This window comes from Streptomyces sp. DT190, from assembly GCF_049846985.1.
GTDB lineage: Bacteria > Actinomycetota > Actinomycetes > Streptomycetales > Streptomycetaceae > Streptomyces.
In genome coordinates, this window is the sequence record NZ_JBNCNM010000001.1 from 399,432 (window position 1) to 457,102 (window position 57,671).

The window sequence follows — 57,671 nt, forward strand, 5'->3', positions numbered from 1 at the left end:
TCGCGGGGGTGTGGGGGGCCCGCCCCCGGGGGGGGGGGGGGGGGCGCGCGCCCCGGGGCCGGGCCGCGCGCCGCACCGCCGTGCGCACCGACCCCCCTCTCGCACCGGCGGAAGGACGCTCATGGACACCTCAGGTCTGCCCCTCCTGGTCGACGACTCCCCGGAGTGGGGCAGCAAGCTGCTCGACCTAGACGCCTACCTCGCCCGCATCGGCTACCGGGGGCCGCGCGACTCCTCCCTCGCGGCGCTCCGCGCGCTCCACCGCGCCCACCGGGACTCCGTCTGCTTCGAGAACGTCGACATCGCCCTGGGACGCACGGTCTCCCTCGACATCGACGCCCTCCAGCGCAAGATCGTCCAGGCGGGCCGCGGCGGCTACTGCTACGAGACGAACCTGCTGTTCGCCGCCGCGCTCGACCGCTTCGGCTTCGCCGTCACCCGGCTCCTGGTGCGCATCCGCGAAGGCAGCGACAAGCGCCGGTTCCGTTCCCACACGGCCCTGCTGGTGCGGGCGGACGACACCGTGTGGCTGGCCGACCCCGGCTACGGCTACGCCGCGCTCATCGAACCCATCGCCCTGCAGCCCGGAGCGGAGAGCACCGTCGACGGCTGGTCGTGGCGCCTGACGACCGAGGACGACCACTGGCTCCTGCAGTACTGGCGGCCCGAGGGCTGGTTCGACATCTACGCCTTCCGCACCGAGCCCCAGTACGCCGTCGACTTCCAGGCCGCCCACTACGTCAGCTCCACCCGTCCCGGTTCGCCCTTCGTCGGGCAGCTCGTGGTCCAGAGGGCCGGCGACGAGGAGCGGTACCGGCTCAAGAACAACGAGTTCATCACCGAGTACCGCAGCGGCGAGCAGCGCCTGCGTGTCCTGCGCCCGCACGAGACGGTGGACGCGGTGCGCACCACGTTCGGGCTGCCGCTCACCGCCGAGGAGGAACGGCTGCTGCACGACTTCCTCGCCGCCCGGCGGTGACGGCCCGGCGGCACCGCCCGCACGAGAACTCCCCGCCCCGCACGGTGACGCGTGCGGGACGGGGAGTTCTCGTGCCGGGCCGTCAGGCTCTCGTCGCCCGCGGGGCCAGCGCCGCCAGCACGGCCTCCGCGACACCCTCCGGGGTGCGCCCGCCGGTGTCGACCACCGCCCGGGCCACCTCGGCGTAGAGAGGGCGGCGGGCCGCGGCCAGGGCACGCCACCGCCGGTGCGGATCGCCCGCGAGCAGCGGCCGGCCGGGGTCCTGCCCGATGCGCCGGACCGCCTCGCCCGCGTCGGCGTCGAGGAAGACCACCGGCAGCCCGGCCAGCAGCTCGCGGGTCCGCGCGTCGAGGACCGCGCCGCCGCCCAGCGCGAGCACGCCGTCGTGCCCGGCGAGGGCCCGGGCCACCGCCCGGGCCTCGATCGCGCGGAAGGCGGGCTCGCCCTCGTCGACGAAGATCTCGGCGATGGTCCGGCCCTGTTCGGCGACGATGTCGTCGTCGGTGTCCCGGTAGGCGACCCCGAGCCGCTCGGCCAGCAGCCGCCCGACGGTGGACTTGCCCACCCCCATCGGGCCGACCAGCACGACCAGCGGCCCGCTCATCGGATCGCGAGGTGGTCGAGGTACGAGGTGACGTTGCGGCGCGTCTCGGCCACGCTGTCCCCGCCGAACTTCTCCGCCACCGCGTCCGCCAGCACCAGCGCCACCATCGCCTCCGCCACGATCCCGGCCGCCGGGACCGCGCACACGTCGGAACGCTGGTGGTGGGCCTGCGCGGCATCGCCGGTGGTGACGTCCACCGTCCGCAGCGCCCGCGGCACGGTCGCGATCGGCTTCATCGCGGCGCGTACCCGCAGCAGTTCACCGGTGGTGAGGCCACCCTCGGTGCCGCCCGAGCGGCCCGAGGCCCGCCTGACGCCCTCCTCGGTCGCGAGGATCTCGTCGTGCGCCTTGGACCCCGGTACCCGCGCCAGTTCGAAACCGTCGCCGATCTCCACGCCCTTGATGGCCTGGATGCCCATCAGCGCGCCGGCGAGCCGGGCGTCGAGCTTGCGGTCCCAGTGCACGTGCGAACCCAGCCCCACCGGCACACCGTAGGCCAGGATCTCCACCACACCCCCGAGGGTGTCACCGTCCTTGTGCGCCTGGTCGATCTCGGCGACCATCGCCTTCGACGCGTCCGCGTCCAGGCAGCGCACCGGATCCGCGTCCAGCCGCTCCACGTCCGCCGGCGTCGGGTACACCCCCTTCGGCGCCTTCGCCGCCGCCAGCTCCACCACATGGCTGACGATCTCGACGCCGGTGGTCTCCTTCAGGTAGGAGCGGGCCACCGCACCCAGCGCCACCCGGGCCGCCGTCTCCCGCGCGGAAGCCCGCTCCAGGATCGGCCGGGCCTCCTCGAAGCCGTACTTCTGCATGCCCGCCAGATCCGCGTGACCGGGACGCGGACGGGTCAGCGGCGCGTTACGGGCCAGCCCGGCCAGCACCTCCGGATCGACCGGATCGGCCGCCATCACCTGCTCCCACTTGGGCCACTCGGTGTTGCCCACCATGATCGCGACCGGGGAACCCAGCGTGCGACCGTGCCGCACCCCGCCGAGGAAGGTGACCTCGTCCCGCTCGAACTTCATCCGGGCACCGCGGCCATAGCCCAGCCGACGCCTCGCGAGATGGTCCGCCACCATGTCCGTGGTGATCGGCACGCCGGCGGGAAGACCCTCCAGCGTCGCCACGAGTGCGGGACCGTGGGACTCACCCGCGGTCAGCCAGCGCAACCTGCTCAACGGTGCCGCGCTCCTTTCCCGTCGCCTGGGGGAGGACCTCCTTGATGAGGTCGCCGACGATGCGTACGCCGTCCTGGGTGAGCACCGACTCGGGGTGGAACTGCATCGACGCGAAGTACGGGCCGCGCAGCGCGTGCACCTCGCCGGTCTCGGGATCGCGGCTGACCTCCACCACGCCCACCCCCTCGCACTCGGCCTTGTCCTCCTCGGCGCGGGCGGCGAACGTGTTGTAGAAACCGACCCGCTCCCGGGCCCCGAACAGGTCGATCTCCCGCTGCACGCCCTGGTTGGGGACCGCCCGGCGCACCAGCGGGAAACCGAGCAGCGTGGACAGCGTCTGGTGGCTCAGGCAGACGGCGAGGAACGGGCGCCGTTCGTCGAGCAGGGTGCGCACCGCGGCCCGCAGGTGGGCGATCTTGGGGTGCCCGACGTCGCGCGGGTCGCCCGGACCGGGCCCCATCACCACGAGGTCGTAGCCGTCCGTGGAGTACGGCTCGTCGAAGCGGCGGACCGTCACCCGCAGCCCCAGAGAGCGCAGTTGATGGTCCAGCATGGACGTGAAGGTGTCCTCGGCGTCGACGACCAGCACACGGCGTCCGCTCAGCTCCGGATCCGGCCGCGTCCCGGAGCCGTGACCGGCCAGCCAGAAGCCGGCGAGGGTGGCGTTGCGCTCCTCCAGCGCCGACCGCACCCGCGGATGGTCCGCGAAGCGGGTGGGACCGTGGCTCTCGATGGCCGCGAGCAGCCCCGCCGCCTTCGCCGCCGTCTCGGCGACCTCGCTCTCCGGGTCGGAGTGCCGTACGAGCGTGGCGCCGACGCCGATCCGCAGCCGGCCGGAGGCGTCGATGTCGGCGGTGCGGATCAGGATGGAGGAGTCCAGCGTCCGCTCGCCGTGCTCGTCACGGCCGATCAGCGCGACGACGCCGCTGTAGTAGCCGCGCCCCTCGGGTTCGTACCGGTTGATGACCCGGCAGGCGTTCTCCAGCGGGCTGCCGGTGACGGTCGGGGCGAAGAGCGTCTCGCGCAGGATGTCGCGCGGGTCGCGCGTGCTGTGGCCCTCGATGAAGTACTCGGTGTGGGCGAGGCGGGCCATCTCCTTGAGGTACGGCCCGACCACCCGGCCGCCCTCCTCGCAGATCCGGGCCATCATCTTCAGTTCCTCGTCGACGACCATGTACAGCTCGTCGGCCTCCTTGCGGTCGGCGAGGAAGTCCAGCACCTCCGGCAGGGCCGGGCCGGCGGCCGGGTAGCAGTAGGTGCCGCTGATCGGGTTCATCACCGCCAGGCCCTCGCGCACGCTGATGTGCCGCTCGGGGGTGGCGCCGACGAGCGTGCGCGAGCCGGTGTGCACCAGGAACGTCCAGTGAGCGCCGCTCTCGCGTTGCAGCAGGCGCCGGAAGACCGCCAGCGCGTGCCGCGGGGTGTAGCCGGTGATGTCGGCGGTGTAGGTCCGCTTGATGACGAAGTTGGCGCCCTCCCCGGTGCCGATCTCGTCCTTGACGACCCGGCGGACGGTGGCGGCGTACTCCTCGTCCGGGACGTCGAAGCCGCCCCCGGACAGCTCCACGGGCAGGTCGGGGATCCGGGTCAGCACCTCGGTGACGGGCACGGTGGCCTGACCGGTGACGGTCATGGCGAGCAGCGGGGTGCCGTCGTCGGGGCAGTCGAATCCGCGCTCGGCGATCTGCCGGTACGGCACCAGGGCCAGCACCTCGTGGCGGGGACCGCCGGACGCCTCCGCGGCGTCGGGCAGGGGCAGTTCGGCGAGGGTCCGCGACTCGGCCGCCTCGCCGACGACGACGTCCAGCACGCCCGGGCCGGTCGTCTCGGGGCGGTGCAGCAGGGCGTACGCGGCCGGTGGCCGCTCGCCCAGGATCCGGCCGAGCAGGTCGCCGCTCGCGGTGCCGGTCATGCCAGGACCTCCTTGGTGGTCACGACGACGGCGCAGCGCTGCGCCGCGTACTCCAGGGCCAGCCGGTGGTGGTACTCGGAGAAGTCGGCCGTCGCGTCGGCCACCAGGAACGGCTGGATGTCATGGGTGAACGCCTCCACGGCGGTCATCAGCACCCCCACGTGGGCGTACACGCCGCACAGCACCAGCTGGTCCCGGCCGGCGGCGCGCATCCGCTCCAGCAGGTCGGAGCGGAAGAAGGCGCTGTAACGCCACTTGGTGAGCTCCCAGTCCCCGGGGGCCGGGGCCAGTTCGTCGACGACCTGCCGGTCGGCGGGCGCGGTGCGCATGCCCGGGCCCCAGAAGTCCTTGAGCAGGCCCCGCTGTTCGTCGGTCATGCCGCCGGGCTGCGCCGTGTACGCCACCGGCATGCCGAGCCCGGCGCAGTGCTCGCGCACCTGCCGGGCGTTGCCCACGAGTTCCTCGCGCAGGCCGTCGGGCAGGGGCCGCAGGAAGTAGCGCTGCATGTCGTGCACCAGCAGGACGGCGCGGTCCGGGTCGACGGACCACTGGGCCACGTTGCCGGGCAGGTCGCCGGCCGCCGGCATCGGGTAGGGGGTGATCTCGGGTATGCCTGCCATGAGTTGCTCTCCTGGTCGCCTCAGGTCGGTGGGGGGTCGGGGGTCAGGCGCCGAGCGCGGCGCCGCCGTCGACGGTGAGTTCGTGCAGGGTGATGTGGGAGGCCTCGTCGGACAGCAGGAAGGCGACGGCGCCGGCGACGTCCGAGGGGCGCGCCACCTTGCCCAGCGGGATGCCGACCCGGAACGCGTCCAGCCGCCCCTCGATCGTGTGCCTGGGGCCGGACTCGTCGTGCCACATGGACGTGAGCATCGGGGTGCTGGTGGAGCCCGGTGCCACCACGTTGCAGCGGATGCCCTCCCGGGCGACCTCCAGGCCCAGGCTCTTGGTGAACATGGTCGCCGCCGCCTTGGACGCGGCGTAGGCGGCCATCTGCACCCGCGGGGTGGCGGCGGCGTTGGACGCCACGGTGACGATCGCGCCGCGCCGGCGCGGCAGCATGCGGTTGACGACGGCCCGCGACATCAGGAAGACGCCGGTGGCGTTGACGGCGAACGTCGTCGCCCAGTCCTCGTCGGTGAGGTTGCGCACGGTGCCCAGACGCAGCACGCCGGCCCCGTTGACCAGGTACTCCAGCGGACCGAGGCGCTCCTCGGCCTCGCGCACCACGGCGTCGACGTCGGCGGCGGCGGTGACGTCGGCGGGCAGCGCCTGCGCCTCCAGGCCGTCCGCGCGCAGCTTGTCCACCACCTGCCGCAGCCGGTCGGCGTCGCGGTCCACGGCTCCCACCACCGCGCCGCGTTCGCCGAGGGCGCGGGCCACCGCCTCGCCGATGCCGCCCGCCGCCCCGGTGACGAGTGCGACCTTTCCGTCCATCTTCAGGACCTCCTCATCTGCGTGTCTGCCCGACGGCCGTGCCCCGTGCCGGCCGGGGTGGGTGGCGGAGCTGTTCAGCCGAGCCAGGCCGAGGCCACGGCGACGGCCTGGCTCGGGTTGAGGCGCGGATCGCAGTAGGACGTGTACTTGTCCGCGACGTGCTCGACGCAGGCGTCGTTGGGGACGCACTCGGTGACGTCGTCCGGCGTGGTCTCCAGGTGCAGCCCGCCGATGACGCCGCCCTCGGAGCGGACGGCCTCCTGGAACTCCTGGATCTCCCGCTCGATCGTCTCCAGGAAGCGCGTCTTGAGACCGCCCGGCAGGGTGACGGTGTTGCCGTGCATGGCGTCGGTCAGCCAGATCACCGGATGGCCGGCCTCGCGGGCCGCGGCGACGAGCTTCGGCAGGCGATCGCCGACGGTGCCGGCCCCCATGCGGGCGATGAGGGTCAGGCGGCCCTTCTCCCGGTCCGGGTCGAGCCGTTCGCACAGCCCGAGGAGCTCGTCGGCCGTCACCTTGGGCCCGATCTTGCAGGCGACCGGGTTGGCGACCCGGGACAGCAGGGCGACGTGCGCGCCGTCGAGCTGGCGGGTGCGCTCGCCGATCCAGGGCCAGTGCGTGGAGGTGAGGACGAGCCGGCCCCGGTCGTCGCGGCGGACCAGGGGGAGTTCGTAGTCCAGGATCAGCGCCTCGTGGCTGGTCCACACCCGCGGCTCGACGGCGTGCCGCCGTCCGGCGTCCTGCCAGCCGAGGTGCGTCATGATCTCGCCGGCCGCCTGGTAGCAGGCCAGCATGCGCCCGGGATCGGGGCGCCGGCTCTCCGGGTCGGGCTCCGGGCCGTTGACCATGTGGCCCCGGTAGGACGGCAGTTCCCTACCCCCGACCAGCTCGGTCGGGCTGGAGCGGGGCTTGCCGAACTGACCCGCGATCCGGCCGACGCGGATCACCGGCTTGTGCGTGATCATCTTCAGCGCGCCGGCCAGCAGGTCCAGCACCGCCGTCTTCCGGGCGACATAGCCGGGCGTGCACTCGGCGGGGTCCTCGGCGCAGTCGCCGGACTGGACCACCAGGGCCTCGCCCGAGGCGACCCGGGCCAGCAGCGAGCGCAGCGTGTCGACGTCGGCAGCGTCGACGAGGGCCGGGCGGCCGGCCAGGGTGTCCGCGACCTGCCGCACCCGTGACGCATCACCCCACTCGGGCTGCTGCCTGGCCGGTTTGTCCTTGATGTCGAGCAGAGCGTCGTCCACTGGTGTCTCCTTTGGCGAAGGGCGTGACTGCGGCGCGCCATCGCCGGGGCGAAGCGAACCCCGTGCGTGCGCGGCCGTGCGGGTCTCGGACGTGGGCCGGCGGGGCCGGGCGCACCGGGGTGCGCCGGGGCCGCCGGTCATCGGACAAGCCGCACGAGCGGCGCCGCCGCGGGCCGTGCGGGTGGTGCCCGTCCGCGTGCCGGGGCGCGACGACCGCCCCTTTGTCCGGCACGCGTAATAGCTCTGGGGATAGCTCCGGAGGTGCAGCTCCGGTCGTGCGATAGGTGGCGGGAACGCGGGCGGGAATTGCTCACTTTGCGGCGCACCCGGACGCAGGGGCACGCAATGACGCAGCCCCGCAATTGCGTTACCGGCCGGGATGTGGCGCTTTCCGGTTCACCCCGTTCAGGTGTCCGGCCGGGAAACCGGAACGGCCGTCACGGGGCCGCGCGCGGCGCGGCCCCGCCGGGATCCGAAGGGCCGTTCGAGTGTCGGCCCCGGAGGGGCCGCGCCGGGGCCCGGCCGGAAAAAACAGGTCGTTCGCCCAGGTGGCGAGCCCTCCGGCGCCGGTCGGCGTGCGGAGTGCGGACAAGTCCCGTGCAGGGCCGTCGAGGACGGCGATGTGGGTCGTGCACGCGGTGCTCCCTCGGCAGACGGAGTGGCCGTGCCGGACCTCGGGCCGGCTGTTCGCTCCGATCCTGTATCGAAAGCGAAGGCGGGCCCAATGGCGATCGACGCACTTCGTCAAATAGCCGCTACTTCATCAAGTCGATGTCGGAACCACTTTGCGCCAATGTGGCACGACACCCGTAGTTCATCTCGGGTGCATGCGAATAACCTGACGGTGACGCTTGAACTCGGGACCGAGCAGCAAGGAGTGACGACCCGCCATGTCGGACCGGCTGAGGCAACCGGGCGTGCTGGAGCTGGACGAACTGGTCGCGGAGGGCGTCTCGCCCTGGCTGGACGGACTCACCCGCGGTCACCTCGTCTCCGGATGCCTGACCCGGCTCATCGCGCGCACCGGCGTCCGGGGTGCGACGTCCGACCCGGCCGCGCTGGCCGCGGCGGTCGAGACCGACGACGCCTACCGTGCACAACTCGCGGGCCTGGCCTCCGACGACATCTGCGCCGCCGACGCGGTGCGCGCGGTGGCGGCGTACGACGTCCGCTGGGCCTGCGACGAACTCCGCCCGGTCTACCGGGCCACACGGGGCCTGGACGGCCTGGTGTCGATGGACCTGGACCCGCGTCTCGCGCACGACGTCGAGTCGGCCGTCGCGGAGGCGGAGCAGGCGCTGCGCGCGGTCAACCGGCCCAACGCGATGGTCAAGCTGCCGGCCACCGCGGAAGGGATCGCCGCCATCCGGGAGTGCGTCGGCGAGGGCTTCCCGGTCCACATCACGTCGGTGTTCTCGGTGGCGCGCTACCGCGAGGCCCTGGACGCCTACGTGGACGGACTGCGGCGCGCCCTCGCCGAGGGCCGGCGGCTCCCGGCGCTCTCCTCGGTGGTCTCGCTGCCGGTGGGCCTGCTGGACGCCGAGGTCGACGCGCGCCTGGAGGAACTGGGCACCCCGGACGCCCTGGCCCTGCGCGGCGAGGCCGCCGTGGCGCGTGCCCGCCACTTCTACCAGATGTACGACGACTGGTTCGGCGGCGCCGACTGGCGGTCCCTGGCCGCCGCGGGAGGCCACCCGCAACGGCTGATGTGGACGGCCACCACCGTGAGCGACCCGTCCTCGACCCCCACCCGCTACGTGGAGCGGCTCGTCACCTGGGGCACGATCAGCGCGATGACCCTGCCCACCCTGGAGGCGGCCGCCCGCCGTCTCGCCCTGTGCGGCGACACGCTGATGGGCCGTCACCGCTCGGCCGTCGAGGTGTGGGGGCGACTGGAGCGCCTCGGCATCGACGGCGACGAGGTCGCCCGGAAGCTGGAGGCCGAGAGCGCCAGACGACTGGCGGCCGCGTGGCGCGACCTGTACGCCGCGGTGGACGCGGGCCGGCGCACGGCCCACCGGGGGTAGCGGCCCGGGCGGCGAGGCCGAGAGGCACGCTGCGGCCGAGTGGGCGGGGCGTGGCCGAGGGCAGGGCCCGGCGGCGTCGAGGGTGTGGCGTGGTCGAGGGTGTGGCGCGGGTGTGGCGTGGTCGAGGACGTCGCCCACCCCCATGGGCGACGTCCTCGACCGCTCCCCCGGTGCCGGACTGTGGCTCAGGTGTCCGTGCGGCGGACGTGTGCCGTCACCAGCACATCACCGCCGTCTCGCCGGCACCCCACGCGGAGTACAGACGTATCCGGACGATGTAGCGGCGGCCCTTCACGAGCCGGACGCCGATCGTGGCGTTCTGCGCGGTCCCCCCGTCGTCCCGCCCGGCGAGGTACCGCGGTTCCCCGTCCCGCTCCTCGAAGACCACCACGACGGCGTCGCCGTCACCGAAGGTGCCGAGCGTGTACGTGCGGGTCTCCGGCGGGTCGATCACGAAGTCGGCCTGCTCGCCCGGGCCCAGGCCCAGCGGCACCGAGCGGAACGGCACCAGCGCGGGCGGCTCCTGGTCCGCCGGCGGATACCAGCGGAGCGCGAACTCCTTGTCGGCGGCCGACAGCGTGCCGGGCGGGTCGATGCCCGCGCGGTACCGCTCCGGCTCCAGGACCAGCCCCGACGGGAACGGGAACTCCATGATCGACTGCGGGTCCCAGACGGAGCCGTTGACCTCGTCCGGGCCGAGCTTGCGCAGGATGTTGCGGTCCGTCCGCTCCCGGCTCCAGTGGTTCGGCGGGCCCGCCAGCTCGGCGTAGACGGCCTCGTCGTCCCAGTGGATGCCGGCGAACGGGCTCTGGTGCTCGTGCAGCATGCCGAGCGCGTGCCCGATCTCGTGCAGGGCCGTCCCGCGCTCCCCGGGCGCGGTCAGGTCCCAGCCGAAGTTCATGGTGCGCTCGTGCCGGCCGGCCAGCAGCGCGTCCCGGCCCACCGCCGACCACGAGCCGTCGCCGCGCTGGAAGCCGATGCGCAGTTCGGCCTCCGAGCGGTCCTCGACCTCGGCGAAGGAGATCCCGATGCCGAGGTCCTGCCACTGGCGGAAGCCCGCGCGCACCACGTCCCGCTGCTGCTCGGCGCCGGCCCACGGCACCCGCCGCGTCATCCCCGCCCCCGGCACGGGGATGACGGACGCGTCGGTGTCGCCGTCGAAGAACCAGTAGTGCAGCACGGTGCCGTTGACCCACATCCGCCGCCCGCTCCTGAGCGCGCTCAGCCGCTCGGCGGCCAGCCCCGGTGCGAAGGCGGGCGCCGGCGCCTGGGCCAGCGAGCAGTAGCGTGCGGTCATGGGCCACAGCCTGCCGTGCGGCCCGGCCCCGGCACCTGAGTCGAGGGCTACTCAAGTCGCCCTGTATCAAACGTGAGTAGCCGCGCTCATGTCTGTGTGACGACTTTCCCGAGGGACGCGACGACGATGGAGCTGCCCTGGCCGTTCGCCGGGCGGGAGGACGAACTGGAGCTGGTGCGCCGCTCCCTGACCGGCGGCCGCCGCGGCACCGTGGTGACCGGCCGGGCCGGCTGCGGCAAGACCCGACTGGTCACCGAGGCGGTCCGCGGCACCGACTGCGCCCGGGCGGCCGGCACGCCGGAGGGCCGGACCATCCCCTTCGCCGCCTTCGCGCACCTGCTGCCCGAGCCGGTCACCCTGCACCGCGCCGTGCAGCTCCTGTCCGGCGTGCGCACGCTGCTGGTGGACGACGCGCAACTGCTCGACGACGCCTCCGCCGCCCTGGTCCACCAGCTCGCCGTGGACGGCCGCGTCCGCCTCCTGGTCGTGGCCACGGACGGCACGCCGGTGCCCGGCGCGATCTCCCGGCTGTGGACCGGCGAGCTGCTGCCGCGCCTGACCCTGGAGCCGCTTCCCGGGGAGGAGACCGCCCGGCTGCTCACGGCCGGCGCCGGCCCCCTCGACCCGCTCACCGGCCGGCGGCTGCTGCGGCTGGCCGGGGGAGATCTGCGGCTGCTGCGCGACCTGCTGGGCGCGGTCCGCCCCGGGCTGACCCCCGTGCCGGGCACCGGTGAACGGGCCTGGCGGGGGCCGGTGCCGCTGACCCAGGCCGTCCGGGAACACACCGCCCCCGTCCTCGGCCGCACCTGCCCGCGCGAACGCGAGACCCTGGACCGCCTCGCCTTCGCCGAACCCCTGCCGCCGGACGCGGACGCCCTGGACCTCACGGCCCTCGAAGTCCTGGAGTCCGACGGCCTGGTCCACGTCGACGACACCGGTGCCGTGCGCCTCGCCCACCCGCTGTTCGGTCCGGTGCTGCGCGCCGCGGCGGGCCGGCTGCGGGCCCGCCGGCTGGCCGGGACCCCGCAGGAGCGCGCCACCGCCCTCGACGCGGAGCGCGCCGCGCTGGCCCGCCGGATCGACCGGGACGACGTACGGGCGATGCCGACGCCGGTGGGGGAGTGGCTGGTCGCCGAGGGCGGTCCCCTGCCGGGCGGGTACGCCGCCGTACGGGCCCGGTTCGCCCGGCTGCGCGGCGAGGTGCGGGACGCCGCGGCCTGGGCGAGGGAAGGGCTGCGCGGCGACCCCCGGGACGCGGCCTGCCGGGCCGAACTGGCCCGGGCCGACGGGCCGTCGGACACCTGGCGCGACCTCGACACGGCGCAGGCGGGACCCGCCGAGCCCTACGACGCCGTCCGGCTCGGTGTCCCCGAGAAGGTCATCGACCGGCTCGCCGGCGTGTTCGCCCGGCACGCCGACGCCCTCACCCGGGCCGACGGCCCGGCCCTGGACGAGGTGGCCGGGGAACTGGAGCGGCGGGGCTTCACCCTGTTCGCCGCCGAGGCGCTCGCCCAGGCCGTGGCGGCGCACCGGGACCCGCGCGCCGCCCGGCACGCCCGCGCCCGGGCCGTCGCCCTGGCCCGGCGCTGCCAGGGCGCCCGGACGCCCGCGCTGTCCGGACTGGCCCTCGGCGAACTCACCGCCAGGCAGCGGCAGATCGTCACCCTCGCCGCGGCGGGCCTGAGCAACCGGCAGATCGCCGAACGTCTCACCCTGTCGATCCGCACCGTCGGCAACCACCTGTACAGCGCCTACGCGCGACTCGGCGCCAGCGACCGCGCTGCCCTGCCGTGGCTGACGGACGCCCCGCAGGCCCAGCCGGCCTGACCCCCTCGAACCGGCGGCCTGACCCGAACAGGGGACGGGTCAGGCCGCCCCACACCTCCGGCGTGGCGGGGTCGCCCTCCGGGGCGGCCACGCCCGGAACGCTGCCGCCCCGCACCTCTCCGGCGGGGCGAGGCGCCCCTGCGCAGCCTCCTCCAGCCCCTGCAAGCCTCCTCAGGCCGCCCCGAACGCCGAGAACGCCCACCCCGTCGCCTGGTGCAGGGCGTCGCTCGGGAGGGCGGCCCGGGCGTCGCGCAGGGCCTCCGCCAAGGACACGCCGGCGCCCAGGCCCTTGTGCAGGGCGAGCATCAGCGGCACCACCGCGGCGTCGTTGACGGGCGCGCTGCACGCCACCACGCCGGCCGTGCCCAGCGGCAGCAGCGCGGTCACCAGGCCGAGCAGCTCGTCGGCGCCCACGGAGGCGAAGCGGGCCGTGTCGCAGCAGGACAGGATGATCCGGTACGGGCTGCGGTCCAGCCGCTCGAAGTCGTGCACGACGATCGGCCCGTCCGCCATCCGCAGGGCGGAGAACAGCGGACTGTCCGCGCGGAACGTGCCGTGCGCCGCGATGTGCGCCAGTGCCGCCCCGTCCAGCTCCTGCAGGACCCGCGGCACGCGCGCCTGCCCCTCCTCCAGAACGGTCGCCCCGGGATACCGGCCGGCCAGTTCCGGCACCTCCGCACCGCCCGTCGCGAGCCCCGGGCCGCGCACCAGCACATGACGGCCCTCGGGCGGCGGCACCGTCTCCCGGGCGCGCAGCCAACTGCCCGCCGACGGCGACACGCTGAGCACCCGCTCCCGCAGCGACGGCAGCAGGGCCCACGGCACCCGGTGCAGCCGCCCCGGCGGCACGATCACCACCGGCCCGCCTCCCAGCCGCGCCGCCGCCGGTCCCAGCAGCAGCTCCTCCAGGCGCCGTCCGGCGGCCTCCACCACCGGCAGCCGCGCGTCCGCCCCGGGATGCGCCAGCCGCCGCAGCCCGGCCTGCACGTGCTCGGCCTCCCGCTCCGCCTCGGCGAGCAGCCCCGCCTCGAACCGGCGCACCCGCCCCCGCCCGCACAGCAGCACCTGCACCCGCCCGTCCAGCACGGCGAGTTCCACCAGCAGCGTCTCCTCGCCGAGATGCGCCAGCAGCCGCCCGACGTCGAAACGGTCACCGTCGCCGGGCGCCCCGCCCCGCATGTGCAGGGTCCGGGAGCGGATCACCCGTTCCAGCCGCCGCTGCTCCCGCTCCAGCGCCACGACCGGCCGGCCCTCCATCCGCGCGGCCTCGGCCCGTGCGGCGATCTCCCGGAAGGCGGTCATGCCGCTCAGCAGCTCCGGGTCGGCCGGCGGCCGGGTCGGCGGCGTGGCCAGCACGGTGGCCCGCCAGCGCTCGCTCCACACCAGCAACCGCCGCGGCCCGCCCGCGACCAGACTGGCCTGCTGCGCCAACGCCGCCAGCTCCGCGCCCTGTTCGGTGGCCCGGGCCCGCAACTCCGAGGCGCCCAGCGTCATCCGGTGGTCGTCGAGCACGTCCAGGCCCCGCCGGCAGGCCTCCAGCACGCCCCGCGCCGACCCGGCGGCCCGGGCCCGCAGCGCCTGCGCCGACCAGCCCGTCAGCCGGGCCAGCGGGGGACCGCTGCGCCGGCTGCGCGCCGCGACGGCCAGATGCCGCTCGGCGTCCGCCGTCCAGCCCAGATCCAGCGCGATCCGGCCCGCCAGCAGCGACGCCTCCGGCGCGGCCGGAGCGCCGAAGGAGGCCAGCTTCCCGGCCACCGCGGCGGCGTCCGCGACCAGCCGCCCCGAACCGCGCCCGGCCGCGTGCCGCGCCTCGATCAGCACCAGCCGGGCGTGCGTCTCCCACCACGTGCGCCGCTGCCCCGCGAACAGCCGTACGGCGAGGGCGGCGCGGGCGATCGCGGTGTGCGGGTCCCCGGCCAGCCGTGCCGCCCGCGCGGCGGCCAGCAGCAGCTCCGCCTTGCGGGTGGACTGCCCGCCGATCCCGTCGAGCCTGCCGATCGCGGAGTCCGCCTCCGCCAGCGCCTCGGGCGCCAGCCCGGCCGCCATCAGCACCTCGCAGCGCCGGATGTTCAGCATGAACGTCGGTGTGCCCAGCCGGGCGTAGCGCTCCTCCGCCTCGTCCAGCAGCCGCAGCGCCGCCGGCACGTCCCCGGAGCGGAACGCGGCCAGCCCCCGGCTCTCCACCGCGTCGGCCTTGTCGTGCTCCTGGCCGGTGGTCTCCCACAGTGCCTCGGCCGCGGTGAAGTCCGCCTCGGCCCGCTCCACCGCGCCGAGCGCGAGATGCACGGTCGCCCGCAGCGTCAGCGCCCGCGCCGTCCAGATCACGTCCTGCGCCTGCCGCAGCACGGGCACGGCACGGCGTACGTCCTCCAGCGCCTCGCGATGCCGGCCGAGCACCCACCACACGTACGCCCGCCGGTACAGCACCCGCGCCCTGGTGAGCCCGCCGCCGCGCGCCACACCGCGCTCGAACGCCGCCAGGCCCTCCCGGGTGCGGCCCGCATGCACCAGGGCAACTCCCGTGGTGGCCAGCACGTCCGCCTCCCGGTCGGCCGAGTCGGCGCGCGCCGCCGAGTCCCGGGCCCGCCGCAGATGGTGCAGGGCCAGCCGCAGATCGCCGAAGTCCCGCTGCCAGATGCCGATCACCTGGTGCGCGACGGAGGCGTGCAGCGGTGCGGGGTCGGCGTCCAGCAGCGCCCGGGCCCTCGTGAGAGCCTCGCCCGGGTCGGCGAACACCATCGGCAGCAGTTCCAGCACCGAGTCGCTTCCCGCTGTCACTCCTCGGATGGTAGTGGCACCGAACGGCACCCCACAGGTGCGGAGCTGTATCAAAAACCCGCCCGGCGACTCATGCCGACAGGATCGACGACCGCTCCGCGCACGACGACGCCGTCGCACCAACGGGAGGACACGCCATGGCACCTCAGCGATTCCACGAGCAGTTCGAGCAGATCCAGCGCTCGATGCCCGGCGTCCCCCTGGCGATGGGGCCCGACGACTCGGCCGAGTTCCTGTACGAGAAGGGCGTCGTCCTCGTCCGCGACGGCGAGGAGGCGCAGGTCGTCGAGGACACCGTGCGGGCGCACTTCACGGCGGCCCCCGACCTCGACCAGGAGCAGGTCCGCCGCGCGGGCCCGGCCTCCGGCCGCAGCGGCGTCACCCGGATCCGGGTCGGCGACCCCGGTGAGGGACACCGCGGAGCCGACCGGGCCGTCGCGCAGGCGCTGCGCTCGGTGCGCGAGCGCGAGGCGCGGGCCGGGCACCGGATGGTCGCCCGCAACCACGTGGTGCACATCGCGGTCAACGCCTGCCCCGGCGACGAACCGGTCCCCGCCCCGCTCAGCGAGCCACCCAACCCGGCGCCGGCCGACGTGCCCCACGACCCGGCCACGGCCGTCGGCGTCCTCGTCGTCGACACCGGCCTCACGCACGACTACCGCTCCTGCGCACTGCTCGCCCACACCGACGGCGACGCCCAGGCGCAGGAGTGCGACGAGCAGGGCGTCCTGCGGCAGTACGTCGGCCACGGCACGTTCATCGCCGGGCTGGTCGCCGCCGTCGCCCCCAACACCGACATCACCGTCCGCGGCACCCTCAACGACGCCGGCGCCGTCCTGGAGTCGGAGTTCGGCGAGAAGCTCTTCGAGGCCGTCGACGCCGGCGGCTGGCCCGACGTGCTCAGCCTGTCCGCCGGCACCTCCAACGGCCGCACGGACGGCCTGCTGGGCGTGGAGAACTTCATGCGGGAACTGCGCGCGCAGCGCACCCTGCTGGTCGCCGCCGCCGGCAACAACGCCGGCGCCAGCCCTTTCTGGCCCGCCGCCTACGCCGACCTGCCCGGCTGGGAGGACTCCGTGCTGTCGGTCGGCGCGCTGCGCAGCGACGGCGAGCACGGCGCCTGCTTCACCAACCACGGCCCCTGGGTGAAGGTCTACGCCCCCGGCGAGCGCCTCACCAGCGCCCTCACGGGTTTCGACACGCCCGTCCCGTACGTCTACCAGCACTCCACGTACGACGCCTGCCGCTACGGCTTCACCTACGACTGCACCTGCCGGCACCCGCGCCACAGCGGGGTCCTGAGCGACGAGGGCGGCGCGGGCAAGCCGGACCAGGTGATGTTCGAGGGCTACGCCCAGTGGAGCGGCACCTCCTTCGCCACCCCCGTGACCGCGGGCATGATCGCCGCGCACATGACGGCGCACAAGGAGACCGACCCGCGCGCGGCCCGGCGTCAACTCCTGCTCAGTCAGGCGGACTGGGCGGAAGTGCGCGGGGCGTACGTCCCGGCGCTGCGTCCGCCCACCTGGCGCCCGGTGCCGGTCGTGCGCCAGGCGCCCGGCCTGTGAGGGCCGAAGCCGCCCCCTCCGCGGCGTACGATGACGTGCCGTACACGAGGGGTGGGGCTGCCGTGGAACGTACTGATGCCGGCGCGCTCGTCCAGGCCGCGGCCGACGGCGACGCGGCTGCCTGGAAGGCGCTCGTGGAAGGGCTGAGCCCCTTGGTGTGGTCCGTGGTGCGGGCGCACCGGCTCTCCGACGCGGACGCCCACGAGGTGTACCAGACCGCGTGGTTCCGCTTCGCCCAGCACCTCGGGCGGATCCGCGAGCCCGACAAGGCGGGCGCGTGGCTGGCGAGCACCGCGCGTCACGAGTGCCTGAAGGTGATCAGGAGCGCGCAGCGGCTGACCCTGACCGACGATCCCCGGCTGCTGGACCGCGTCAGCGAGGACGGCACGCCGGAACAGTCGCTGCTCGACTCCGAGGAGGCCGCCGCCCAGAGCGAACGCGTCCGGCGGCTGTGGCAGGAGTTCGAAGAACTGGGCGAGCGCTGCAGGCAGTTGCTGCGGGTGCTGATGGCCACACCGCCGCCCAGCTACCAGGACGTGTCCGCCGCGCTCGGCATCGCGGTGGGCAGCATCGGGCCGCTGCGCCAGCGCTGCCTGCGCCGGCTGCGGGCCCGGCTAGAGGCGCGGGGGGCGATGTGAGCGGCATCGACGGCATCGACGGCACGGACGGCGGCGAGGACCTCTTCGACGAAGAGGACTTCGACGACGGGGACTTCGACGACGGGCTGCTGGAGGAGGAGCTGCGGCGGGCCGCCGCCGTCCTCGACCCGGTCCCGGCGGAGCTGCAGCAACTGGCCGTCGACGCCTACGCGCTGCACGGCCTCGACGCCCGCGTCGCCGAGCTGACCTTCGACTCCCTGGTCGACGCCCTCCCGGTCCGGGGCGCCCCCGCCGCTCCCCGGATGCTGACCTTCCGGGCGGGCGGGGTCACCGTCGACGTCGAGGTGACGCGGGACGGGCTGCTGGGGCAGGTGCTGCCGCCGCAGCCCGCCCGCATCGAGGTCCTGGGCGGCCCCCGCCCCGGCTCCCCGCTGACGGCGGACGACCTGGGCCGCTTCACCGCCGACGTCCCCCTGTCCGGCCCGTTCGCGCTACGGCTGCGCACGGCCGAGGACGTGGTCGTCACGGAGTGGCTGCGGGCCTAGTCCGGGCCCGCGAAGGACTTGACCGGGCCGGGCCGGCGAAGGGCCGGACCCGGGCCGTACCGGCGAGGGACGCGGTCTGGACGGCCGCCGGCTCGGCGACCCCGTTCACCAGGCGCAGGGAAGGGTCCGCGGCCCGCGGATCATCGTCCTGCGCCGCCAGGCGACCTGCTCCGGCGGGACGGCGAGCCGCAGCTCCGGCAGGCGCTGGAACAGGGTGGTGAGGAGCAGTTCGGTCTGGAGCCGGGCCAGGACCGCCCCGGTGCAGTAGTGCGGCCCGTTGCCGAAGGCCAGATGCGGGTTCGGCGCGCGGTCGGGGTCGATGCGGTCCGGCTCCGGGAAGACCTCCGGGTCGCGGTTGGCGGCGAGGTAGGAGACGTACACCGGGTCGCCCGCGCGGATCAGGTGCCCGTGCAGGTCGACGTCCTCCAGGGCGATCCGGGCCAGGCCGACGGAGCTGCGGTGCGGGATGTAGCGCAGCAGTTCGTCCAGGAGGGCCTCGCGCGCCTCGGGCCGCTCCTGCCACGCCCGCCGCAACTCCTCCCGGGTGAGCAGCAGGTACAGCATCTGCCCGCAGTTGTGGGTGACGGCCTCGCCGCCGATCTGCAGCGGCCCTGCGAGGCCGATCGCCTCGGTCGCGCCGAGGTCGCCGCGCGCCACGGCGGCGCCCAGCAGGGAGTACACGTCCTCGCCGGTGCCGTCCGCGCGGGAGCGGATCGTCTGTGTGATCCAGCCGTACAGGCTCTGCTTCGCCCGGTCGGCGGCCTCGGCCCCGCCCGAGGTGGAGATGATCTGCCGGGTCCAGGCGTGCACCCGCTCCCGGTCGGCCTCCGGGACTCCCATGACCTCGCTGACCAGCGCGATCGGGAACGGTTCGAGGACCCGCTCGATCAGGTCGGCGGGCGGCCCGTCCCGCACCACGTCCGCCACCAGCGCGTCGAGCATCTCCTGCGCGCGGGGCCGCAGCCGCTTCATCGCGCTGACGGTGAAGGCCCCGGCGACGGCCTTGCGCAACCGGTTGTGGTCGGGCTGGTCGGCGAAGGCGAGCGAACCGGGTCGCGGCTTGAAGTGCGGTGCCATGCGCGTCACCTGACGCCGGGTCACCTCGTGGCGGCCGAAGCGGGGATCGTTGGTGATCAGCCTGACGTCCTCGTGGCGGGTGGCCAGCCACGCCCAGCCCTCACCGAAGGGCAGCCGGATCCGGGTCAGCGGCCCCTCGCGCATCAGCTCCGTGAGGACCGGGTCGAAGTCGGTCCCGTCCAGGTCGAGGGCGGGCCAGTCCCGTACCGGGGGCGGGGCCTGGCCGGTCAGCGTGGTGGTCTCCTCCGTCATGCACCCACCCTCGCCGTGCCCCCGCCCGGTTGTCGCGCCGGAGTGCTCCAGCCGGTGGCCGCGACGGCTCAGCGGGACACCGCGTCGACGAGCCCGGCCAGCGCGCCGGCCAGCCGCTCAAGACCGGGCCCGGCCGGTCCGCCCGGCTCGGTCATGTAGGTGTCCCGGCGGATCTCCACCATCAGGGCCTCGACCCGCGGCTGACTGCCGTGGAACTCCAGCGGCACGTACGTCCCGCTGAAGGGGCTGTCCAGGCCCGTCTCCCCGAACGCCTCGCGGGCGGCCTCCAGCAGTGCGGCGGAGGTGTGGAAGGCGTCCGTGCCCAGGCACACCGGCGGCCGGGGCCCCTCGCCGTGCAGCTCGTACGGCAGCCGCCGGCTCGGGTACGAGTGCACGTCGATGATCACGGCCCGTCCGGTGGCCGCCAGCCGGTCCGCCACGGCCGTCGTCATCGCCCGCGCGTACGGCCGGAAGTACCGTTCGACGAGCGGCCCGGGGTCGGTGTCCGCCGGGCGCAGCGGCGCGCCGTGCGTGGTCCGCGTGTACACCGCGCCCATGCCGACGGACCGCATCTCCTCCCGCTCGTCCGGGAACCGCTCCGGGTCGACGACCAGCCGCGACAGCCGGTTCACGAACCGCCACGGCGGCACCGCGGCCCGTGCGGCCGCCGCCTCGGCGAGCCGGGCCGTGTGCGCGTCGGTGATGTGGTCGAGCTCGCGCGCGAGCGCCTCGTCGTCGAGCACGATCCCCGCGCGCACGTCGTCGGGGAGGGCCCGCGCGGAGTGCGGCACGTGGAGGATCACGGGGGAGCCGCCGGCGCCGGGCAGCAACTCGAAGGGCGGTACGGCAGGGGGCATGGGGCGGCTCCGGGGCGGTTGTCAGTGGCCTGGTGCATGATCGCAGCATGTCCCTCCGCAACCACGAAGTGGCCACACACCCGTTCCTCAAGGCCCTCTACGCAGACGACTACTACCCCGACCACGTGCTGGACCGGGGCAGGGAGATCCTGCTGCGGCTGTGCGCGCGGATCGAGGCCGAGCAGCCCGCCGACCCGGCGGCGCTGTACCCGCTGACCCACGCCGCCACCGAGGAGTTCAACGACCTCCAGACCTCCTTCGAGGAGGCCGGCAGCGAGATCGAGACGGTGGCGAGGGAGGAACTGGCGGAGGCCTTCTGGTTCGTCGCCCGGGCCTACGGCTTCGCGGACGCCGACGTGGAGGAGCTCATCGCCCCCCGCGACTGGTGAGACACGCCCGCGCCCCGGCCGGGCGCGATGCCGGCCGGGGCGCGGGTCAGCGGACCGGAGGGGGCCCGGGGCGTCAGCTCAGGGACGCCAGGGCCTCGTTCCACGTGGCGGACGGGCGCATGGCCTCCGCGGCCTTCGCCGGGTCGGGCTGGTAGTAGCCGCCGATGTCGACCGGCTTGCCCTGCACGGCGCCCAGCTCGTCGACGATCTTCTGCTCGTTCGCGGCGAGCGTCTCGGCGAGCGGGGCGAACGCCTTCGCCAGGTCGGCGTCGTCGCTCTGCTGCGCGAGCTCCTGCGCCCAGTACAGGGACAGGTAGAAGTGGCTGCCGCGGTTGTCGATGCCGCCGACGCGACGGGTCGGGGACTTGTCCTCGTTGAGGAAGGTCGCCGTGGCCCGGTCGAGGGTGTCGGCCAGCACCTGGGCGCGGGCGTTGCCCGTCACCTTGGCGTACTGCTCGAAGGACGGCACGAGCGCGAAGAACTCGCCGAGCGAGTCCCAGCGCAGGTAGTTCTCCTTGACCAGCTGCTGCACGTGCTTCGGCGCCGAGCCGCCCGCGCCCGTCTCGAACAGGCCGCCGCCCGCCATCAGCGGGACGACCGACAGCATCTTGGCGCTGGTGCCCAGCTCCAGGATCGGGAACAGGTCGGTCAGGTAGTCGCGCAGCACGTTGCCGGTGACGGAGATGGTGTTCTCGCCGCGGCGGATGCGCTCGACCGACAGCTTCGTCGCCTCGACCGGGGACAGGATCCGGATGTCCAGGCCCTCGGTGTCGTGCTCCGCCAGGTACGTCTTGACCTTGGCGATCAGGTTGGCGTCGTGGGCGCGGGTCTCGTCCAGCCAGAACACCGCCGGGTCGCCGGTGGCGCGGGCGCGGGTGACGGCCAGCTTCACCCAGTCCTTGATCGGCGCGTCCTTGGTCTGGCAGGCGCGGAAGATGTCACCGGCCGAGACGGCCTGCTCGATCAGGGCGGTGCCGTTCGCGTCGACCAGGCGGACCGTGCCCGTGGTGGCGATCTCGAAGGTCTTGTCGTGGCTGCCGTACTCCTCGGCCTTCTGCGCCATGAGGCCGACGTTCGGCACCGAGCCCATGGCGGCCGGGTCGAAGGCGCCGTTGGCCTTGCAGTCCTCGATCACGGCCTGGTAGACGCCCGCGTAGGAGGAGTCCGGGATGACCGCCAGGGCGTCGTGCTCCTGGCCGTCCGGGCCCCACATGTGGCCGGAGGTGCGGATCATCGCGGGCATGGAGGCGTCGATGATGACGTCCGAGGGGACGTGCAGGTTGGTGATGCCCTTGTCGGAGTCGACCATCGCCAGCTCCGGGCCCTCGGCGAGCTCGGCGTCGAAGGCGGCCTTGATCTCGGCGCCCTCGGGCAGGGCGTCGAGGCCCTTCCAGATGCCGCCCAGACCGTCGTTCGGGGTCAGGCCGGCCGCGGCGAGCTTGTCGCCGTACTGCGCGAACGTCTTCGGGAAGAAGGCGCGCACCACGTGGCCGAAGACGATCGGGTCGGAGACCTTCATCATCGTGGCCTTCAGGTGCACGGAGAACAGCACGCCCTGCGCCTTGGCCTCGGCGACCTGCGCGGTCAGGAACTCGCGCAGCGCGGCGACGCGCATCACGGAGGCGTCGACGACCTCGCCCTGCTGGACGGGTACGGACTCGCGCAGCACGGTGGTCGTGCCGTCGTCGCCGACGAGCTCGATGCGCAGCGCGCCGTCCTCGGCGATCACCACGGACTTCTCGGTGGAGCGGAAGTCGTTCTCGCCCATGGTCGCCACGCTGGTCCTGGACTCGGAAGTCCAGGCGCCCATGCGGTGCGGGTGGGACTTGGCGTAGTTCTTCACCGAGGCGGGGGCGCGGCGGTCGGAGTTGCCCTCACGCAGGACCGGGTTCACGGCGGAACCCTTGACCTTGTCGTAACGGGCGCGGATCTCGCGCTCCTCGTCGGTCTTCGGGTCGTCCGGGTAGTCCGGCAGCGCGTAGCCCTGGCCCTGCAGCTCGGCCACGGCGGCCTTGAGCTGCGGGATCGACGCCGAGATGTTCGGCAGCTTGATGATGTTGGCGGCGGGCGTCCTGGCCAGCTCGCCGAGCTCCGCGAGGGCGTCCGGGATGCGCTGGTCCTCGGTCAGGTACTCCGGGAACACGGCGATGATGCGCCCGGCCAGCGAGATGTCGCGGGTCTCCACCGGGACACCCGCCTGCGAGGCGTACGCCCGGACCACCGGCAGGAAGGAATACGTCGCCAGGGCGGGGGCCTCGTCAGTGTGCGTATAGATGATGGTCGAGTCAGTCACCGGGTGCTCCGCTCCACGTCTGCAACATTGCTCGACATCAAGATATCTCGTGATCGACCTCGTCTCGACAGGGGCCGGGGACCGGTTTCGGGCAACCGCCCGACCTGCCGTGACCGGCCGGACACGCGCTGTCGCCGGCGCCCGCCACCGAGGGGTGGCGATCACGCCGGCGACGCCGTGCGGGCGTGCCGCCTCAGTCGAAGCGGACGGACGCCACCTCGCCCGGCTCGATCGCGCCGGTGCGCTGCTGGGGGATGGCGACCGGGCCCTGCTGGAGCGTGACCGTCCGGGCCGGGGCGGGGATGCGGATGCCCTCGGCGCGGTAGCGCTTGTGCAGGCGCTTGATGAACTCGTGCTTGATCCGGTACTGGTCGCTGAACTCGCCGACGCCCAGGATGACGGTGAAGCCGATGCGGGAGTCGCCGAAGGTGTGGAACCGGATGATCGGCTCGTGGTCGGGCACGGCGCCCTCGACGTCCCGCATCGTCTCGGCGATGACCTCGTTGGTCACCCGCTCCACGTGGTCCAGATCGCTGTCGTAGGCCACGCCGACCTGCAGCAGGATGGTCAGCTGCTCCTCGGGGCGCATGAAGTTGGTCATGTTCGCCTTCGCGAGCTGACCGTTGGGGATGACCACGAGGTTGTTGGACAGGTTGCGGATCGTCGTCTGCCGCCAGTTGATGTCCTCGACGTAGCCCTCCTCACCGCTGCTGAGCCGGATGTAGTCACCCGGCTGGACGGTCTTGGAGGCGAGGATGTGGATGCCCGCGAAGAGGTTGGCGAGGGTGTCCTGCAGCGCCAGCGCCACCGCCAGACCGCCGACACCCAGGGCGGTGAGCATCGGGGCTATGGAGATCCCCAGCGTCTGCAGCACGACCAGGAAGCCGATCGCCAGGACCAGGATCCGGGTGATGTTGACGAAGATCGTGGCGGACCCGGCGACTCCGGAGCGGGACTGGGTGACCGAGCGCACCAGCCCGGCCACCACCCGCGCCGCCGACACCGTCGCGACGGAGATGAGCAGCACCGTCAGCACCTGGTTGGTGTGGTGCTGCACCGTCCGGGTCAGCGGCAGCACCGCCGCCGCGCCCGCCGCGCCGCCCACCACCGCGGCCCACGGCACCACGGCGCGCAGCGCGTGCACGATGACGTCGTCCCCGCTCCAGCGGGTGCGGTCGGCGTGCCCGCCCAGCCAGCGCAGCAGGACGCGCAGCGCGAACGCCGCCAGCAGGCCCGAGGCCAGGGCGATGCCGGCGAAGAGCAGATCGTCCACGGTGAGCGCCCGGTTCACCGGTCGCCTCCGGGGAGGTCAAGCGCGGCGAAGGCCGTCGTCGCCGGCGGTCGGATGTGCGGTGTCGTCACGTCGTCCCCTGCTCGTTTCCGGAAATCTCCGTCGGTGCCCGACCCGTCTGACCCGCGGTCGGCCCGGCCGTTCATCCTGCCGCATCCCGCACGGGGGTTCGTACCGCGGACGGGGGTGAGCGGAGCGTGAATCAGCGCACATGACGTACTGTCACGTGGTCGCTCTCACAGGGCCGGGTACGACCCGTGCCGGCCCGCGCCCGAGGCGAAACGCGCGGTGCCCTCCAGGCTCTCGGCCAGGACGCCCGCGCCGTGCCGGAACTCGGCCGCCGGCGCCGCCGGCGCGGCCAGACCCTCCTGGTCCGGGACGAAAGGCCCGGTCGGAGCGCAGGCAGGACTGCGGGAACCGGGCGATCCGCGCGGCCAGTTCCTCCGCCGCCGCGCGGGCGCGGCCGGGCGGTACGACACGGTCGGCCAGGCCCATGCCCAGGGCCTCGGCGGCCGGGACCGGACGGCCGGTGAGGATCAGGTCCAGGGCCCGGCCGGTGCCGATCAGCCGGGGCCGCCGCACGGTGCCGCCGTCGATCAGGGGCACGCCCCAGCGGCGGCAGAACGCGCCGAACACGGCGTCCTCCTCGACGACCCGCAGGTCGCACCGGAGCGCGAGCTCCAGGCCCCCGGCCACGGCGTGCCCGGCGACCGCGGCGGTCACCGGCTTCGACAGCCGCCTCCGGGTCGGCCCCATGGGGCCGTCGCCGTCCGGCTCGGCCCGGTTGCCGCGCCCGGTGCCGAGCGCCGTGAGGCCGGCGCTCGTGCAGACGTGTCGCCCTCACCCCACAGCACGGCGACCCGGGCCTCCTCGTCCGCCTCGAACGCCCGGAAAGCGGCGGCGAGTTCGGCCGCCGTCGGGCCGTCCACGGCGTTGCGCACCCCGGGGCGGGAGAGGACGACGGTGGTCACGGGCCCTTGACACTCGACGCGCACCGGCATGGTGAAGTCCCGTGTGCGTGACGGAGGTCGGCACGCCACCCGGCTCAGATCACCTTCAGCCGCACCAACGCCCCCAGCGTCAGCGCTCCCGGCACCAGCGGCAGCCAGACCGTGACGACCCGGAAGGCCAGGACCACCGCCGTGGCCACCGCGGCCGGGCCGCCGGCCGCGACCAGCGCCACCACCAGCGCCGCCTCCACCGAGCCGATCCCGCCCGGCGTGGGCACCAGCGCCACCGCGCACGTCGCCGCCAGGTACGCCACCGCCATGTGCGCCACCGGTACGTCGAGGCCCAGCGCCCGCCCCACCAGCACCAGCACGGACGCCTGCAGCGCGGGGAAGGCCAGCGCACCGCCCCACAGGGCCAGGGCCCGGGCGGGCCGGGTGTGCACCTCGCGTGCCTCGCCGAGCGCGGTGCGCAGGAACGACAGCAGGGCCGTGCGCAGCCGCCGGACCAGGACGAGCACGGCCACCGCGGTCACCAGCACCGCCGCGGCCCCCGCCAGCAGCGGGCCGAACGCCGTCTCCGGGACCAGCGTGCCGAGCCGCAGCGCGCCGGGGAACGCGAGGAGCAGGGCGCCCAGCAGGGCCACCCGGCCGACGCTCTCCGCCAGCAGGTACAGGGCGAGGGCCGCCGAGGAGCGGGCCAGGGGCAGCCCGCACACCGTCATGAACCGCAGGTTGACCGCGCTCGCGCCCAGCCCGGTCGGCAGCAGGTGGTTGGCCGCGCCCGCCGCGAACTGCGTGGCCAGCAGCCGCCGTCGGGGCAGTCGCTCGACGACCGCGCCCTGCCGGGTGCAGGCGGCCGCGACCCAGGTCAGACAGGTCGTGCCGACCGCGGCCAGCAGCCACGGCCACTGGGCGGTGCGCAGATGGGCGAAACCCTCGGCCAGCACCGAGCGGTGGCGCACCGCGACCACGGTCACGAGCAGCAACGGGAGCAGGCACAGCAGCTGCCGCAGGCGGCGGACCGGGACGCGACGGGGGAGCCGTCCCGGGCGGATGTCGGGGAGTTGTACCGCTGTCACGTCCGCAGAGGCTTCCCAGGCCGCGCCAACGGCGGGTTGCGGGAGCGCTGCCTGGGGATTGCCTGCGGGAAGCGGCTGTGTGGGAAGCGTCATCGGGGCCTTTGCGCGGACAGTCGGGGCAGAGGGGGATCGGGCCGATTGTGCGGGATGTCGGGGGTGCGACGCGAGTGCCTTGACCTCAAGAATGCTTGAGGTTCTACGTTTCCCCCCATGAGTATGGAGACCACGGCGTGGACCCAGCTGCACAGCGTCATGAACGCCCAGGAGGAACGCCGCCCCTTCGCCCTGGCGACCCTGCGCCGCATCGGCCGGTTCGCCCGCCCGCACCGGCGCCGCATCGCCCTGTTCGTCCTGCTCGGCGTCGGCACCGCGCTGCTCGCCGTGGCGACACCCGTCCTGGCCGGACGCGTCGTCGACGTGATCGTCTCGGACGGCGACGGGAGCACCGTCGTACGTCTGGCGCTGCTCATCGCGCTGATCGCGGTGGCGGAGGCGGCGCTCGGCATCCTCGGGCGCCGGCTCTCGGCGACCCTGGGCGAACACCTCATCCTCGATCTGCGCACCGCCGTCTTCGACCATGTGCAGCGCATGCCGATCGCGTTCTTCACACGCACTCGTACGGGCGCCCTCGTCTCCCGGCTCAACAACGACGTCATCGGCGCCCAGCGCGCGTTCAGCAACACCCTCTCCGGCGTGGTCAGCAACCTCGTCACGCTGCTGCTCACCCTCGCCGTGATGCTGACCCTGTCCTGGCAGATCACCCTGCTCGCGCTGGTGCTGCTGCCGGTGTTCGTGATCCCGGCCCGGCGCATGGGCAGCCGGATGGCCCGGATGCAGCGCGAGGCGGCGACCCTCAACGCGGCGATGGGCACCCGCATGACCGAGCGCTTCTCCGCCCCCGGCGCCACCCTGGTCAAACTCTTCGGACGCCCCGAGGAGGAGTCCCGCGAGTTCGCCGAACGGGCCCGCAGGGTCGCCGACATCGGCATCCGCACGGCCACGGCCCAGGCGGCCTTCATCACCGCCCTCACCCTGGTCTCCGCCCTGGCCCTCGCCCTCGTCTACGGCCTCGGCGGCTACCTCGCCCTGCGCGGCACCCTGGAGCCCGGCGCGGTCGTCTCGCTGGCCCTGCTGCTGACCCGGCTCTACGCGCCGCTCACCGCGCTCGCCGGGGCGCGCGTGGAGGTGATGAGCGCCCTGGTCAGCTTCGAGCGGGTCTTCGAGGTCCTCGACCTGAGGCCGCTCATCGAGGAGAAGCCGGACGCGCGCCCGGTGCCCGAGGGGCCCGTGGGGGTCGAGTTCGACGACGTCCGCTTCGGCTACCCCGCCGCCGACAAGGTCTCCCTGGCCTCCCTGGAGGAGGTCGCCGCCCTGGACGGACGCGGCGGCGAGGAGGTGCTGCACGGCATCTCCTTCCGCGCCGAGCCGGGACAGACGGTGGCGCTCGTCGGCTCCTCCGGCGCGGGCAAGTCGACCATCGCGCAGTTGCTGCCGCGGCTGTACGACACCGACGCGGGCGCCGTCCGCATCGGCGGCACCGACGTCCGCGACCTCACGGCACGGTCCCTGCGGGAGACCCTCGGCATGGTCACCCAGGACGGGCACCTCTTCCACGACACCGTCCGCGCCAACCTGCTGCTCGCCCGGCCCGAGGCCACCGAGGAGGAGCTGTGGGACGCCCTGCGCCGGGCCCGTCTCGACACCCTCGTCCGGTCCCTGCCCGACGGCCTCGGCACCGTCGTCGGCGAACGCGGCTACCGCCTCTCCGGCGGCGAACGCCAGCGCATGACCATCGCCCGGCTGCTGCTGGCCCGCCAGCGCGTCGTCATCCTCGACGAGGCCACCGCCCACCTCGACAACACCTCCGAGGCCGCCGTCCAGGAGGCGCTCGCCGAAGCCCTCGACGGCCGCACGGCGATCGTGATCGCCCACCGGCTCTCCACCGTCCGGGCGGCCGACCAGATCCTGGTGATCGAGGCCGGCCGGATCGTGGAACGCGGCACCCACGAGGAACTCCTGGCGGCGCGAGGGCGCTACGCGGAGCTCCACCGCACCCAGTTCGGCGAGGCGGGCCTCGCGGTGGACGAAGCCGCCCAGGCCGTGTCCGCACAGCCCCTCCTGCCCCGCGGCGCCTGACCGGGCGGGGTGAACGCCGCCCGGGGCCGGTCCGTACTCCCTGCGAGTACGCAACCGACAGAGCCCGCACCCGGAGAGGCGACGTGCCCCAGCAGCGACCGACCGCAGGAACCCCCGACCGGACCCCGTCCCGCACCAGGCGCCTGCGCGCCGTCACCGCGGCCGGGGTCCTGGCCGTGCTGCCCCTCGCCACGGCGTGCGGCGGCGACGACGCCGAGGCGGCGGCGAAGCCGAGCGCGTCCGGGGCACCCGCCGCCGGGGTCGTCGCGCCGGCGAAGGTGGAGGTGATCGCCGGACTCGCCGGCTGCACGGCGAAGATCCGCACCGAGGCGGACGAACTGCGCGAGGGCGTGTGCCACACCCCGAAGGGCGACTTCCTCATCACCACCTTCCCCGAGGAACGGCTCAAGGAGACCTGGCTGGAGTCGGCGAGCGTGTACGGGGGCAGGTACCTGGTCGGCATGCGCTGGGTGGTCAGCGCCAAGCCCGGGATGCTGGAGCCGCTGCGCGCGAAACTGGGCGGCACCATCCGGGAGTTGTCGGGCATCGGCCCCCGCCCGGGCAGCTCCTGACCTCAACGGGCGCGACAGCTCCCTTCCGGTTTCCGCAGGTGGACGTCATGATGGTGCGACTCGGCACAGGAGCCGCCGCCTGACGTGTGGCGGCAGCGCAGATTGAGTCCACCGTGGTCGCCACCTTCCGTCGCCACTCGCTCGCGGGCGAGATGCTGGTGCTCCAGCTCGCCATCGTCGTGGTGGTGCTGCTGGCGGTCGCCGCGGTCTCCCTCGCCCAGTCGCAGGCCACGTTCAACCGCGTCGAGGGGCGCCGGGTCGCCGCACTGGCCGAGCAGCTGGCCGCCAACCCGCTGGTGCGCAGCCAGCTGGTGCGGCCCGCCCCCGGGGAGTCGCTCGCCCCGCTGGTGCTCTCCACACAGGCGCAGTCCGGGGTGACCTCCGTGACCGTGGCCGACGCCACCGGACGGATCGTCAGCTCGACGGACCCCACGACGATCGGCGCGCGCATGCCGCTGGGGCCGGGCACCCGGCAGGGCCGGGGCTGGTCCGGGCAGCTGACGCTGGACGGCGACCGCGAGCTCGCCGCCCAGGTCCCCGTCCTCGGCGCGACCGAGCAGAACCTCGGCCGGGTCCTCGGCACGGTGATGATCGGCGAGGCCGCCCCGACGGTGTGGCAGCGGCTCAACGGCGCCTCCTCCTACCTGCTCGCCTACCTGGGCATCGCCAGCGGCCTCGGCGTGGCCGGCTCCTGGCTGCTCGCGCGGCGCGTGAAGCGGCAGACCCTCGGGCTGGAGCCGGGCGAGATCGCCGGGCTGGCCGAGCACCGGGAGGCCATGCTGTACGGGATCGCCGAGGGCGTGGTGGCCCTGGACCCGCAGCACCGGCTCACCCTCGTCAACGACATGGGCCGCCGGCTGCTCGACCTGCCCGAGGACTGCGTCGGCCAGAGCCTGGACGGACTGGGCATCGACGGGCGGCTGCGCGACGTGCTGGCCGGGACCGCCGCCGGCACCCGGGACGAGGTCGTGGTGCGCCACGGCCGGGTCCTGGTGATGAACCGGATGACCGTCACCAAGGACGGCCGGCTCCTCGGCTCGGTCACCACCCTGCGCGACCGGACCGAACTCGCCCGTCTCGAGCGGGAGATCGGCTCCTTCCGCAGCTCCTCGGAGCTGCTGCGCGCGCAGGCCCACGAGTTCGCCAACCAGCTGCACACCATCTCCGGGCTGATCCAGATCGGCGAGCAGGACGAAGTGGTGCGCTACATCCGCGCGTTGAGCCGGCGCCGCCAGTCCCTGGACGTCACCCTCAGCCGCCGGGTCCGGGACACGGCGGTGGCCGCGCTGCTGATGGCGAAGGCGTCCCTCGCGGCCGAGCGGAGGGTCAGCCTGCGCATCTCCGACGACACCGCGCTGGAGCGGCTGGCCCCGGAGGACGCCGCCGACGTGGCGACCGTCGTGGGCAACCTGGTGGACAACGCCGTCGACGCCGCCGGGCAGGACGACGACGCGTGGGTGGAGGTGGCGTTGCGGCAGGACGCCTCCAGCGTGGAGATCGTGGTCCGCGACTCCGGCCCGGGAGTGGCTCCCGAGCTGGCCCGCGAGGTGTTCTCCCACGGCTTCACCACCAAGGCGGCCCGGGAGGGCGAGCGCGGGATCGGACTGGCCCTGACCAAGCTGGTCTGCGAACGGCACGGGGGAGAGATCTCGGTGTCCAACACCCCCGACGGGGCCGTATTCACCGCACGCCTGACCGTCGGCCACCTCACCGGCACGGTGGCGGAAGGAGCGGCCCCATGACGGAGCAGGGCAGGACGGGGCAGGACAGGGCGGAACAGAGCGCCGCGGGCAAGGCGGAACAGGGCAGTCTGGAGCAGGGCAAGGTGGAGCTGGGCAAGGTGAAGCAGAGCACGGCTGCGCAGAGCACGGCGGGGCAGCGCAAGGCCGCGCGGCGCAAGGCGGGGCGGAGCGGCGCGGAGCAGGACACGACGGACACCATCGACGTCCTCGTGGTGGACGACGACTTCATGGTGGCCAGGGTCCACCGCGCCTTCGTCGAACGCGTCGCACCGTTCCGCGTCGTCGGCGTCGCCCACACCGGCGCCCAGGCGATCGAGGCCGCCGGCGCCCTGCGTCCCGACCTGGTCCTGCTCGACCTGTACCTCCCCGACCTCTTCGGCCTCGACGTGATCCCCCGGCTGCGCAGCGCCGGCCTCGACTGCGACGTCATGGTGATCAGCGCCGCGCAGGAGGCCGACACCGTGCGCGGCGCGGTCCGCCGCGGGGTGGCCGACTACCTCCTCAAGCCCTTCGACTTCCAGGACCTGCGCGCCCGCCTGGAACGCTACGCCGCCCAGCGGGGCCGGCTGCTGACCGCCGTGGTCCGCGGCCAGGCCGACGTGGACCGCGTCCTGGCGGGCGCGTTCGCCCCGGCGGCGGCCCCCACGCTGCCCAAGGGCATGAGCGCGGAGACCGCCGGCCTCGTCGAACGCGCCCTGCGCGCGGCGGACGGCACCCTGTCCGCCACCGAGTGCGCGGCCCTGACCGGCGTGTCCCGCGTGAGCGCCCGCCGCTACCTGGAGTACTTCCACAGCACCGGAAGCGCGGAGGTCTCCCTGCGCTACGGCGCCGCGGGACGCCCGGAACGCCGTTACGCCTGGCGGACCTGACCCCGGCGCCCATGCCCCCGCCCCGCGGTGCCCGGACCGCCGCTACCACATCCCGGTCGCCGGTCGCCCGATCGCGGCCTGATCCGCCGGCAGCCCCCGCGGACGCGACCGGTGCTGCTGTAATGAGCGCGGGCCTCGGTGCCGCGCTGCGCCCGGCACCGAGGGGCCGGCCGCCGACGGCACTCGGCGCGGTGCGGCCCGGCACACGGGCCAGGCAGACAGGGGGACACAACGGTCATGGAGAACTTGCGGCCCGGCGATCCGGCACAGGTGGGGGACTACCGGCTGCTCCGGCGGCTCGGAGCCGGAGGCATGGGGCAGGTGTTCCTCGGACGGTCGCCACGGGGGCGCACGGTCGCCGTGAAGCTGGTCCACGCGCAGCTGGCGTACGACTCGGAGTTCCGCCGCCGGTTCCGCGCGGAGGTGGCCGCGGCGCGGCGCGTGGGCGGGGAGTGGACGGCTCCGGTCCTGGACGCCGACACCGAGGCGGACACGCCGTGGGTGGCCACCGGGTACGTCGCCGGACCCACGCTGCACCAGGCGGTGACCGGGCTCTGCGGGCCGCTGCCCGAGCAGTCGGTGTGGCACCTGGCCGCCGGCCTGGCGCGTGCGCTGCAGAGCATCCACGCCTGCGGGCTGGTGCACCGGGACCTCAAGCCGTCGAACGTCATGCTGACGGTCAACGGCCCCCGGGTGATCGACTTCGGGGTCGCCCGCGCCGCGGACGCCAGTGTGCTGACCCGCACCGGCGCGATGGTCGGCTCCCCGGGATTCATGTCGCCCGAGCAGATCCTGGGTGGTGAAATCACCGGGCTGAGCGACGTGTTCAGCCTCGGCCTGGTGCTGGCGTTCGCCGCCACCGGCAGGCAGGCGTTCGGGAGCCCCGACAGCGGTGCCCACGCGATCATGCTGAGGGTGACCGAGAACGAGCCGGACCTGGAGGGCATGTCCGGGTCGCTGGCCGCGTTCGTGAGGCGGTGTCTCGCCAAGCGGCCCGAGGACCGGATCCCGCTGTCCGAGATCGTGAGGTCGGCGGAGGCGGCCACGGCGGACGCCGACCCGGCCGCGTGGCTTCCGGGCGCCCTGATGGTGGAGCTCGGCCGGCACGCGTCCGGCCTGCTCGACCTGGAGGAGCCACCGCCGCCGACCCGGCTCGACGACCCGTCCGCGGGCCGGGGCGCGGACGCCGTGCACGCCCTGCCCACCGCCCACGGCGGACGCGTCCCGCCCCCGCCGCCGGGCACCCCGACGCCGGCACCTCACGGCACTCCGACGCCGCCGCCCCCGGTCTTCGCACCGGCCCCGACGCCCACGCCGACACCACGGATGACGGTGGCGACCCCGCCGATGCCGCCGGTACCGGGCGGTTTCCGTCCCGGTGGCCGCCGCAGGGGCGGGGTCGGCCCCGCCGTGCTGGTCGCGTCGGCCCTCGTGGCCGTGCTGGCCGTCGTCCTGGCCGTGCAGCTCCCCGGCCTCGGAGGCGACGACGACCGGGCCGGCTCCCGGGCGTCGGGGGCTGCTCCCTCCAGCTCTGCCCCGAAGGCTTCCGCCGCCGACTACAAGGGGAGATGGACCGGCAACGTGCGCGAGGCCGACAACGACCTCTACTCGATCGCGGTGGACTACAAGGGCGGCGCGATCGGCGATCAGGTGGCCACCGTCGAGTACCCGTCGCTGGCGTGCAGCGGCCGGTGGATCCTCACCATGGACACCGGGCACTCGGTCCAGGTCCGCGAGGAGATCACCGAGGAGAGCAGCCCGCTGAACTGCGTCGACGAGGTCGACATCGTCCTCACCCCGGTGGGTGGCGACAGCCTGCGCTACGAGGTGACGAGCGTGCAGGACACCGGAACGCTGCGGCGGGGCCACTGACCTGACGCAGGGCCGGCCGGCCTCAGTCCGGCAACGGCAGGGGAGGCAGCCGCTGGTACTCGGTACGGCCCCGGTTGAGCACCGAGATCGTCGCGGCGGACAACCAGGGCACGGTCGGCCCGGCCAGCCGCATCGGCTCCCACTGCTGGTAGTCGGTGAACAGCGCCCACTGGTCGAGCACCGGGAGGAAACCGACGATCTCGTGGTGCCGCAGCGACACCCAGCGGTTCTCGGCCGCGACGTGCAGCAGCATGCGGCGGTCGGTGAGGATCGCGCGGCAGGGGGAGAAGTCCCGCCACTGCGCCTGGGCCATCGCCTGGGCCCGGCTGCGGGCGCTGCTGTTGGCGACCGCGTCCCCGACCAGCCCGGCGGCGACGAACAGCGGCGACCCGAAGTAGAAGCCCGACTGCTGGTTGTAGGTGACGTTCATGGCGTAGAAGCGCGAGTAGTGCGCCGTGACGTCGCCGTACGCGACCTCCCCCACTTCGAGCAGCACGCCCGGAGTGGGAACCGGGGCCAACTCCCCACCGCCGCGCAGGTGCCGGTGCAGAGAACACGCGGCCTCCCAGCCCTGCTGGTGCAGGGCCCGCACCTGCTCGTCCGCTGAATCCTGACGTGGCACTGCCCATCGCCCCCCACGCGACCCGGAACAGGTGGATCTCCTTCGGCCCTCATGATGCCAGGCGCGAACCGGTCCGGACCCGGGGCCGGTCCCTGGCTCGCCCGCCGGGAGAGGGTCGTACTGGCCCGCACCAGCAGCCAGAGCCGCGGTCGGGAAACCGGTGGCTGTTCAGACCTGCTGCTCGAACTCCAGGGCTTCGTACCGGCGCCCTGCGATGTCCTCGCGGGTGCCGACGATCAGGGTCTGGGTGTAGACGCCGGGGTCGATCGACTGACCGTGTATCTGTGCGAGGAGGACGAGATCGCCCTCGTCCGGAGCTGACTGCCAAGGGCTGGAGAAACCGCCCAGCTGGACGGCGACTCCGTGCGAGGCGCCGCCCGCCGCCGCACTCCGCACGGCGTCCTCGAAATCGTCCAGGATGTCGTCCCGGTCCGCGCCACCGTCCAGGAACGCGCTGGTCGCGGGGGAGTCGCGCCAGTCGGGTGAGACGGTCAGTCCCGGCACCGGATACAGAACATCCGGCGGGTAGACCCTGACCTGCTCCGGCTCCCCGTCGAACTCGTACGTCGCCGGGCGCTCCGTGGTCCGCACGTCGGCGGGAACGTGCAGCACCACCGACGACTCCGGCTCGTACTCGATCTGGGTGAAGAACAACAGGCTGCCGTCGGAGGGCAGTTCGATGTCCAGGGCTTCCCGAGGGAGCGCCGCGCAGTCGACGGTCAGCACCAGGGGGTCGCGCCCCTCGGGCCAGTCGACGCCGTCCGGCAGGGAGGGGAGGCCTCCCGTGCGCGCGGCAGGACGGGCCTCTTCCTGCTGGGCGAGCGTTAGGCCCTGGACACCGACCAGATGAAGGCACGGCCGGGAGCCGGCGAGCAGTTCCTGTGCGACCGGCCCCGGAACGCCATGCCTCTCGGCGGTCGTGGCTGGACAGCTCTCCCATGGGATGGGGATGTTCTTCGAAGAGTGCGGCCGTCCCCGACCCCTTGCCCACCCTCGCCCAACGAGTTCAGGCCCCACGGCCCGCCGGGGACCCGGTCAGCGGACGGTCGCGGAATACGCCAAGCAGTGGCGCCCCGGCAGCCGAGAATGAGGGAACTCCATGGGCTGGGACGTGGACAGCGCCATTGACAGGCACACCACAGAAGTGACGGGAGGGCCTGGACGGTACGGGTGAGCGCATTGCGGGTCGCGAGGAGACTGTATCCGCTGGGCAGATGCACGAGCATTACGTAGCGGGTGCAGCGTTTGACGATGGTGCTCGATGGCTGAACGGTCGTCCTGCGAGCCGCTGTTCCTCCTCCGGTGACCACCCGAGCGTCATCTCGGCGTCGGGCCGCCGGTCGCGCGAGGGCGTGCCGAGTACGCGCCTGACCACGTCGCGGTTGCCCGTGTGCAGTCGGCCTCGGATCGCGGCGCCGAAGGAGCCCGGCTTCTTTGGCGAGTACGCCACCAGGAGAGTCTTCGTCTGTCGGTGGTACATCGATGTCACGTCGTGTATCAGCGCAAATAGCGCCCCCCAGGCCTGGGAGCGGATCGCAGGCCCGGAAACGGTTCAGGATTGATAGCCGCCTTGGCCAGTGCGGGTCAGATAGTCAACCGACCTGCCGAGAGGCGGTCACTCATGTCGCTCACCAACCCTCTACCGGCACTCTCGGCTTTGGTGACGAGCGCTTCGAAGGATCTGAGACGACGGAATGTCCCGGCGTACACCCTCTGCCTCTCCAAGGGAAGCTGCAGTACCTGGAGACGTCGGATGTCGACCCGGGACGAACTGGAGGCGTGGGTGCCTGCCTGGCGCCCGTTGGCCGGTGCGCGCAGACATCCGGCGAGAAAGTGGGCATCCAGCTTCTCGGGGTCCACCCGCAAGGCGTAGAGCTGAGGGCCCAGTGCCAGCGGTGGTCCTTCGTGGACCCACGCCCTGAAGGCCCGGATCACTCCGGCTACCACGACGTCACCCTCCTCGGCGATGGCCTGGGCCGAGTCGGTGGGCAGGAGCCCTCCCGGACTGCCGTCGTGCAGGAGGTCAGCGATGGTGAGGAGGGGCACGGCGGCTCCGCCGGTCGGAGTGACCGTCTCCAGCAGTTGCTGCCCGGCGCGCAACGTCAGGGCGCCCGCTTTGACCAGGTCTCCCACCGTCGCGGTGGTCTGCGGGGTGGCCGCGGCCTCGAAGTCGAGGCTGGACAGGTGCTGCGCGTGATCGGCCAGATCCGTCAGCAATGACCCGAACTCGCCCCAGCTCGCCAGGAGTTCCGTGTGGGAAGGCTCCGCCGTCGACGCGGTGTAGCGACCTGGGGTGACGTCCACTTCGTCGTCCAGCAGGTCCAGCAAGGGGACGCGAACCGCACCCTCCGGCGGGTCTTGGTCCGGGCGGTTCAGGGTCGCGATCGCGGTGAGGACGAACGATCCGAGAGCGTCCCAGTCGGGGCTCGGTTCGCGTGATCCGGGTCGTGCGAAACGGGTGGCATCCACCAGGAGGGCGTCCTGGCTTGGTGGTGCGGTGGCAGGGTCGTCCGCTGCTGCCTGGAGTATCCACAGCTGCAAGGAGACACTGTGCGGTTGGGCGCTGCCGGGCGGCAGGGACACGACCGCCCGGAGCACTCCGGTGCGCAGCAGCGAACCGCGGATACGCCGGCCCGCCTTGCGTGACGCGACCGCCGGCGGAAGGACGGCCACCGCGACACCGCCGGGCTTGAGATGCGAGAGCAGGTGCTGTACCCAGGCCAGTTCGGGTTCGGTCCGTGGGGGCAGCCCGTGCGCCCAGCGCTGGTCGGTGGCGAGCTCCTCATAGCCCCAGTCACGTTCGTTGAACGGGGGGTTGCAGAGCGCGATGTCGGCCTTGGTGCCGGCGAAGGGGTCCTCCCGTAGCGCGTCGGCCGTGGCGACACGGGTACGGATGTCACGGTCCTCCGCGACAAACTCGAGACGGGCGGACGCCAGCGCGGCGAGCGCGGCGTCCAGTTCACAGGCGAACAGTTCCAGGCCTGGACGGTCGTACTCCTGCGCGGCCGCGGCGGCCAGGTGTCCCGTGCCGCACGCCGGATCGAGCACGGTCAGCCCGCCGTCGCCTGCGTCGCGCCGGACGGAGAGGGCGATGCGCGCCATCAGCGTGGCCAGATGCGGCGGCGTGGTGCTGAGCTGCCGGACATGGGTATCCAGCCACCGCTGCAGCAGGAATTCGAAGGTCTCGCGCGGCCCCTCCGTGCGCCCCAGCTTCGCCGCCTCGGCGACCAGGCCTCGGGCCTGCTCGGAAAGTTCGGGACGGGCGATGCGCGCCCGGGAGGAACGCATCCGGCGAGCCGCCTCGGCGACCGCCAGACCCGACTCGTTCATACTGCCCAGTGCCTCGAAACGCGGCCAGAGGAACTCTCGGCCGCCGATGCCCTTCAGCTTCCCGTTGTCCCGCAGCCACTGCTCGACCTCGGCCAGCGAGAACTGCGGGCTGACATCGGTGCCTCCGATCCGGGTGGGGAAGGAGTCATGGCGGCGGCGCCAGTTGCTCACCGCGGCTCGCCCGACGCCTGCGATCCGGGCAATCTCGGCCAGGCTGACGGGTACGACGTCGGGGGTACTCATCGATCAGTCTCCGAGGGCTGGGCGGCTGGGCTGGTCGGCGTCCCAGCGGCCGTACTGCTGGGAAGGCTACTACGCTCATTGACTGTGTTCACAGGGTCCGCGTTCCACCCTGATGTGTGGGAAATGTGGAGGTCAAGAAATATGCCGGTTCTCGCGCCAGGATTGGTGCTCTGTGACCGCTATCGGCTGGAGTCGGTCCTGGGCCGGGGCGTGATGGGGCAGGTGTGGCAGGGACGCGACCTGCCCCTCGACCGGCCCGTCGCCGTGAAGACCGTGGCCACTGAGGTGTTGGCCGTGGCGAGCAGTCGCGAGGCGGCCCTGAGCCGGTTCAGCCGGGAGACACGGGCGGCGGCACGCCTGGACCACGTGAACATCGCCACCGTCTTCGACGCGTCCCTCACGGACGACACGTGCTGGCTGGTGATGGAGCTGATCGAGGGCACCACTCTTGAGTACCTCTTCGATCAGCAGGACGACGGGCGGTTTGACATCCCGTCGGCGGTCGCTGTCACCGCCCAGCTGTGCGCAGGGCTGTCCGCCGTTCATGCGGCCGGCCTCGTCCACCGCGACCTGAAGACACAGAACATCATGGTCCGGCGGGACGGCATCGTGAAGATCCTGGACTTCGGACTCGTCAAACTGCTCAGTGACACCGACCCCCGCCTGACGGCGACGGGTGAGGGCATTGGCAACCTCTTCTGCGCGTCCCCAGAGCTGCTGTCGGGGCGGGACCGGCTGGACGGCCGCAGCGACCTGTATGCCGTGGGCTGCCTGCTGCACCACATGCTGACGGGCGAGACTCCCTTCCCCGCCCATCAGCCGGCACTCCTGGCCTCACACCATCTCGCCTCACCCCCGCCCCTCGTCGCCGACTTCGGGGTGGACGTGCCAGGCGACCTCCAGGACCTGGTCACGGCCCTGCTCGCCAAGCGGCCCGACGACCGCCCCTCCTCCGCCGCCGAGGTCTACGCGGCCCTCGCACCCCACCTGCCGGAGCCGCGCCCCGAGCTGGCCGTCACACGCACGGTGTCCGAGGACCCCCGCCGCCCGTTCCTGGTCCCGCAGGGCCCGGTGCCCCGGTGAGCCGGACCCGCCGTCCCTGACAGCAGAGAAGGGGCGACTGTATGAGCCACCTTTCTGCCCTTGGGAGGTATGGGACTGCCGTGACCAGTGAGAGAATGGCTCGTCGGCCGGATGCCGTGAGGTTCCCGGCCACGGGGCGGTGACGGGCGCGGCGGGCGCCGGGACTGGGGACGGGGCACGAATGCGGCGGAGCCTGGGGCGGTACGAGCTCACGCACGAACTGGGCCGGGGCGGCATGGGTGTCGTCTGGGCGGCGCACGACCGCGATCACCAGCGGGAAGTGGCCGTCAAGGTACTCGCGACCCGCGGCCGGGGCGCCGAGCCAAGCACTCTGGAACGCCGTTTCCTGCGGGAGATCCGCCTGACCGGCCGCCTGCGCCACCCGGGCGTCCCCGCCGTCCATGATCACGGCAACCACGAGGGCGAGCTGTACCTGGTCATGGACCTCGTCCCGGGCCGCGCCCTGGACGCCGTCCTCAAGAACGACGGCCCGTTCGCCATCGAGCGTGCCGCGGACGTCGCCCGCCGCACGGCCGAGGTACTGTCCTACGCCCACGGTCAGGGCGTCGTGCACCGTGATCTCAAACCGTCCAACCTGATGATCACACCCGACGGGGCGGTCAAGGTCCTGGACTTCGGGGTCGCCGCCGCTCTCGAGCCCGAGCCCGGCGAGACCCGCTTCACCGCCTCCAACGCCACTCCCGGCACGGTCGTCTACATGGCGCCCGAACAGGCGGTGGGTCAAACAGTGCCCGCCAGTGACCTCTACTCGCTGGGCTGCGTCCTGTACGAACTGCTCGCCGGCACACCGCCCTTCACCGACGGCAGCCCCTTCATGCTGTACCACCGGCACGCCAACGAGCTTGTCCCGCCGCTCGCCGACCGACGCCCCGACGTACCGGACGGCCTGCGGACACTGGTCGAGCGGCTGCTGGAGAAGAAGCCTGAGGACCGGCCCGCCTCCGCGGCGGAGGTAGCCGCCCTGCTCGCCGCCTGGGCGCCCCGGCCGGCTCCCGCCGCCGAGGCCGCGCCCGCTCATCCGCGCCTCGCGGAGATCGAGGCCCTGCGCCGCGCCGGCCGCCCGGCCCGCGCCCTGGAGGAGTACCGGGACCTGATGGCCGCCCCTGGTCTCGACCGCGCGGGCCTGCTCGCCGCACGAGCCGGGGCCGCCCTGTGCGTGGGCGCGCTCGGGCGCACCCGGGAGGCTCTGGATGAGCTGAAGTCGGTCCTCGCCGAACTGCGCAGCCTGCTCGGACCCGGCCACCCCGCCGTACTGGACACCCGCTACGAGATTGCCGTACTGCTGATCCGCACCGGAGACCGGCGCGCCGCCGCGGAGCTGCTGCGCCGCCTGGCTGACGAGGAAGACGCGATCCTGCCCGCTTCCGGAGCTGGGCACGGCCGCAGCAGGGCACTGCTGGAGCGGCTTCGCCGGATGGGCTGACACCTCAACCCGCTGTAGTTTTGTAATCTCTGTTCACAGATGATGCCTGAGTGTTAACCTGCCGTCGCACCGCTCCGGAGGGGAGACAGCACACTGTCTACGGACGGCGGCAGAGGACACCGAGGGGAACAGCGCCCATGACACCAGCAGCCCAGCGCGAGAGGGAGCGAACGGAGATGGAGGCGCTCCCCGAAGAGGGCAACCTGGTCGAGGTGCGCGGCCAGTCCTGGGTGGTCGCCCGTGTCGAGCCGTCCCCGCCCGCCCCCGACGGCCACGACAACCGCCGCCCGGCCACCTTGGTCCACCTCCAGTCCGTGGCCGACGGCCGTTTCGGCGACACGCTCTCCGTCATCTGGGAGGTCGAGCCCGGCCGCCGCGTCCTGCCCGCCGGCTCCCTTCCCGACGCTTCCACCGGCACCTACGACTCCCCGAACCGCCTCGCCGCGTTCCTCGACGCCGTTCGCTGGTCCGCCGTCGCCTCCGCCGACGCGAAGACCCTCCAGGCCCCCTTCCGCTCCGGCGTCGCCGTCGAGCCGTACCAGCTGGAGCCGGTTTCCCGAGCCGTCGGCGCACCCCGTGTCAACCTGCTCCTCGCCGACGACGTCGGCCTCGGCAAGACCATCGAAGCGGGCCTCGTCGTCCAGGAACTCCTGCTGCGCGGCCGGGCCCGCCGCACCATGGTCGTCTGCCCGGCCGGCCTCACCCTCAAGTGGCGCGACGAGATGGCCGAGAAGTTCGGCCTGGAGTTCACCATCGTCGACTCCGAGCACTGCGCCCGCCTGCGCCGCACCCACGGCACCGCGGCCAACCCCTTCCGCGTCCACCCCCTCACCATCGTCTCCCTGCCCTGGCTGCGCGGCCAGAAGGCCCAGCGCCTCCTCGACGAGGTGATCGGCGCGCCCGAGGAGAGCCCCGACGGCGAGCACAAGCGCTTCTTCGACCTGCTCGTCCTGGACGAGGCCCACCACGTGGCGCCCGCCGCGCCCAAGCAGGTGTACGCCGTCGACTCCCAGCAGACCAAGCTGATCCGGCGCCTCGTCCCACACTTCGAGCACCGCCTCTTCCTCTCCGCCACCCCGCACAACGGCTACCCCGAGTCGTACACGGCGCTCCTGGAACTCATCGACGACCAGCGTTTCGCACGCGGAGTCGACCCCGACAAGGAAGCGCTCAAGGACACCGTCGTACGACGCCTGAAGTCGACCGTCACCAACGCCGACGGCACGCCCCGCTTCCGTACCCGCAAGACTCTCGAACTCGCCGTCGACTACACACCGCAGGAACGCGAGATCCACCAGCTCCTCGGGGAGTTCGCCGAGCTGCGCCGCAAGAAGCTCACCTCGAAGGCCCGCGGCGGACGCCGCGCCGCCGACCTGGTGACCCTCCTGCTCAAGAAGCGCCTGTTCTCCTCACCGGCCGCCTTCCTGCACACCGTCCAGGTCTACCTGTCCCACCTGGAGGACACCGGCCCCGCACGGGGCCGCTCCGCGGCGGCCGAAGTCCCGGAGTGGCTGGAGGAGTTCGCCGACCTGGTCGCCGACCTCGACGACACCGGCCTGGTCGACGCCGAGGACGACGCGCTGACCCGCTCCACCTCGCTGACCCCGGCGGAGGACGGCCGGGAACTGGACCTGCTCCAGGAGATGGAACGCTGGGCCCTCACCCACGAGGCGGCCCCCGACTCCAAGGCCGAGACCCTGATCCGCACCCTCAAGGCCGTCTGCCGCCCCGACGGCAAGAAGTGGACCAACGAACGGGTCGTGGTGTTCACCGAGTACCGCGACACCCAGGAGTGGCTGTACGACCTCCTCCAGCAGGAGGAACTCACCGACGGCGGCCGCGTAGAGCGCCTGCACGGCGGCCTGTCCGCCGAGGAGCGCGAGCGCATCCGCCTCGGCTTCCAGACCGACCCGTCCCGCGAGGAGGGCAAGGTCCGCATCCTCCTCGCCACCGACGCCGCCGGCGAGGGCATCGACCTCCAGAACCACTGCCACCGCCTCATCAACTACGACATCCCCTTCAACCCCAACAAGCTGGAACAGCGCATCGGCCGCATCGACCGCTGGGGCCAGAAGCACGATCCCGAGATCACTCACTTCATCGGCTCCGGCTGGCAGCAGGCCCAGGCCGGCTCCTACGAAGCCGACCTGGAGTTCCTCTCCCGCGTGGCCAAGAAGGTCGCGCGTATGGAGCACGACCTCGGCTCCGTCAACGCCGTCCTCGCCGACGCCGTACAGCGCCGCATGACGGGCGACACGGCACCGGTCGACATCGAGAACGCCAAACCCAAGCCGATCAAGGGCCGCCGCACGGGCGGCGAGGTGGCACCGGAGCAGAACATCACGGTGCAGACGAAGCGGCTCGCCGACCAGTACGACGAAACGGTGACCGCGCTGGGCCTGACCCCGGCGAACGTCAAGCGGGTCGTCGACACCGCCCTGGCACTGGACAACCAGCCCCCGCTCCTGCCCTCCACGTTCCGGGCGGAGGACTTCCAGCCGGGCGACCTGTTCGAGGTCCAGCCCCTGTCGGGAAGCTGGGAGCGGGCGACCCGAGGCCTGGCACACAAGCTCCGCGAGGGTGAGCAGCGTCCGCTCACCTTCTCCCCGGCGGTGGCCGCGCAGGCCAAGGACGACGTGGTCCTCGCCCACCTCAAGCACCCGCTGGTGGCGCTCTCCACGCGCTTGCTGACGGCAGCCGTCTGGAACGCGGACCTGATCGACCTCAACCGCGTCACGGCGGTCGTCTCCGACGACCCGGCCGTCACGACCACCCTGGTCTCCGCGTACGCCCGCTACGTCCTCGTCGGCACCGACGGCACCCGCCTGCACGAGGAAGTCCTGTACGCGGGCGGCTGGTTCGGTGCCACCGGCCGCTTCCGCCGCTGGGAGTCGGTGGGCGAGCAGGGCAGGGTCCTCTCCCAGGCGCTCACCGACGGCATCGAGGCGGCCCCGCACCTCCGCAAGGAGCTGACGGAGGCCTGGCCGAAGCTCCGCGACCCGCTCTACCGCTCCCTGGAGGCCCGAGCCGCCGAACTCGGCCGCCAGCTGGAGAGCAGGCTCGCCGACCGCCGGGCGGAGGAGGAACGCCGCATCACGGCCACCCTCGACCGCTTCGAGGCCACCCTGCGCGCCAAACTCAAGGAGGAGGGAGACGGCGAAGGGGAGCAGCTGGCACTGCTGTCCACCCACGAGCTGACCGGTCACGAGCGCCGCCAGTTCGAGGACGACCGCCGCCGCTGGCAGGAGCGCCTGGAAGGCCTCCCCGCCGAACGCGAACGCGAACTCGCCGCCATCGCCGCCCGCTACCGCGAGCCCCGCTCCCACCTCTTCCCCGCCGCCGTCGTCTTCGTGATCCCCGCAAAGGAAGCCCGCCGATGAGCCCCCGCCGCACCATGACCCGTGGAGCAGCCGCCGCCAAGGCCCAGGCCACCGACGGCCGCCGGCAGCACCAGGAGTGGCTGGACCTGACCGAGGTCTCGGGCCCGTTCCTGACCATGCCGGTCCTGCTGCGCGCCTGGCCGCAGCTGGACGCCCTGGAGAAGGACGAACGGGCGAGGCTGCGCGCCCGCCACGCCGACTGGCAGACGGACACGACGGCGGGCCGCGACGAGTGGGTGGCGTACGTCCTCGGCCGCCTGCTGGAGTGGGGCGACGCGCTTGCCTTCCGCCAGGGCGAGTCGGAACACCACGGCCTGGACCGCCTGACCCTGCGGGTCGCGGAACACAACACGGCGGTCCGCCCCGACTTCGCGCTGGTCGAACCGGGCACGGACCTGGCGGCCGAGCCGGACGTGGAGTCGGCGGCCAAGCGAGTACGCCTGCTGGGGATGACCGTCCCCGCCAGTACGGCGCCCACGGCCCGCGTCGGCGGTGGCGGCGACTGGTCCGCGGCCCCCGCCGACCGCCTGGCCCGCCTCCTGCGCCACCACGGCGTACCGCTCGGCCTGGTCACCGACGGCCGCTGGTGGTGCCTGGTCTGGGCCCCACTGGGCGGCGTCACCACCACGGCCGTCTTCGATGCGATCGGCTGGAACGAGGCGGCGGAACGCAACGTCGTGCGCGCGTTCGTGTCCCTGCTGCGCCGCCGCCGGTTCTTTGAGTACGACGACGCCGAGACGCTGGTGGGCCTGCTGAAGGCAAGCCTGGCGGCGGGCGAGGACGTCACCGAGGCACTGGGCATCCAGGTCCGGCAGGCGGTCGAGCTGCTGGTGGACGCCATAGGGCGGGCGGACGTACGGGCGGTCGAGCACGGGGCGCCGGGCCTGCACGCGTCCGGCGTGAGCTCGGGCGAAGTGTACCGGGGCGCGGTGGCCGTGATGATGCGCGTCGTGTTCCTGCTGTTCGCGGAGGAGCGGGGGCTCTTGCCGGCGGACAACGAGGTGTATGCGCGGTCCTATTCGGCTCGATTTCTGCGCGATGAGCTGAAGGCGCGGGCGGACGAGGAGGGCGAGACGTCGCTGGAACACACGACGTCGGCCTGGCACCGCCTGATCGCCCTGTTCCAGGCGGTTCACGGGGGAGTGGACCACCCGGGTTCGGGCTTCCACCTGCCGGCCTACGACGGCTCGATCTTTGACCCCGATAAGTACCCGTGGCTGGAGCGCACGACGCCCCTGCTCCCCATCGACGACCGCACGGTCCTGCACATGCTCCAGGCCGTGCAGGAGGTCCGCGTCGGCAAGGGCAAGGACCGCGAGGTCCGCACGCTCAGCTTCCGGGCGCTGGACGTCGAGCAGATCGGGTACGTGTATGAGGGCCTGCTGTCGTACGACGGGCGCAGGGCCACCGAGCACATGGTGGGCCTGATCGGCCCGGAGGGTCTTGAACACGAGGTCCCGTTGCGCGAGTTGGAGTCGCTGGCGGCGAAGGCGGCCACGTCGTCGGGGACATCGGTGAAGGTGCTGGCCAAGGCGATCCACGACAAGTGGAAGGACCCCAAGCCTCCGGCCACGGTGGGTCAGTTGGAGAAGAAGCTGGCTCCGCTGGGCGCGGAGGATGCGGCCGAGGCCCGGCGCCGGCTGAACGCGGTGACGAAGGACGCGGTGCTGACGGAGCGGCTGCTGCCGTTCGTGGGCATCCTGCGGGATGACCTGCGGGGCCTGCCGACGGTGATCCCGAACGGGGCGCTATACGTCACGGAGTCGTCCTTGAGGAAGAACACGGGGACGCATTACACGCCCCGCTTCCTGGCGGAGGAGGTCGTGCTGCATGCGCTGGAGCCTCTGGTGTACGAGCCGGGGCCGCTCCAGACGGCGGACACGGGGGAGTGGCGGCTGAAGTCCTCGGAGCAGATCCTGGACCTGAAGGTCTCGGACATCGCGATGGGTTCTGCGGCGTTCCTGGTGGCGGCCTGCCGCTATCTGGCGGACCGCCTGATCGAGGCGTGGGAGTCCGAGGGTCGCGCGGACGCGATGACGTACCGCGCGGGGCGGGCCGTGGACGCGGTGACGGCGGCGGACGCGGAGCAGGACCCGGTGGTCGTCGAGGCCCGGCGGCAGATCATCGAGCACTGCCTGTATGGCGTCGACATCAACCCGATGGCCGTGGAGATGGCGAAGCTGTCGCTGTGGCTGGTGTCGATGGACCCGGGGCGGCCGTTCACGTTCCTGGACGACCGGTTGGTATGCGGAGACTCGCTGCTGGGCGTGCACAGCATGGAGCAGATCCAGTCCGTGCATATGAAGCCGGGGCAGCAGGCCGACATTCTGGCCGAGCAGGCGCGGAAGTTGGTGGATCAGCTGACGCGGGAGCGGTTGGCGATCACCGCGATCAAGGGCGTGGACCTGCCTGCGCTGCAGGAGAAGCGGGAGCGGCTGGAGGAGGTCAACCGGCATTCGCGGCGGCTGCGGCTGGTGGGGGACCTGATTGCGGGGGCCGCGCTGGCTACTTGTGCTTCGGGGCGGGTGCCTTGGTACGAGGAGGAGGGCGGGGAACGGGTTCGGGATCTGTTTCCGCGGGCTGCGTGGATCGTGCGGCAGATCGTTGAGGAGGGGGTTGAGGACGACTCTGAGGTGGTGAGGGGGGCTCGGGTTACGGCGGAGGAGTGGTTGGGGGTTGAGCTGCCGGAGGGGGCGTTGGAGCGGCGGCCGGTGCATTGGCCGTTGGTGTTTCCGGAGGTGTTCACCAAGCGGGACGGCTTCGACGCGATTGTGGGGAACCCGCCGTTCCTGGGTGGGCAGAAACTCACCGGCGCAATGGGCGAAGCCTATCGTGAATACATGGTGGATAGCCTGGCCGGAGGGAAAAGAGGAAGTGCGGACCTGGTGGCGTACTTCGAGCTGCGCGCGCATGGTCTGTTGAACCGTGGTGGACAGACCGGCCTGATCGCCACGAACACCCTTGCGCAAGGGGACTCCCGGGAAGTGGCGCTCGATCGGCTGGAGCGATCTGGTGTCGTTATTCGCAGGGCCGTCAAGAGTGCACCTTGGCCCTCAAGCTCTGCAGTCCTGGAGTACTGTGCTGTATGGACCAGTATGCGGCAACTATCTGCAGAGGCAGTTCGTGTGCTGGATGGAGAAGCCTCGCCGAACGGGATCTCTACCTCGCTGAATCCGGCAACGCGAGAGCCCTTCTGGGCTGAGCGCCTGGCCGGAAACCGGGATATTTCATTTCAGGGCTCCATCGTCCTGGGGCTCGGCTTCACTCTGTCGGCGACCGAGGCGCGTAACTGGATCCTTGAGGACCAGAAGTATGCAGACGTACTCTTCCCGTACCTAAACGGAAAGGTGGTTAATGGGCGACCTCGCCATGACACCGAGCGATGGGTCATCAATTTCCATGACTGGAGCGAAGAGAGGGCAGCCGGTTACGACAAGGCATTCAGGCAAATTCTGACTCTGGTGAAACCGGATAGGCAACGCCGCAAACCGAACGGTGAATACGTGCTCAGGAAGCCGCTTCCTCAGCGCTTTTGGCAGTATGCCGAGAAGCGTCCTGCCATGACTGCCGCACTTGCCCCTCTTCGGCAATGTATTGTCATGGCTCAGGTCAGTAAAGTAGTGATGCCGGTCCTTGTTCCCACTGGCCAGGTGTTTGATCAGAAGTTGGTCGTCTTCGCCTCCGACGATCTCGCACTTTTGGGTTTCTTGAGTAGCTCGGCGCATTACTGGTGGGCGCTTAATCGAAGCGCGACAATGAAGGCAGATCTCAGCTACAGTCCGACGGACGTCTTCGAAACCCTTTCTCCCCCACCGTTCACAAGCAGACTCAATGCGGCGGGTGCCCGGCTTGACGCCTACCGTCGGGACCTGATGCTCGCACGTGACATGGGTCTTACTGCCACCTACAACCTGCTCCACAGTCCGGACTGCAAGGACGAGGACATCCTCGAGCTACGTCGAATCCACGAGGAGATCGACCGAGCAACCGTTGAGGCGTACGGCTGGCACGACCTCTCGGACGACTCCGGGCAGACCCAACCGGCAGACCCGACCCATGAGACGGCCCCCCTCGACCACGGCTTTCATGAGACGGATCAGGGGACCCGGTACACCATCGGCCTCCTCGCACGAACCGAGATCATCGACCGTCTGCGCCAGCTAAACCACCAGGCGTACGCCGACGAGGTCCACCTCGGACTGCACAAGGGTGTGACTGAAAAGAAGGCGAGGGAGAAGCACCCCGACCTGCCCCCGCCCTCTCCTGAGGCGATCCGGAAGCGCAAGGAGCGGCTGGCTGCGCGAGGTGGGTCGGATTTCGGTAAAGGCGCCGAGGGCGCCCTGTTCTGAGCGACAGATTGACAATGGGCTCGCGCACGTCACTGTAAGTGACGTGCGCGAGCCCATTGTTCCGCTCGAAACCTTACTCGGCCCTACTGCACCGCGAGCGCCACGAACGCCGCCCACTCACCCCGGCCAACTCGCAGTACCGGCCCCTCGCCCAGAGCCTTCGAGTCCCGTACGTACGGCTTCCAGGCCAGCAGCCACCTCAACGCAGTCGCCGCCCCCCGACCCGCTGTAGCTGCTCTTGAACCAGCGCAGCCCGCCGATGTCCTCGGATACCTGCTCCACGTTCATGTCTCTCCCACCAGCCGTTCGATGAGCCGCGCAGACTCGACGGCGTTCAGAGCCTGCGATCGCAGCTTGCCATACCGCAAACCGAAGGCGCTGACGTCCGCTTGATCTTGTACGACGCACCCGACTTCCTGAGATTCGATGTATCCAAGGTGCTGGTGCTCCTTGGTCTCCAGCAGCACGAACGGTCCGTTCAGGCCGGAGTGGAACCCAGAACCGGCAGGCATGACCTGTACTTCTACGTTGCGCGACGGGCCCACCTCCAGCAGGTGTTGCCACTGGCCACGCATGACCTTTGCGTCGCCCACGGGATTCCGCAACGCCTCTTCAGCGATGATGAACGACAGCTCGGCGAGCGGCACCCGTGTCAGCAGCTTCTGCCGACTCAGTCGCCCTTCCGTATGCTGCCGGCGAACACCGCCCGCGCGTACCCCTCCGTCTGCAACAAGCCCGGCACCAGCAGCGGATCGTAGGAGAACCGGCTCAGCGCCTCGGCCTCCAGCAAGGCGAAGTTCCGGAAGAACCGAGGCAACTTCGCCCGGTCCACCTCGTCCTGCAGAACCTCCAGAACCCCATCCGCCTCCAACACCCGCTCTGCCGCCACAGTGAACGCCGCCTTCGCCGGCCGCCGCCCCTGCTCGACCGAGGCGACCTGCTCCAACGAGTAACCGATGGCATCCCCGAGCTGCTGCTGGTTCAACCCGGCCCGCTTCCGCAGATGCTGGAGCAGCACCCCGTACGCCGACCACACGCCCGGCAGATCCGGCGTCTCCTCCTTGGCCCTCGACGCCCGACCGCTCCGCCCGTCCCGTACCGCCTTCACACGCTCACGCCCTTCCGTGCCGACGTCCACCCCGCACGCCACCGGGCCATGTTCAACGGGGCCCGAAGCAAGGTGGCACGACCAGAACTCGTACAACGCCCGTACAAGCACCCGTACAACCAAGCCAACGGCCAGCCGCTCACCCCGTACGGCAAGGACGACGTACGGCCGTCGTACCTGGTCAGCGAACCACTCGCCCGCCCACGCTTGCCCCGTGACACGACATCAGCTCAGTGACGAGGCGCGCCCGCCCCACACCCCCACCCACCACCTGACCCTGCGCTTCAGCAGCACCAGACGCGGCGCCCGCCTGGCACGCCAGCTCGCCGTGCAGCAATGCACCGAGTGGACAGACCTTCCGTACGACTCGGACCCCGCCCGAACCGTCGCCCTCATCACGGCCGAACTCGCGGCCAACGCGATCCGCCACGGCAGCCTCCCTGGCCGCGACTTCCGCCTCGCGCTGCTGCTCCTGCCGCACAGCCTCCGTATCGAGGTGACGGACACCCGCCCAGAACGCCTGCCACCGAACCCGGCAACCCTGCTCCTGCCCACCGACGTCACCTCGGGCCGCGGCCTACTCCTCGTCCAGGCCTACGCGGACCACTGGGGCTGCACGGTCAACGACGCGTACACCAAGACGATCTGGGCGGAGATCAACACCAACGGCGAGGCCCCTCCGAAGGCCGACCACCCGGCATGCGAGACATGACAGGTCGGCGCCCGGTCCGCGCTACGTCACCCACGTCAGGCCAGTCGCCTGCCATAGGCGAACAGCGCGGCCTCCACCTGGTCTGGGAGGACCCCCACCCTTCGCGCGTGGTCATGGACGAGAGACAGGTACCGGCCGTAGCGCGGCGTTGTCCAACCGCTCGTGCGCCACTTCTCGCCGGTGTCGGCCGCCCGCAGTGCCAGCGCGACGTAGCGGTCCAGGATCAGCGGGCGCCACGCCCCCACGCACTGCTCATGACCGGCGAAGTACAGCACCTTGGTGAAGAACGCCGGGCCCAGGAACTTGATCCGGCTGTCGTTGTTGAAGGCGTAGTACGCGGCGATGGCTCCCTCCTCCCGGAGCAGGCCCAGCGCGGCTTCCAGACGTGCGTCGATGTCCCCGGCCGAGTTCTCGGCGAAGACGCGTGCGTGCCGCGCGACCGACCGGGCTTTGGTACCTGTGCCCCAGACCAGCGCGGCGGTCAGTAGGTGTCGGCGGCCCTCTGTTGTGTCGGAGCGGCGGGCGATGCAGAACACTGTGCTCCGGTCGACCCTCGGGCGGCCGGCCGCCGTCGGGCAGGCGTCGAGTTCAGCGGGCCACCAGTCCGGACCGGGCAGGAGAGGCAGCCAACGAGCCCGGTCGAACGGAATCGCCTGACCGAGCACCTCGTCACGGTCCGGAAAAGTGCTTCGGGCGGGCATCAGATCCACCTTGGCTGACTGCACGTTCCGAGTGTTGCGCAGGGCAGGATCAACCGTCCATGGTGAGCGGCGAGCCACGCGACGCGGCCATTCCGAGGGCAAGCTTGTGCCGGGGGCGGCTTTCGCCGCTCCACCAGGCCTGTTGCGGGATACGGATCTGGGCGGCCTCCCGACCTCGGATGCCGACGACTGCCGAGCGTATGCCACCGGCCGCAAGAACGTTGTTCCGAATGCGCTAAGTGGACGTTGTGTCTTGTGAACTCAGCGCACAAACTGCATACTTGGCAGCGATCAATTACCGCCCGCCTTCTCCACAGGCAGGCACGCGTGCCCGGGGGGCGTGTGTGAGCGGCCCAGACGACAGTCTGGCGCGGACGGCCTTCATGCGACTTCAGGCCCACGACGTATCAGGCCAGGAAGGCAGGGTCCCGATCGTCAGAAGACCTCGACCTCCTACAAGTCCAACGAAGGACTGACTTTTACCGCGTCGCCGACGACGGAGAAAGGGTGCCGGGCTCGGATGCCGGCTTCATAGCGGCGCAAGAGCAGTGCGCCCTGGTCCTATCCGGCCCGGCACCGCTCTCTCCCGCCAACGGAAAACCTCGACCCCCTGCCCGGCGATCGCCGCGCGCACCCCGACTACCCACAACTGCCAAAAGCCACTTCAGGAGCGGGCGATGGACAACGAGATTCAGCTGATCAGTGACGATGATGGACTGATGGTCATCGGCAACGCGGCGGATATCGACCGCTTCCTCATCGCGGAGGGACTGTCGTCGTCGAAGGACCTCGGACCGCAATGGCTCAAGTCTGTCTTCGGTGCCGGGGCCGCGGTCGCGCAGGCAGGTTCGGAGTTCGCCGCCGAATCCGGTCGCTGGGTGAAGCTGACTCCGAAGTCGGCGCAGCTCGTCAAGAAGTACGGGCTGAGGGAAAGCTCGAAGACCGGCTTCAGCACGGGTGTCGTGAAGGGGCAGAAGGGCCAGATCAGGGGATTCGTGGAGTTCGTGAAGGGACCCCGATCGTTTCTGACCAACCCGGCGGCTCTCGCCAATGCCGCGAAGCTCATGTCGCAGGTTGCGATGCAACAGAGCATGGACGAGATCACCGACTATCTCGCCGCGATCGACGCGAAGGTCGAGGACGTGTTGCGCGCCCAGAAGGACTCTGCGCTGTCCCGCATGATCGGAGTGGGCCTCGTCATCGACGAGACCATGACCATCCGCGAGAAGAGGGGCAGGGTCGACGACATCATGTGGTCGAAGGTGCAGGACGCGCCGACGGCGATCGCGGAGACCCAGGTGTACGCCTTGCGTCAACTCGACGCGATCGCCGAAAACATGGAGCGGCAGTCCAAGATCGGTGATCTCGCTGGGACGGCCAAGCAAGCCGAGTCCGCGGTTCGGGAGTGGCTCGCTGTGTTGGCCCGCTGCTTCCAACTGCAGGACGCGATCACCGTGCTCGAGCTCGACCGGGTGCTGGACGCGTCTCCGGAGGAGCTGGACGGGCATCGCCTCGGACTGAAGGCTGCCCGGAAGGACCGGCTGGACCTCATCTCGCTGAGCACCGAGCGTCTGGTGGCCCGGATGAATGCGGTTGCCGGCACGGCCAACGCGAAGGTGCTGCTGCACCCGACCAAGTCCCCGGCTGTGGTCCAGTCGAGCAATCATGTCGCGACCTGCGTCCATGACCTCCACGGGCGGCTCGGTATTGAGTCCGGTCGCCGGTCATCGGAGGCGAGACGATGGGTGGACGCGGTCGTGGAGGTGAGGGACAAGGCGCTTGAGACGGGAGCGAAGCGCGTCTATGCCGCCAGAAGTCTCGGAAGCGAGACCCTCGACCGGGCCAGCTCGGTCAAGGGCAGGCTTGCCAGCGAGATCGCCGAGCGGGCGCGCCGTCGGCGCGGGGACGGGGACGGACGCGACGAGGGAGGCTGAGTGAGCGCCGGAATCGCAACGCAGCCGGTGGTCGCCGAGTTGGCGGCACCGCCGCCGGATGGGAAGCAGACCTGACATACCGGTGCGGAAGCGGAGGCAGCGCCGATGTACCAAGAAGGTGTAGCAGGAGAAGAAGGCCCAGAACTCGCAGCAGGGATCGCGCCCACTGCCGGGGTCGGTGACGCTGGACCGACGAAGAGCCAGCGGTGAGCGGTCGCGTGTGGTTCTGACCGTCGTCACCGTCGTTACACGAGGCGCGGGTCATACTGGGGGCATGCTCGTTCCCAGCGGTCGGCTTTCGCCGCTCCAACAACATCTGTTGCAGGAACTGGATCTAGGTGACCTGCCGGCTCCCGAACGGGCACCGGAACCCTACCTCGCCCGCAACCTCGACACGGACGAGGTCCGTGACGCTCTGCCCACCCTCGAGTGGGCCGGACTGGTGGAGCGACGGGGCGGCGACGGAGGCAGCCTCGCGCTCACCCCGCTCGGCGCGGCGACCCTGCGCGAGGCGGAGTGTGACGAGCTGGCGGCCCGCCTGAGGGCGGTGGCGTCCTTCGCTGACACCGTGTCCCGAGGTGCGCCGCCGCGCGTCGCCGGGCATGCCCTGAAACGGCTCGCCCAAGGCACGTGGACCCTGGAGCAGGCGGAGTCCTACGTCCGTACTGGTCTCGTGGGTGACACCCGCCCGTCATGACTCGTCCGCCTGGCCGAAGTCCAGGACGACGCGGCGGCGGGCACGAGTTGCCCCAGGCTGCGGAGGGAGAACTCCCGCCGACGTGAGGTCGGCGACCGTGATGACCGGCGAACTCACGATCTTCGAGGTGAGCGCGTGTTGCGCGGGTGCGAGGTCGACCAGCCGCCGCAGGACGGACAACAGCTCGATCAGCTCCTCCGTCCAGTCGCTCGGCCAGGCCGTGACGTGGATGTCGTCGAGCGGGCTGGTCTTCCGGCTGGTGGGGGAGGCCTTCCGGTAGCCGAACCACTTCTTGATGACGTGCATGCCGCCGACTTCGTAGTTCCAGACTTCGGGCGGGACTCCGGTGAAGGTGCCCGGTCCCACGTGCAGGGTGCTGGTCTCCTTGTCGTAGGTGAGCGTGTCGGGAACGGCTGAGCCGATCGGGGCCGTGTACCGCACCTGCCGTGGGTCGCCTGACGGAAATCCGACACCGTCCTGGCCGGACGCCAGCGCATCAGGTGGGGCGCCGACATCGCCGTAAGTCGCGGTCCACAGGAACTCGCGGCCGACCCGAACTGCCTCATTCCACAGTTCCGGGTCGCGTGTGAGAGGTAACCGGACACCGGGAGTGAGGAGTTCCTCGGCGAACTGCTCGGTGAAGGCGCTGTGTCCGGCGACAGCAACGGCGTAGGCGGCGAGGTCGTGCACCAGGACTTCGTCGAGGCCGAGCACAGAGGCCAGATACCGGAGAAGGCCGGTGGGCACATTGGCACTGCCGTCGGGGTGGAGAACGGGGTGCACCCTTCCACCCCGGCCGTTGAAGTGATGGGTGTCCGGTAACAGCGCGGTCGCCACCAGCGCGGGACCGCTGCTTATCTCGTGGCTGCTTTGTTGGTTTAGGAATACCTGCCCTGGTTGCAAGGAATCCCACAAGTCGGGCCGCGGAAAGTCGAGCACCCGGCTGTCGGCGATGAGCCACTGGCGGTCGAAACTGCGTAGGGCGATTCGCAGGAGCCGTGGCTGTGTGCCTTTCTCGCGCTCCATGGCGCGGGCGGGGTGCGGAAAGCCCGGTAAACCTGTGGGCCTCGTGCTGAGCCGACGGTCCCGTGTCTCCTTGAACAGGACGGACTTGGCCTCAGGGTCGTCTTCCGCGCTGACACGCGCCCAGCGGCTGACGAGGACTGACGGCGATGGCGAACTCACCCAGGACCGGTTGGCCTTGCTGCCTGGACTGCCCCACGGAAAGAGCACCTCCAGCGGTGGGTAGTCCTCCCAGCCTGACAAGGCAGCCGGAGTGAACGGCCGGACCCCCTGAGAGTGAGCATTCCGCCAACCTCCGTCATCGAGATGCACAATCCGAAGCTCCTCGAATTTCTCCGCCCTCCTGCCATGCAGCGCCCGGTAATGGATGCGCGCCGGCCTGTCGGAGTCGTGATCCGCCCGCCGTACGAAGACGCAGATCGACAGCGGCTGCGCGACATGCGGGAACACTCGGGTCGCCACGTCCGACCGCTGCCCCTCAGGAGACAGGTTGATGATCCAGCCCTCGTCACACGTCCTGCGCAGATAGTCGCGCATGCCCCGCCCGGCCGGACCGGTCGCGAACGCGGACGGCGTGATGAAGCAGACGACGCCATGCCGGTCGTCCGGGTGAGCGTCGAAGACCTTCCACGTGGCCCAGCGCCAGAAGTAGACGTACATGTTCTTCAGGGCGTGCTCATAGCGGCCGTTGCCCGGATGCCGGAAGTCGTCCAGAGGCGGACGGCCCTGGCCCTTCACCCGCTTCTCGATCCACCCGCCCCGGTTCTCGGCCTTGTCGTCGTACGGCGGGTTAGAAATCACCACGGTGACGGGCACGTTGGCCTTGACGTGGTTGGCGCGGGCGCGGGACACCGACAGGGCCGCGTACGTCGAGGCCAGCTGCTCTTCCTGGACGTACGGGTCGTCGAGCGTGTCCGTGACGTGGAGGTTGAGGCCGCCCGGCGGGAGTTGAGCCCCGTGCTTCTTCAGCAGGTCGGCCGTGCGTAACTCGGCGACGGCGAACGGGCCCATCTGTAGCTCGAAGCCGTACAGGCGCTCGGCGAGCCGGCCGATCGCGTCCGGTGCCATCGCGTCGCCGTGCCGCTCGGCCGCCTGCCGCGCCACCCGCTCGATGATGGTGTGCAGGTAGGTGCCCGTGCCCATCGCGGGATCGACGATGTGCACGCTCTCGTCGCCGTAGCCGCGTGCCTTGCCCAGGCGGGTGCGCAGCACCTCTTCGGCGAGGCGGACCATCTCCTCCACCACCTGGTGGGGGGTGTAGTACGAACCGCTGCGCTGGCGGAGGCTGTCGTCGTACACGGACAGGAACGACTCGTAGAGGTGGAGGTAGGCGTCCCGGTTGCCCTGGCGGATGACGTCCCACTCGACGGCCGCGACGGTACGGGCGAGGAGGTTCAAGGTCACCTCGAACCGCTCGTTTACGTTGTCGGTGAGCAGTTGGAGGGCTTTGCCCATCAGGGCGTGGCCGGCGTTGAGGCGGCGGCCGATCTCGTGGAAGCTCGTGCCGGTGAGCGGGATGTCCTCGGTGTGGGCGAGGAGCAACGCGAAGGTGACCGTCTGGGCGTAGCCGTCAGCGAAGGTGGCGTCGTCCGCGGTGGGGAACAGGAGCCGTCGCCAGTCGCTTCTGAGCCCGGTGAAGGGGCGGTCGGCCGTGGGGTCGGTCGCGTCCAGCCCGGTCTCGGCCCGCAGTTGTTCCCGTACGGCCTCCCGGAGCAGGCGGCAGAGCGGTGCGATGTGCTGGACGAGTACCGAGACGCGCCGAATCTTCGGCGGTTCCCAGCAGAGCACGGCCTGGGCCAAGGCGTCGAAGGCGGCGATGTTGCCCGCTGTCAGCTTCTCCCCGGCGCTCTTCAGGGCGCCTGACAGTACGACCTCTTCACCGATCTGCGCGCCGTACTGGAAGACACGCCAGTGGGTGCCGTTGGTGTAGAGCAGGTTGGGGAGGTCACGCAGCCGCTCCCACTGCCTCTTGTCGTGGCCCGTGAAGGAGTCCGGGTCGATGCTCTTCCCGGGGCGCTTCACCTCGATGTAGCCGGTCACGTCCGCATTGACGCGTACGGCGTAGTCGGGGCGTACACCGAGGTGAGGGATGCGCGTTTCCGGGTGCCAGCTGACCTCGGCCATTGCGTGGTGCTCGGCTATCGTGCGGAACAGCTGCTCCAGAGGGCCGCGGATCGCTGCCTCGCGGTCACCTGGGCCCGTCAGGTTCCGCTTGCATTCGGCGCCGAAAGCGGAGACCGCCTCCTGGAGCCACTGAAGACGTGCGTCAGCCATCGCTCATTCCCCCCCCGATCCCCCGGAGCCTGGACGAAAGACGAGGCCAGGCCCTCATCGCGCAGTATGAGGCAGGACATGTCAAAGGGGGAGGCGCGTGCAGGAGTGCATCCCAGGCAGCTGCGCGCCCCCAGTGCCACCGTGGAGGAGTTGCCTGCCCTTGACGTGGGAAAGGCACTCAGACCCTTGTGAACTCAGCGCACGGGCAACATACTTGCGATTGTTGACGTCAGACGGCTCACTCGTGGCCGGAGGCGTTGAGGGGGGCACATGACTTACGCGGACGGCAGGCTGGTGCAGACCGCGGTGATCGGTAACAGAGGGTCCGACCGCGCAATCATCCTGCCGATGGATGCCGACGAACTCGCCCGGTGGCGCCGTCGGCACCCCGACTACAGCTACTGGTGCGGCACGCTCCTCGGCGGCTGTGGCAACGAACTCTCCGACCGCCTCTACCGGGACAAGGTCTGCCACTTTGCTCACCACCCCCACACCTCCTGTCACCGCACGGCGACGGGCGCGAGCAGCGCGGACCACCTCTTCGTCAAGGGTGACCTGACCGCTTGGGCCGGTCGGCAGCGGCTGGCGGCCCGCACCTCACTGCGTCACCTGGGAACCGGCCCCGGGGACGCCGTCGACTTCCGGACTCGTGCGGTCCGCCAGCACGTGCGTTTCCAGTTCCGCAAGCTGGCCCATGCGGAATGGGCGGTGGGCCAGCAGCGACTGAGTCGGGATTCGGCCACCCTCGACTGGGTCTTCGGACCTGGGGCGGCTCACCCGGAGACGATGGAGGAGTTGTATGACGAGCACGGCTACCTCTTCCGGTTCCGTTGTGAGACGCAGGGGGCGGCGCGCCGTGTCCGCCTTCGTGTGGAGGACCCACGGCGCAGCACCGAGTGGGTGCCGCTGGGTGCGTGCGTGATGACGCCGGAGGGCCTGCGACTACCGGGCATGGCGCCTCGGCGCCGCACCCGGTCAGCCCGGTCGGAGCCGCGGGTCTCCACCCCAGGCGTCGTGTGGGGGCCCAGTTCGCGGGAAGAGCAAGTCGTCGCCGTTCGAGCAGCGCTCATGACTGCGGCGAGGCTCCGCACACGCCCGACGTGGACATCCCTGTCCAGAGCTGTTGGGCAGGATCTGTCGGCGATCTCCGACGCGGAGCGGGTACAACTCCTGTCGGAAGTGGACGAGGCTGCGGGAAGAGGCAGCAGTCCACTGCTTTCGGCCCTGCTGCGCACCGACGACGGCGGTACGCCGGTCTACTTGGGACGCGTCATCGCGTCAGTCGGATGTGGAACACCCGCGACAGCTGCCGTTCTGAAGCATTGGTGCCAGCGCGAGGTGGATCGTGCCTTCGCGCTCTACGGGAACTCGCCCCGCACGCCTCCGGCCCGGCT

Annotated in this window: 38 protein-coding genes and 3 pseudogenes (1 of these 41 only partly in view); 20 read left to right on the forward strand and 21 right to left on the reverse strand. The window is 71.9% G+C overall.

What is annotated here, in order from left to right:
* Nucleotides 1-121: 121 nt before the first annotated feature.
* Nucleotides 122-979, forward strand: coding sequence for an arylamine N-acetyltransferase family protein (locus ACPXCS_RS01740; RefSeq protein WP_425946099.1), 858 nt, complete (start codon nucleotides 122-124; stop codon nucleotides 977-979).
* Nucleotides 980-1,061: 82 nt separating this feature from the next.
* Here the strand turns inward: ACPXCS_RS01740 and ACPXCS_RS01745 are convergent, their stop codons facing one another.
* The 6 genes from ACPXCS_RS01745 to ACPXCS_RS01770 all read right to left on the reverse strand — a co-directional run bounded on the left by ACPXCS_RS01745 (nucleotide 1,062) and on the right by ACPXCS_RS01770 (nucleotide 7,357).
* Nucleotides 1,062-1,583 carry a shikimate kinase gene (locus ACPXCS_RS01745; RefSeq protein ID WP_425946100.1) on the reverse strand — a complete coding sequence of 174 codons (522 nt, stop codon included), beginning with the start codon at nucleotides 1,581-1,583 and terminating at the stop codon, nucleotides 1,062-1,064.
* A complete protein-coding gene (gene aroC / locus ACPXCS_RS01750) occupies nucleotides 1,580-2,764 on the reverse strand; it encodes a chorismate synthase (protein WP_425970888.1) in 1,185 nt (394 codons plus the stop codon). Before aroC ends, ACPXCS_RS01745 begins: the two co-directional genes overlap by 4 nt.
* A complete protein-coding gene (locus ACPXCS_RS01755; RefSeq protein WP_425970889.1) occupies nucleotides 2,733-4,676 on the reverse strand; it encodes an anthranilate synthase family protein in 1,944 nt (647 codons plus the stop codon). The genes aroC and ACPXCS_RS01755 overlap by 32 nt, the downstream gene beginning before the upstream one ends.
* Nucleotides 4,673-5,296, reverse strand: a complete 624-nt coding sequence (locus tag ACPXCS_RS01760) for an isochorismatase family protein (protein ID WP_425946119.1) — start codon at nucleotides 5,294-5,296, stop codon at nucleotides 4,673-4,675. The genes ACPXCS_RS01755 and ACPXCS_RS01760 overlap by 4 nt, the downstream gene beginning before the upstream one ends.
* Nucleotides 5,297-5,339: 43 nt before the next feature.
* Entirely contained in the window at nucleotides 5,340-6,110 is a 771-nt protein-coding gene (locus tag ACPXCS_RS01765) for a 2,3-dihydro-2,3-dihydroxybenzoate dehydrogenase (RefSeq protein WP_425946120.1), read from the reverse strand.
* Nucleotides 6,111-6,184: 74 nt separating this feature from the next.
* Nucleotides 6,185-7,357, reverse strand: coding sequence for a 3-deoxy-7-phosphoheptulonate synthase (locus ACPXCS_RS01770; RefSeq protein ID WP_425946121.1), 1,173 nt, complete (start codon nucleotides 7,355-7,357; stop codon nucleotides 6,185-6,187).
* 890 nt (nucleotides 7,358-8,247) lie between these two features.
* On the opposite strand from ACPXCS_RS01770, the gene tal reads away from it, so the two are divergent.
* Entirely contained in the window at nucleotides 8,248-9,384 is a 1,137-nt protein-coding gene (gene tal / locus ACPXCS_RS01775) for a transaldolase (protein WP_425946122.1), read from the forward strand.
* 214 nt (nucleotides 9,385-9,598) lie between these two features.
* Here tal and ACPXCS_RS01780 read toward each other — a convergent pair whose 3' ends face one another.
* On the reverse strand, nucleotides 9,599-10,681 hold the full coding sequence (locus ACPXCS_RS01780; protein ID WP_425946123.1) for a M12 family metallopeptidase: 1,083 nt from the start codon (nucleotides 10,679-10,681) through the stop codon (nucleotides 9,599-9,601).
* Nucleotides 10,682-10,807: 126 nt separating this feature from the next.
* On the opposite strand from ACPXCS_RS01780, the gene ACPXCS_RS01785 reads away from it, so the two are divergent.
* Nucleotides 10,808-12,508: a LuxR C-terminal-related transcriptional regulator gene (locus tag ACPXCS_RS01785; protein WP_425946410.1), complete on the forward strand. Its 1,701-nt coding sequence runs from the start codon at nucleotides 10,808-10,810 to the stop codon at nucleotides 12,506-12,508.
* A 171-nt stretch (nucleotides 12,509-12,679) separates the two neighbouring features.
* Here the strand turns inward: ACPXCS_RS01785 and ACPXCS_RS01790 are convergent, their stop codons facing one another.
* Complete coding sequence (locus tag ACPXCS_RS01790; protein WP_425946411.1) at nucleotides 12,680-15,247, reverse strand: CHAT domain-containing protein; 2,568 nt, start codon at nucleotides 15,245-15,247, stop codon at nucleotides 12,680-12,682.
* A 176-nt stretch (nucleotides 15,248-15,423) separates the two neighbouring features.
* Here ACPXCS_RS01790 and ACPXCS_RS01795 point away from each other — a divergent pair, with 176 nt between their 5' ends.
* The 3 genes from ACPXCS_RS01795 (at nucleotide 15,424) to ACPXCS_RS01805 (ending at nucleotide 17,998) form a co-directional block, all read left to right on the forward strand.
* Complete coding sequence (locus ACPXCS_RS01795) at nucleotides 15,424-16,854, forward strand: S8/S53 family peptidase (protein ID WP_425946124.1); 1,431 nt, start codon at nucleotides 15,424-15,426, stop codon at nucleotides 16,852-16,854.
* Between the two features lie 62 nt (nucleotides 16,855-16,916).
* Nucleotides 16,917-17,492 carry an RNA polymerase sigma factor gene (locus ACPXCS_RS01800; RefSeq protein ID WP_425946125.1) on the forward strand — a complete coding sequence of 192 codons (576 nt, stop codon included), beginning with the start codon at nucleotides 16,917-16,919 and terminating at the stop codon, nucleotides 17,490-17,492.
* Nucleotides 17,489-17,998, forward strand: coding sequence for a hypothetical protein (locus tag ACPXCS_RS01805; RefSeq protein ID WP_425946126.1), 510 nt, complete (start codon nucleotides 17,489-17,491; stop codon nucleotides 17,996-17,998). Before ACPXCS_RS01800 ends, ACPXCS_RS01805 begins: the two co-directional genes overlap by 4 nt.
* Before the next feature lie 105 nt (nucleotides 17,999-18,103).
* Here the strand turns inward: ACPXCS_RS01805 and ACPXCS_RS01810 are convergent, their stop codons facing one another.
* Together ACPXCS_RS01810 and ACPXCS_RS01815 are read right to left on the reverse strand one after the other, a co-directional pair.
* Nucleotides 18,104-19,327 carry a cytochrome P450 gene (locus ACPXCS_RS01810; protein WP_425946127.1) on the reverse strand — a complete coding sequence of 408 codons (1,224 nt, stop codon included), beginning with the start codon at nucleotides 19,325-19,327 and terminating at the stop codon, nucleotides 18,104-18,106.
* Between the two features lie 68 nt (nucleotides 19,328-19,395).
* Nucleotides 19,396-20,184: an N-formylglutamate amidohydrolase gene (locus tag ACPXCS_RS01815; protein ID WP_425946128.1), complete on the reverse strand. Its 789-nt coding sequence runs from the start codon at nucleotides 20,182-20,184 to the stop codon at nucleotides 19,396-19,398.
* Between the two features lie 47 nt (nucleotides 20,185-20,231).
* Between ACPXCS_RS01815 and ACPXCS_RS01820 the strand changes: the two genes are divergently transcribed.
* Complete coding sequence (locus ACPXCS_RS01820; RefSeq protein WP_425946129.1) at nucleotides 20,232-20,573, forward strand: DUF5713 family protein; 342 nt, start codon at nucleotides 20,232-20,234, stop codon at nucleotides 20,571-20,573.
* Between the two features lie 73 nt (nucleotides 20,574-20,646).
* On the opposite strand, the gene ACPXCS_RS01825 is transcribed toward ACPXCS_RS01820, so the two are convergent.
* The 4 genes and pseudogenes from ACPXCS_RS01825 to ACPXCS_RS01840 all read right to left on the reverse strand — a co-directional run bounded on the left by ACPXCS_RS01825 (nucleotide 20,647) and on the right by ACPXCS_RS01840 (nucleotide 26,186).
* Nucleotides 20,647-22,866, reverse strand: coding sequence for an NADP-dependent isocitrate dehydrogenase (locus ACPXCS_RS01825; RefSeq protein WP_425946130.1), 2,220 nt, complete (start codon nucleotides 22,864-22,866; stop codon nucleotides 20,647-20,649).
* A gap of 193 nt (nucleotides 22,867-23,059) precedes the next feature.
* Nucleotides 23,060-24,157 carry a mechanosensitive ion channel family protein gene (locus ACPXCS_RS01830; RefSeq protein ID WP_425946131.1) on the reverse strand — a complete coding sequence of 366 codons (1,098 nt, stop codon included), beginning with the start codon at nucleotides 24,155-24,157 and terminating at the stop codon, nucleotides 23,060-23,062.
* A 236-nt stretch (nucleotides 24,158-24,393) separates the two neighbouring features.
* Nucleotides 24,394-25,158 (reverse strand): annotated as a pseudogene (locus tag ACPXCS_RS01835) (crotonase/enoyl-CoA hydratase family protein).
* Nucleotides 25,159-25,202: 44 nt separating this feature from the next.
* Entirely contained in the window at nucleotides 25,203-26,186 is a 984-nt protein-coding gene (locus ACPXCS_RS01840; protein ID WP_425946132.1) for a lysylphosphatidylglycerol synthase transmembrane domain-containing protein, read from the reverse strand.
* Nucleotides 26,187-26,396: 210 nt separating this feature from the next.
* On the opposite strand from ACPXCS_RS01840, the gene ACPXCS_RS01845 reads away from it, so the two are divergent.
* The 5 genes from ACPXCS_RS01845 to ACPXCS_RS01865 all read left to right on the forward strand — a co-directional run bounded on the left by ACPXCS_RS01845 (nucleotide 26,397) and on the right by ACPXCS_RS01865 (nucleotide 33,377).
* Nucleotides 26,397-28,322, forward strand: a complete 1,926-nt coding sequence (locus ACPXCS_RS01845) for an ABC transporter ATP-binding protein (protein WP_425946133.1) — start codon at nucleotides 26,397-26,399, stop codon at nucleotides 28,320-28,322.
* A gap of 83 nt (nucleotides 28,323-28,405) precedes the next feature.
* A complete protein-coding gene (locus tag ACPXCS_RS01850; protein ID WP_425946134.1) occupies nucleotides 28,406-28,894 on the forward strand; it encodes a hypothetical protein in 489 nt (162 codons plus the stop codon).
* A 113-nt stretch (nucleotides 28,895-29,007) separates the two neighbouring features.
* Nucleotides 29,008-30,636 (forward strand): ATP-binding protein, encoded by a 1,629-nt coding sequence (locus ACPXCS_RS01855; protein WP_425946412.1) that lies wholly within the window; start codon nucleotides 29,008-29,010, stop codon nucleotides 30,634-30,636.
* A gap of 197 nt (nucleotides 30,637-30,833) precedes the next feature.
* Nucleotides 30,834-31,505: a response regulator gene (locus ACPXCS_RS01860; protein ID WP_425946414.1), complete on the forward strand. Its 672-nt coding sequence runs from the start codon at nucleotides 30,834-30,836 to the stop codon at nucleotides 31,503-31,505.
* Nucleotides 31,506-31,742: 237 nt separating this feature from the next.
* Nucleotides 31,743-33,377: a serine/threonine-protein kinase gene (locus tag ACPXCS_RS01865; protein ID WP_425946135.1), complete on the forward strand. Its 1,635-nt coding sequence runs from the start codon at nucleotides 31,743-31,745 to the stop codon at nucleotides 33,375-33,377.
* A 22-nt stretch (nucleotides 33,378-33,399) separates the two neighbouring features.
* On the opposite strand, the gene ACPXCS_RS01870 is transcribed toward ACPXCS_RS01865, so the two are convergent.
* From ACPXCS_RS01870 to ACPXCS_RS01880, 3 genes are all read right to left on the reverse strand, one after another.
* Entirely contained in the window at nucleotides 33,400-33,999 is a 600-nt protein-coding gene (locus ACPXCS_RS01870; protein WP_425946136.1) for a hypothetical protein, read from the reverse strand.
* Nucleotides 34,000-34,167: 168 nt separating this feature from the next.
* Nucleotides 34,168-35,016 carry a DUF1963 domain-containing protein gene (locus ACPXCS_RS01875; RefSeq protein ID WP_425946137.1) on the reverse strand — a complete coding sequence of 283 codons (849 nt, stop codon included), beginning with the start codon at nucleotides 35,014-35,016 and terminating at the stop codon, nucleotides 34,168-34,170.
* A 567-nt stretch (nucleotides 35,017-35,583) separates the two neighbouring features.
* Nucleotides 35,584-37,572 carry an N-6 DNA methylase gene (locus tag ACPXCS_RS01880; protein WP_425946138.1) on the reverse strand — a complete coding sequence of 663 codons (1,989 nt, stop codon included), beginning with the start codon at nucleotides 37,570-37,572 and terminating at the stop codon, nucleotides 35,584-35,586.
* A gap of 141 nt (nucleotides 37,573-37,713) precedes the next feature.
* On the opposite strand from ACPXCS_RS01880, the gene ACPXCS_RS01885 reads away from it, so the two are divergent.
* The 4 genes from ACPXCS_RS01885 (at nucleotide 37,714) to ACPXCS_RS01900 (ending at nucleotide 47,828) form a co-directional block, all read left to right on the forward strand.
* Nucleotides 37,714-38,655 (forward strand): serine/threonine-protein kinase, encoded by a 942-nt coding sequence (locus tag ACPXCS_RS01885; RefSeq protein ID WP_425946139.1) that lies wholly within the window; start codon nucleotides 37,714-37,716, stop codon nucleotides 38,653-38,655.
* 181 nt (nucleotides 38,656-38,836) lie between these two features.
* The gene (locus ACPXCS_RS01890; protein ID WP_425946140.1) at nucleotides 38,837-40,099 is read left to right on the forward strand and encodes a protein kinase domain-containing protein; all 1,263 of its coding nucleotides are present in this window, start codon (nucleotides 38,837-38,839) and stop codon (nucleotides 40,097-40,099) included.
* 137 nt (nucleotides 40,100-40,236) lie between these two features.
* Nucleotides 40,237-43,479, forward strand: a complete 3,243-nt coding sequence (drmD, locus tag ACPXCS_RS01895; RefSeq protein WP_425946141.1) for a DISARM system SNF2-like helicase DrmD — start codon at nucleotides 40,237-40,239, stop codon at nucleotides 43,477-43,479.
* Complete coding sequence (locus ACPXCS_RS01900) at nucleotides 43,476-47,828, forward strand: Eco57I restriction-modification methylase domain-containing protein (protein ID WP_425946142.1); 4,353 nt, start codon at nucleotides 43,476-43,478, stop codon at nucleotides 47,826-47,828. Before drmD ends, ACPXCS_RS01900 begins: the two co-directional genes overlap by 4 nt.
* An 83-nt stretch (nucleotides 47,829-47,911) precedes the next feature.
* Here the strand turns inward: ACPXCS_RS01900 and ACPXCS_RS01905 are convergent.
* Both ACPXCS_RS01905 and ACPXCS_RS01910 read right to left on the reverse strand, forming a co-directional pair.
* Nucleotides 47,912-48,116 (reverse strand): annotated as a pseudogene (locus tag ACPXCS_RS01905) (DUF397 domain-containing protein).
* Nucleotides 48,113-48,936, reverse strand: a pseudogene (locus tag ACPXCS_RS01910) (helix-turn-helix domain-containing protein). The pseudogenes ACPXCS_RS01905 and ACPXCS_RS01910 overlap by 4 nt, the downstream one beginning before the upstream one ends.
* A 214-nt stretch (nucleotides 48,937-49,150) precedes the next feature.
* Here ACPXCS_RS01910 and ACPXCS_RS01915 point away from each other — a divergent pair.
* Nucleotides 49,151-49,648: an ATP-binding protein gene (locus ACPXCS_RS01915; protein WP_425946143.1), complete on the forward strand. Its 498-nt coding sequence runs from the start codon at nucleotides 49,151-49,153 to the stop codon at nucleotides 49,646-49,648.
* 35 nt (nucleotides 49,649-49,683) lie between these two features.
* On the opposite strand, the gene ACPXCS_RS01920 is transcribed toward ACPXCS_RS01915, so the two are convergent.
* Complete coding sequence (locus ACPXCS_RS01920; RefSeq protein ID WP_425946144.1) at nucleotides 49,684-50,373, reverse strand: hypothetical protein; 690 nt, start codon at nucleotides 50,371-50,373, stop codon at nucleotides 49,684-49,686.
* Nucleotides 50,374-51,026: 653 nt separating this feature from the next.
* On the opposite strand from ACPXCS_RS01920, the gene ACPXCS_RS01925 reads away from it, so the two are divergent.
* Both ACPXCS_RS01925 and ACPXCS_RS01930 read left to right on the forward strand, forming a co-directional pair.
* On the forward strand, nucleotides 51,027-52,283 hold the full coding sequence (locus tag ACPXCS_RS01925) for a hypothetical protein (protein ID WP_425946145.1): 1,257 nt from the start codon (nucleotides 51,027-51,029) through the stop codon (nucleotides 52,281-52,283).
* Between the two features lie 274 nt (nucleotides 52,284-52,557).
* Nucleotides 52,558-52,980 (forward strand): hypothetical protein, encoded by a 423-nt coding sequence (locus ACPXCS_RS01930; RefSeq protein WP_425946146.1) that lies wholly within the window; start codon nucleotides 52,558-52,560, stop codon nucleotides 52,978-52,980.
* Here ACPXCS_RS01930 and ACPXCS_RS01935 read toward each other — a convergent pair.
* Nucleotides 52,975-56,277 (reverse strand): type ISP restriction/modification enzyme, encoded by a 3,303-nt coding sequence (locus ACPXCS_RS01935; protein ID WP_425946147.1) that lies wholly within the window; start codon nucleotides 56,275-56,277, stop codon nucleotides 52,975-52,977. The two genes, ACPXCS_RS01930 and ACPXCS_RS01935, sit on opposite strands and share 6 nt — an antisense overlap.
* 270 nt (nucleotides 56,278-56,547) lie before the next feature.
* On the opposite strand from ACPXCS_RS01935, the gene ACPXCS_RS01940 reads away from it, so the two are divergent.
* Nucleotides 56,548-57,671, forward strand: the 5' portion of a protein-coding gene (locus tag ACPXCS_RS01940) for a competence protein CoiA family protein (RefSeq protein ID WP_425946148.1). The gene runs 439 nt beyond the window's last position; 1,124 of the gene's 1,563 nt are visible here — the first part of the coding sequence; the start codon lies at nucleotides 56,548-56,550; the stop codon falls past the right edge of the window.

What these genes read in the sequence shown, in the direction of transcription:
- ACPXCS_RS01815 (WP_425946128.1), bottom strand. Translation starts at nt 20,184, where the DNA reads ATGCCCCCTGCCGTACCGCCCTTCGAGTTGCTGCCCGGCGCCGGCGGC.
- ACPXCS_RS01745 (WP_425946100.1), bottom strand. Translation starts at nt 1,583, where the DNA reads ATGAGCGGGCCGCTGGTCGTGCTGGTCGGCCCGATGGGGGTGGGCAAG.
- ACPXCS_RS01760 (WP_425946119.1), bottom strand. Translation starts at nt 5,296, where the DNA reads ATGGCAGGCATACCCGAGATCACCCCCTACCCGATGCCGGCGGCCGGC.
- ACPXCS_RS01785 (WP_425946410.1), top strand. Translation starts at nt 10,808, where the DNA reads ATGGAGCTGCCCTGGCCGTTCGCCGGGCGGGAGGACGAACTGGAGCTG.
- ACPXCS_RS01755 (WP_425970889.1), bottom strand. Translation starts at nt 4,676, where the DNA reads ATGACCGGCACCGCGAGCGGCGACCTGCTCGGCCGGATCCTGGGCGAG.
- drmD (WP_425946141.1), top strand. Translation starts at nt 40,237, where the DNA reads ATGACACCAGCAGCCCAGCGCGAGAGGGAGCGAACGGAGATGGAGGCG.
- ACPXCS_RS01930 (WP_425946146.1), top strand. Translation starts at nt 52,558, where the DNA reads ATGCTCGTTCCCAGCGGTCGGCTTTCGCCGCTCCAACAACATCTGTTG.
- ACPXCS_RS01890 (WP_425946140.1), top strand. Translation starts at nt 38,837, where the DNA reads ATGCGGCGGAGCCTGGGGCGGTACGAGCTCACGCACGAACTGGGCCGG.
- ACPXCS_RS01820 (WP_425946129.1), top strand. Translation starts at nt 20,232, where the DNA reads ATGTCCCTCCGCAACCACGAAGTGGCCACACACCCGTTCCTCAAGGCC.
- ACPXCS_RS01810 (WP_425946127.1), bottom strand. Translation starts at nt 19,327, where the DNA reads ATGACGGAGGAGACCACCACGCTGACCGGCCAGGCCCCGCCCCCGGTA.
- ACPXCS_RS01795 (WP_425946124.1), top strand. Translation starts at nt 15,424, where the DNA reads ATGGCACCTCAGCGATTCCACGAGCAGTTCGAGCAGATCCAGCGCTCG.
- ACPXCS_RS01740 (WP_425946099.1), top strand. Translation starts at nt 122, where the DNA reads ATGGACACCTCAGGTCTGCCCCTCCTGGTCGACGACTCCCCGGAGTGG.
- ACPXCS_RS01780 (WP_425946123.1), bottom strand. Translation starts at nt 10,681, where the DNA reads ATGACCGCACGCTACTGCTCGCTGGCCCAGGCGCCGGCGCCCGCCTTC.
- ACPXCS_RS01880 (WP_425946138.1), bottom strand. Translation starts at nt 37,572, where the DNA reads ATGAGTACCCCCGACGTCGTACCCGTCAGCCTGGCCGAGATTGCCCGG.
- ACPXCS_RS01885 (WP_425946139.1), top strand. Translation starts at nt 37,714, where the DNA reads ATGCCGGTTCTCGCGCCAGGATTGGTGCTCTGTGACCGCTATCGGCTG.
- ACPXCS_RS01865 (WP_425946135.1), top strand. Translation starts at nt 31,743, where the DNA reads ATGGAGAACTTGCGGCCCGGCGATCCGGCACAGGTGGGGGACTACCGG.
- ACPXCS_RS01765 (WP_425946120.1), bottom strand. Translation starts at nt 6,110, where the DNA reads ATGGACGGAAAGGTCGCACTCGTCACCGGGGCGGCGGGCGGCATCGGC.
- ACPXCS_RS01790 (WP_425946411.1), bottom strand. Translation starts at nt 15,247, where the DNA reads ATGGTGTTCGCCGACCCGGGCGAGGCTCTCACGAGGGCCCGGGCGCTG.
- ACPXCS_RS01845 (WP_425946133.1), top strand. Translation starts at nt 26,397, where the DNA reads ATGAGTATGGAGACCACGGCGTGGACCCAGCTGCACAGCGTCATGAAC.
- tal (WP_425946122.1), top strand. Translation starts at nt 8,248, where the DNA reads ATGTCGGACCGGCTGAGGCAACCGGGCGTGCTGGAGCTGGACGAACTG.
- ACPXCS_RS01935 (WP_425946147.1), bottom strand. Translation starts at nt 56,277, where the DNA reads ATGGCTGACGCACGTCTTCAGTGGCTCCAGGAGGCGGTCTCCGCTTTC.
- ACPXCS_RS01925 (WP_425946145.1), top strand. Translation starts at nt 51,027, where the DNA reads ATGGACAACGAGATTCAGCTGATCAGTGACGATGATGGACTGATGGTC.
- ACPXCS_RS01900 (WP_425946142.1), top strand. Translation starts at nt 43,476, where the DNA reads ATGAGCCCCCGCCGCACCATGACCCGTGGAGCAGCCGCCGCCAAGGCC.